40 protein-coding genes and 1 pseudogene (1 of these 41 running past the window's edge) are annotated in these 46,020 nt (G+C 74.7%); 10 read left to right on the top strand and 31 right to left on the bottom strand.

The genetic code is table 11. From position 1 onward, the window contains the following. A pseudogene (locus tag ACPFP2_RS02590) lies at positions 1-332 on the bottom strand (hypothetical protein); the annotation flags it as partial. A 471-nt stretch (positions 333-803) separates the two neighbouring features. Here ACPFP2_RS02590 and ACPFP2_RS02585 point away from each other — a divergent pair. Continuing rightward, complete coding sequence (locus tag ACPFP2_RS02585; RefSeq protein ID WP_424085642.1) at positions 804-1,625, top strand: GNAT family N-acetyltransferase; 822 nt, start codon at positions 804-806, stop codon at positions 1,623-1,625. 80 nt (positions 1,626-1,705) lie between these two features. Here ACPFP2_RS02585 and ACPFP2_RS02580 read toward each other — a convergent pair whose 3' ends face one another. From ACPFP2_RS02580 to ACPFP2_RS02570, 3 genes are all read right to left on the bottom strand, one after another. Next, positions 1,706-2,353: a hypothetical protein gene (locus ACPFP2_RS02580; protein WP_424085640.1), complete on the bottom strand. Its 648-nt coding sequence runs from the start codon at positions 2,351-2,353 to the stop codon at positions 1,706-1,708. Positions 2,354-2,365: 12 nt separating this feature from the next. Continuing rightward, positions 2,366-4,060 (bottom strand): DUF4012 domain-containing protein, encoded by a 1,695-nt coding sequence (locus tag ACPFP2_RS02575; RefSeq protein ID WP_424085638.1) that lies wholly within the window; start codon positions 4,058-4,060, stop codon positions 2,366-2,368. Positions 4,061-4,278: 218 nt separating this feature from the next. Beyond that, positions 4,279-5,493: a glycosyltransferase family 4 protein gene (locus ACPFP2_RS02570; RefSeq protein WP_424085636.1), complete on the bottom strand. Its 1,215-nt coding sequence runs from the start codon at positions 5,491-5,493 to the stop codon at positions 4,279-4,281. A gap of 156 nt (positions 5,494-5,649) precedes the next feature. Between ACPFP2_RS02570 and ACPFP2_RS02565 the strand changes: the two genes are divergently transcribed. Then, on the top strand, positions 5,650-6,204 hold the full coding sequence (locus ACPFP2_RS02565) for a low molecular weight phosphatase family protein (RefSeq protein ID WP_424085634.1): 555 nt from the start codon (positions 5,650-5,652) through the stop codon (positions 6,202-6,204). On the opposite strand, the gene ACPFP2_RS02560 is transcribed toward ACPFP2_RS02565, so the two are convergent. Continuing rightward, a complete protein-coding gene (locus ACPFP2_RS02560; protein ID WP_424085632.1) occupies positions 6,185-7,639 on the bottom strand; it encodes a polysaccharide biosynthesis tyrosine autokinase in 1,455 nt (484 codons plus the stop codon). The genes ACPFP2_RS02565 and ACPFP2_RS02560 overlap by 20 nt on opposite strands. Before the next feature lie 178 nt (positions 7,640-7,817). Here ACPFP2_RS02560 and ACPFP2_RS02555 point away from each other — a divergent pair, with 178 nt between their 5' ends. Continuing rightward, entirely contained in the window at positions 7,818-9,671 is a 1,854-nt protein-coding gene (locus ACPFP2_RS02555; RefSeq protein ID WP_424085630.1) for a polysaccharide biosynthesis protein, read from the top strand. Positions 9,672-9,736: 65 nt separating this feature from the next. Here ACPFP2_RS02555 and ACPFP2_RS02550 read toward each other — a convergent pair whose 3' ends face one another. From ACPFP2_RS02550 to ACPFP2_RS02505, 10 genes are all read right to left on the bottom strand, one after another. Continuing rightward, complete coding sequence (locus ACPFP2_RS02550) at positions 9,737-9,940, bottom strand: hypothetical protein (RefSeq protein ID WP_088974728.1); 204 nt, start codon at positions 9,938-9,940, stop codon at positions 9,737-9,739. Further along, positions 9,937-10,248 (bottom strand): hypothetical protein, encoded by a 312-nt coding sequence (locus tag ACPFP2_RS02545; protein ID WP_424085628.1) that lies wholly within the window; start codon positions 10,246-10,248, stop codon positions 9,937-9,939. The genes ACPFP2_RS02550 and ACPFP2_RS02545 overlap by 4 nt, the downstream gene beginning before the upstream one ends. Beyond that, entirely contained in the window at positions 10,245-10,619 is a 375-nt protein-coding gene (locus ACPFP2_RS02540) for a DUF1622 domain-containing protein (RefSeq protein ID WP_424085626.1), read from the bottom strand. Before ACPFP2_RS02540 ends, ACPFP2_RS02545 begins: the two co-directional genes overlap by 4 nt. 39 nt (positions 10,620-10,658) lie before the next feature. Next, positions 10,659-11,243 carry a TMEM165/GDT1 family protein gene (locus ACPFP2_RS02535; RefSeq protein WP_424085624.1) on the bottom strand — a complete coding sequence of 195 codons (585 nt, stop codon included), beginning with the start codon at positions 11,241-11,243 and terminating at the stop codon, positions 10,659-10,661. Positions 11,244-11,602: 359 nt separating this feature from the next. Next, on the bottom strand, positions 11,603-12,568 hold the full coding sequence (gene egtD / locus ACPFP2_RS02530; RefSeq protein WP_424085621.1) for an L-histidine N(alpha)-methyltransferase: 966 nt from the start codon (positions 12,566-12,568) through the stop codon (positions 11,603-11,605). Between the two features lie 57 nt (positions 12,569-12,625). Then, positions 12,626-13,372, bottom strand: a complete 747-nt coding sequence (egtC, locus tag ACPFP2_RS02525; protein ID WP_424085619.1) for an ergothioneine biosynthesis protein EgtC — start codon at positions 13,370-13,372, stop codon at positions 12,626-12,628. Positions 13,373-13,388: 16 nt separating this feature from the next. Continuing rightward, entirely contained in the window at positions 13,389-14,726 is a 1,338-nt protein-coding gene (gene egtB, locus ACPFP2_RS02520) for an ergothioneine biosynthesis protein EgtB (RefSeq protein ID WP_424085617.1), read from the bottom strand. Next, a complete protein-coding gene (egtA, locus tag ACPFP2_RS02515; RefSeq protein WP_424085702.1) occupies positions 14,723-15,958 on the bottom strand; it encodes an ergothioneine biosynthesis glutamate--cysteine ligase EgtA in 1,236 nt (411 codons plus the stop codon). Before egtA ends, egtB begins: the two co-directional genes overlap by 4 nt. 225 nt (positions 15,959-16,183) lie before the next feature. Further along, positions 16,184-16,960, bottom strand: coding sequence for a hypothetical protein (locus tag ACPFP2_RS02510; protein WP_424085615.1), 777 nt, complete (start codon positions 16,958-16,960; stop codon positions 16,184-16,186). A 1-nt stretch (position 16,961) separates the two neighbouring features. Continuing rightward, complete coding sequence (locus tag ACPFP2_RS02505) at positions 16,962-17,597, bottom strand: RNA polymerase sigma factor (protein ID WP_424085613.1); 636 nt, start codon at positions 17,595-17,597, stop codon at positions 16,962-16,964. A 554-nt stretch (positions 17,598-18,151) separates the two neighbouring features. Here ACPFP2_RS02505 and ACPFP2_RS02500 point away from each other — a divergent pair. Together ACPFP2_RS02500 and ACPFP2_RS02495 are read left to right on the top strand one after the other, a co-directional pair. Then, the gene (locus ACPFP2_RS02500) at positions 18,152-19,534 is read left to right on the top strand and encodes a serine/threonine-protein kinase (RefSeq protein WP_424085611.1); all 1,383 of its coding nucleotides are present in this window, start codon (positions 18,152-18,154) and stop codon (positions 19,532-19,534) included. Positions 19,535-19,635: 101 nt separating this feature from the next. Continuing rightward, positions 19,636-20,898, top strand: a complete 1,263-nt coding sequence (locus ACPFP2_RS02495) for a nucleotide sugar dehydrogenase (RefSeq protein WP_424085609.1) — start codon at positions 19,636-19,638, stop codon at positions 20,896-20,898. Positions 20,899-20,909: 11 nt separating this feature from the next. Here the strand turns inward: ACPFP2_RS02495 and ACPFP2_RS02490 are convergent, their stop codons facing one another. The 5 genes from ACPFP2_RS02490 to ACPFP2_RS02470 all read right to left on the bottom strand — a co-directional run bounded on the left by ACPFP2_RS02490 (position 20,910) and on the right by ACPFP2_RS02470 (position 27,042). Next, positions 20,910-23,420: an ABC transporter permease gene (locus tag ACPFP2_RS02490; protein WP_424085607.1), complete on the bottom strand. Its 2,511-nt coding sequence runs from the start codon at positions 23,418-23,420 to the stop codon at positions 20,910-20,912. Positions 23,421-23,425: 5 nt separating this feature from the next. Beyond that, on the bottom strand, positions 23,426-24,229 hold the full coding sequence (locus ACPFP2_RS02485; RefSeq protein WP_424085605.1) for an ABC transporter ATP-binding protein: 804 nt from the start codon (positions 24,227-24,229) through the stop codon (positions 23,426-23,428). A 153-nt stretch (positions 24,230-24,382) separates the two neighbouring features. Next, entirely contained in the window at positions 24,383-25,045 is a 663-nt protein-coding gene (locus tag ACPFP2_RS02480) for a response regulator (RefSeq protein ID WP_424085603.1), read from the bottom strand. Further along, on the bottom strand, positions 25,042-26,280 hold the full coding sequence (locus ACPFP2_RS02475) for a sensor histidine kinase (RefSeq protein WP_424085601.1): 1,239 nt from the start codon (positions 26,278-26,280) through the stop codon (positions 25,042-25,044). The genes ACPFP2_RS02480 and ACPFP2_RS02475 overlap by 4 nt, the downstream gene beginning before the upstream one ends. 78 nt (positions 26,281-26,358) lie before the next feature. After that, a complete protein-coding gene (locus tag ACPFP2_RS02470) occupies positions 26,359-27,042 on the bottom strand; it encodes a DUF305 domain-containing protein (RefSeq protein ID WP_424085599.1) in 684 nt (227 codons plus the stop codon). Between the two features lie 138 nt (positions 27,043-27,180). Between ACPFP2_RS02470 and ACPFP2_RS02465 the strand changes: the two genes are divergently transcribed. Then, positions 27,181-28,653 carry an LVIVD repeat-containing protein gene (locus tag ACPFP2_RS02465; protein ID WP_424085597.1) on the top strand — a complete coding sequence of 491 codons (1,473 nt, stop codon included), beginning with the start codon at positions 27,181-27,183 and terminating at the stop codon, positions 28,651-28,653. 61 nt (positions 28,654-28,714) lie between these two features. Here ACPFP2_RS02465 and ACPFP2_RS02460 read toward each other — a convergent pair whose 3' ends face one another. After that, positions 28,715-29,728, bottom strand: a complete 1,014-nt coding sequence (locus tag ACPFP2_RS02460) for a carcinine hydrolase/isopenicillin-N N-acyltransferase family protein (protein WP_424085595.1) — start codon at positions 29,726-29,728, stop codon at positions 28,715-28,717. A gap of 104 nt (positions 29,729-29,832) precedes the next feature. On the opposite strand from ACPFP2_RS02460, the gene ACPFP2_RS02455 reads away from it, so the two are divergent. Then, on the top strand, positions 29,833-30,324 hold the full coding sequence (locus ACPFP2_RS02455) for a DUF2188 domain-containing protein (RefSeq protein ID WP_424085593.1): 492 nt from the start codon (positions 29,833-29,835) through the stop codon (positions 30,322-30,324). Here the strand turns inward: ACPFP2_RS02455 and ACPFP2_RS02450 are convergent. The 7 genes from ACPFP2_RS02450 to ACPFP2_RS02420 all read right to left on the bottom strand — a co-directional run bounded on the left by ACPFP2_RS02450 (position 30,210) and on the right by ACPFP2_RS02420 (position 38,716). Next, positions 30,210-31,811 carry an asparagine synthetase B family protein gene (locus ACPFP2_RS02450; protein ID WP_424085591.1) on the bottom strand — a complete coding sequence of 534 codons (1,602 nt, stop codon included), beginning with the start codon at positions 31,809-31,811 and terminating at the stop codon, positions 30,210-30,212. The two genes, ACPFP2_RS02455 and ACPFP2_RS02450, sit on opposite strands and share 115 nt — an antisense overlap. Positions 31,812-31,816: 5 nt before the next feature. Continuing rightward, positions 31,817-32,773: a hypothetical protein gene (locus ACPFP2_RS02445; RefSeq protein WP_424085589.1), complete on the bottom strand. Its 957-nt coding sequence runs from the start codon at positions 32,771-32,773 to the stop codon at positions 31,817-31,819. Between the two features lie 99 nt (positions 32,774-32,872). Next, entirely contained in the window at positions 32,873-33,667 is a 795-nt protein-coding gene (locus ACPFP2_RS02440) for an isocitrate lyase/PEP mutase family protein (RefSeq protein ID WP_424085587.1), read from the bottom strand. Beyond that, positions 33,664-34,665 (bottom strand): cytochrome P450, encoded by a 1,002-nt coding sequence (locus tag ACPFP2_RS02435; protein WP_424085585.1) that lies wholly within the window; start codon positions 34,663-34,665, stop codon positions 33,664-33,666. The genes ACPFP2_RS02440 and ACPFP2_RS02435 overlap by 4 nt, the downstream gene beginning before the upstream one ends. Before the next feature lie 262 nt (positions 34,666-34,927). After that, entirely contained in the window at positions 34,928-35,665 is a 738-nt protein-coding gene (locus tag ACPFP2_RS02430) for an ArsR/SmtB family transcription factor (protein ID WP_424085583.1), read from the bottom strand. A gap of 195 nt (positions 35,666-35,860) precedes the next feature. Next, on the bottom strand, positions 35,861-38,074 hold the full coding sequence (locus ACPFP2_RS02425) for a glycoside hydrolase family 9 protein (RefSeq protein WP_424085580.1): 2,214 nt from the start codon (positions 38,072-38,074) through the stop codon (positions 35,861-35,863). Between the two features lie 114 nt (positions 38,075-38,188). Beyond that, a complete protein-coding gene (locus ACPFP2_RS02420) occupies positions 38,189-38,716 on the bottom strand; it encodes a 2'-5' RNA ligase family protein (protein ID WP_424085578.1) in 528 nt (175 codons plus the stop codon). A gap of 53 nt (positions 38,717-38,769) precedes the next feature. Between ACPFP2_RS02420 and ACPFP2_RS02415 the strand changes: the two genes are divergently transcribed. Next, positions 38,770-39,198: a nucleoside deaminase gene (locus tag ACPFP2_RS02415; protein ID WP_424085576.1), complete on the top strand. Its 429-nt coding sequence runs from the start codon at positions 38,770-38,772 to the stop codon at positions 39,196-39,198. Here the strand turns inward: ACPFP2_RS02415 and ACPFP2_RS02410 are convergent. Both ACPFP2_RS02410 and ACPFP2_RS02405 read right to left on the bottom strand, forming a co-directional pair. Next, a complete protein-coding gene (locus tag ACPFP2_RS02410) occupies positions 39,195-39,800 on the bottom strand; it encodes a response regulator transcription factor (protein WP_424085574.1) in 606 nt (201 codons plus the stop codon). The genes ACPFP2_RS02415 and ACPFP2_RS02410 overlap by 4 nt on opposite strands. Then, entirely contained in the window at positions 39,797-40,948 is a 1,152-nt protein-coding gene (locus ACPFP2_RS02405) for a sensor histidine kinase (RefSeq protein WP_424085572.1), read from the bottom strand. Before ACPFP2_RS02405 ends, ACPFP2_RS02410 begins: the two co-directional genes overlap by 4 nt. Before the next feature lie 271 nt (positions 40,949-41,219). Between ACPFP2_RS02405 and ACPFP2_RS02400 the strand changes: the two genes are divergently transcribed. Together ACPFP2_RS02400 and ACPFP2_RS02395 are read left to right on the top strand one after the other, a co-directional pair. Next, the gene (locus tag ACPFP2_RS02400) at positions 41,220-42,053 is read left to right on the top strand and encodes a hypothetical protein (RefSeq protein WP_424085570.1); all 834 of its coding nucleotides are present in this window, start codon (positions 41,220-41,222) and stop codon (positions 42,051-42,053) included. Between the two features lie 68 nt (positions 42,054-42,121). Beyond that, positions 42,122-43,915 carry a DEAD/DEAH box helicase gene (locus ACPFP2_RS02395; RefSeq protein ID WP_424085568.1) on the top strand — a complete coding sequence of 598 codons (1,794 nt, stop codon included), beginning with the start codon at positions 42,122-42,124 and terminating at the stop codon, positions 43,913-43,915. Between the two features lie 52 nt (positions 43,916-43,967). Here ACPFP2_RS02395 and lon read toward each other — a convergent pair whose 3' ends face one another. Next, positions 43,968-46,020 carry the 3' portion of an endopeptidase La gene (gene lon, locus ACPFP2_RS02390; RefSeq protein WP_424085566.1) on the bottom strand. 284 nt of this gene lie beyond the right edge of the window, so only the last 2,053 of its 2,337 coding nucleotides appear in the window; the start codon falls outside the window, past its right edge; the stop codon is at positions 43,968-43,970.

Below are 46,020 nucleotides of genomic sequence, written 5' to 3'. Positions count from 1 at the left end.
CCCAGGTTCTCCAGCTTCGACTCCTGCAGCGCCGTCGCGATGGACACCACGGCGGCCCGCTCGTCCATGCCGGCCTTCTTGGTGGCGGCGATGATCGCCTTGGTGTTGGCGACCTGCTCGTCGGTCAGGTCGATACGCGACTGCTGGCCCTGCACGCCGTGCGGGATCAGCTTGGTCTTGTCGACGGTCGGCTTGTCGGCCTGCACGGCCACGGCGACGGGGGTGCCCTCGACCGGGGCGGTGGTGTCGTGGTTCAGCGGGCCGGCGGCGAGGCCACCGGCGACGGCGAGACCAGCGATACCGAGAACGCTCTTCCGCATGATGGTGTTCATCGGACAAGCTCCTTCACGGGGGTCGACACACACGCGTCGTGGGGGACGACATCGCGTGCGGGCACCTCGAACAGGCGCTCAAGAAGTCGATCGGCCCGGCAGGCACGGGCGAACCGGGTTCGCGGCGCCGGGACCATGTGTAACGACGACCGGCCGGCCGGCATTCCGGCCCACCCGATCCCCGCGCCGATCAGGCTCGCGGGCTGGCAGCCGGGGGTGCTGCTGCGGTCGTACAGAGGGTGTAACGACCCCGGCCCGGCCACCATTCCGCCGGCACGGTGACACCGGCCACGGCACCCCGACCCCGGACCGGACAGCCCCCGCACACCAGCCGGTACACCCCCAGTAACGCGCGATTCAGACATCGGCCCCATGGCAACGCACGAGCTCCGAATCATCCGAAACATGACGATCGACGGGGCGGCGGGAACGGGTTGGCAGCGGGCGGGACGGGGGCACTACCGTGCCGGGATGCCACTGGAGGTCGACCTGGACGCGCCGACGCGTCACCTGCTCCGTGCCGACGACGGCACCGCCCTCGCTCGCCTGCGCCTGCACGACGACGACGGGGAACGGGTCGCCGCCGAGGTGACCCCGCTGTCCGGGGTCGACGTCACCACGGTGGCCGCACAGGCGCGCCGCGACCTGGCCGGCGCACGCCTGGAGACGCCCCACGACGATCTCGCGCACGCCCTGGTCGCCGACGGGCTCACCCTGCGCCGGGCCGCGACGGACATGCGGCACGACCTGTCCGTCGTACCGGAGCCGCTCGCCCTGCCCGCCGGGTGGTCGCTGGCCCCGGCGGGCTGGGACGACGACCTGGCCGAGGGGCTGCCGGCGGCGTACGGGCCGGAGCATCCGGACGGTCCGTGGCAGCCGGGCGACACCGCGCAGATCCGGGCCATGTTCGACCGGGGTGACCCGGTGCCGCCGCTTCTGGCTGCCTCGGCCCGGGTGGTCGGGCCCGACGGGCGCAGCGCCGGTCATGTGCTCTGTGCCGGGCCGGTGCCGTGGACCGAGGACACCTGCGGCTGGATCCTCAACCTCGCGGTGGCGCCGGCGGCGCAGGGCCGGGGACTGGGACGGGCGCTGCTCGGGCACGCCCTGCGCGGCACCCGGGCAGCCGGCCTGCCCCGCCTGGGGCTCTCCGTCGGCGACGGCAACCCGGCCCGCCGGATGTACGACGACGTCGGATTCCGGCCGGTGAGCCGGGTGCTCACGGTGCCGCTGCCACTCGCCGGTCAGGCCGGGGCCGGCCCCGCCGACGAGGTGGCACGGTCGCCGGTGGACTGACACCGACGGCACGTGCGGGCGCCCGCCGGTTGGACCGACGGGCGCCCTCACCACTGTCCCGGGCACTGCCCGGGTTCGGATCAGCTCGCCGACCCCGCGCCGAAGCGGTTGCGCCGCCGCCACAGGACGCTGCCCAGCATGAGGACCATGCCGGCGCCGACCAGGCCACCACCGACCTTCATCGGCGTGCCGATGCTGTCACCGGTGACGGGCAGGTGGTGCGGCGGGCGGTGGGGCGGGCGCTTCTTGGGCAGCACGGTGAGGGTCGCGCTGGCCGTCCGGTCGGACTCCCGGCCCACGGCGGTGAAGGTGAGCCGACCCACGTCCGACGGCCGGTACTTCACGGTGAAGCGGCCCAGCGCGTCGGTCCGCGCGGTGAAGTGCCGCGGAGCGGGGTGCGGGTACGCCACCGTCGTCATCGCCACGGCGCTGCCGTCGCTGCGACGCGCGGGAGCCTGACCCGGGACCGAGGCGGCGAGGGGCGCCACCGAGACGGTGATGTCCACGATCTCGTTGGGTCCGAAGTTCCGGCCCCGGAGCACCGCGGTGTCACCGATGACGATCGTGGTCGGGCTCACGGTCAGCAACGCCGGCGTCGGCACGTAGTCCGGTGGCGGCTGCCCATTAGCCGGGGGCTGCGGCTGGGGCTGGGCTGCCCCCGCCGCGGTCGGCACTGCCACGACGGCGAGGCCGACCGTGAGCGCCATGATGATGCGGGATAGCCGCATGTTGCTCTCCTCCTACTGGTTGCAGCTTGGTGCGGGAACTACTTGGGTGGTCCATGGGGTGGCGGTCGGGGTGAGCCAGAGTTCCGGCGTGCCGTCGGTGTTCCTGCCGGTGAGCAGGTCGACGTCGAGGGTCCGGGTGGCGCCGGGGCGCACCTCGACGTTGGCGATGGCGACCTGGCGACGCCGGTCGGTGCCGCTGCCCAGGTGGGCCTCGACCCCGTCGAGGCGGGCGCCGATCACCGCGCCACCGGCCGGGCTGTACACCGTCACCAGGGTGCGGGCGGTGTACGGGTCGCCCGACTTGCCCATGCCGAGCACCGCCTTGGGCAGGCCGGAGCCGGGCAGTGACGAGTGCAGGGTGAAGCGCAGCCGCAGCTGCCGCCGGCCCTCGTCCTGGCAGTCGCCGACCGTGACGCTCGCCGACGGGCGCAGGTAGTAGCCGAGCTTCGCGCCGCTGCCGTCGTTGAGGAAGACACCGACGGTCGGCACCTTCTCCTTCTCGGGCAGGATGCCGCTGAGCCGGTTCTCCGCGAGCATCCGCTGTTCCTCCGGCCGGGCACTCCAGAACAATATCCGGCGTTCGGTAATCGAACGGTCAAATGCGGACAGAATCCCTCTTGGGTTGACATCGCGGCCGAGCAGCGAGTTGAACACCGCCGCCGCCGAGGCGGCGTAGAAGTCGTCCTGCGTGTCGAGGTCCATCTTCAGGTAGCTGTCCGCCAGCAGGGTCTGCACCACGGTCGTCGCCGACAGGGCGGGATAGCCGGGCACGGTGACCGGACCCACCGCCGACAGCAGGTACGACAGGGCCACCGGGTCCACCGCGAGGACCCCGTCGGCCACGACGCCGGTACGCCGCCGGACCATCTCGCGATAGAGCTTCGCCGCGGTCGGGAAGTGCGGCGTCAGGTTGACGTCGGCCGGATACATGCCGGGCAGGTCGGTGTAGAGCCCTCGGGTCTCCGCGTCGAGCGCGAGGGGCGGAGTGAACCGTTGCAGGTCGGTGGCGGTCCCCTGCTTCACCAGATCCAGCCGGCCGTCGCGGGCGCGCACGACGGCGTACGCGCCGAACATCCCGCCGGTGGCCCGCAGTTCCGACAGGTTCTGCGAGACGAGCAGATAGGTGCGGGCCCCGTCGGCGCCGAGCAGCGCGGGCAGCAACTGGGAGCCCTTGGTGACCCCGGCGAGCAGCCCGGCCAGCTTGTCGATCTCGGCCTGGAGTCCGTCCAGCGCGTCCCGGACCTCCGGCAGCAGCCCACTGGTCGGCACCGTGCGCAGGCTGGCGCTGCTGTCGCGTACGGTGGCGTCGACCCGGGTCAGCCGCTGCGCGACGGAGCGCAGCGTGCCCAGGTCGAGCCGCCCCTCCCTGGGCACCAGCGCGGACACGTCGGTCCGCACGAGCGGCGGAAACGCCTCCCGGGCCAGGTCGTCGACGGCGACCGCGATCCGGCGGACAGCGGTCAGGTCGTCACCGGCGTACGGCGTGTTCCCCGCCAGCCACCAGGCCGGCCCGCCGGTCGCCGAACGGGCAGCGCCGCTCTGCTCCTGCAAGGCGGCCAGGGTCCGCTGGGCCCGCGCGGTGTCCCCGGCGACGATCTGCGCGCTGAGCTCACGGGCCAGGCCCGCGGCGTTGAGCAGGTTGGCCCGGGCCTGCCACCCACGGAAGCCGACCCACCCGGCGCCCGCCAGCAGCAGCGAGCCGACCACGAGGCCGACGAGCAGGACGCGGCGAATTCGGGCCCGCGTCCGTCGCCGCAGCCATCTCCGGCCGCGACGAGACCCCCTGCTTCCCGACACACCACTCTCCAGCGCAGAATCGGACAGAAATGATGATTCGTCATTTTTCTAGCATGAACCGCGACACTGACGTACGAATATCAGTGTTTTTGTAGGGCAAATCCGGTTCTTGAGGATCTTTCGGGTGATCACCGGCGGCGGCCGACGGCCACCTCGCGGAGCAACTCCTCGATCCGGTCCACCCCGGCCCGCAGTGACATCTCCCGCAGGTACGCGTCCCGCCCACGCCGGCCCATCTCCATCCGGGCGGCGGCCGGGATGGTGGAGGCCAGCCAGAACCGGTCGGCCAGCGTCGCCCAGTCCTCGGGCGGGCAGGAGAGCCCGGCGCGGGCCCGCTCGACGAGTTCGACGGTGTCCCCACCGGCGGAGGCCACCACCGGCCGGGCGCACGCGAGCGCGGCCTGGAGCTTGGCCGGGACCGTCCCCCGCAGCTCCGGCCGGTCACGAAGCATGATCAACTGGTAGTCGGCCGCCGCGTACAGCTCCGGCATGTCCAGCGGTGAGCGGCGCTCCACGAATCGGACGTTGCGCGCCCGCAACTCGGCGGCGAGCCCCCGCACCCGCCGCTCCTGGGCACCGGATCCCACCAGCACCAGGTCCATCCGGTCGTCGAGCGCCACGGCCGCGCGGACCGCGGTCTCCAGGCCCTGCCGTACCCCGATGGTGCCGGCGTGCATGACCACGCACCGGCCGTCACGGCGGACCAGCCCCTGTGCCGCCCGGCCGGGCCGGACCGGCTGGAAGATCCGCTCGTCGGTCCAGTTGAGCACCACCCGTACCCGGTCGGGCTGCACACCGTCGGCCAGCACCAGATCGCGCATGGACGGCGCGGCGACGGCCACCGCGTCGGCCTCCCGGTGCACCCGACGCATCGTGGTGAGCAGCCGCCCCGGACGGTGCGCCAGTTCCGGGCCCGGGTCCTCCTCGGCCCACAGGTCCTGCACGTGCAGCACCGTGGGCACCTGGCCGAGCATCCGCAGCAGCCCGGCGGCGGCGAAGGCGGTGGCGGGCAGCTGGAAGACGTAGAGCACGTCCACGTCGGCCAGGTAGCGCCGCCCGACCAGGGCGACACTGCCCGCGAACGACAGGTAGCCGGCCATCCGGGCCCGGGCCGAGGCGTCACCGCCGGCGTAGCGCGGCACCCGGCGCACGGTGAGCCGCTCGCTGCGGGTCACGTGCCGCCAGCGCTGCCGCCAGCCCGGGTAGACGTGCCCGCCGGGGTAGTCCGGGAAGCCGGTCAGCACGCGCACCTGATGACCGCGGGCGGCCAGCTCCTCGGCCAGGCTGCCGGGGATGAACGCCGGCTCCGGCGGGAAGTGGTACGACAGGATGCCGATCCTCACCGGCTCCCCCTCGACGACACGGGGACCGGCGCGGCACCCGGCCGCCGCCGCGGCGGCGCATAGGATGCCGGCAACCCCTCCACACCCGGCCGCCACGGCCGGCGGACCGCCGTCGCGGCGCCCCCTCCCGCGACCCCACCCAGGAGAGGGACCGAAGTGGTCGACGGGTTGCTCATCGTGTGCCACGCCAACATGTGCCGCTCGCCGATGGCCGAGTACATCGTCCGGCAGCTGCTCGGGGACTCCTCGGTACCCGTCACCAGCGCCGGCACCCACGCGCTCGACGGCCGGTCGATGCACCCGTACGCCGCGCAGGTCGTCGCGGGGGCCGGTGCCGATCCGGCCGGGTTCGTCTCGCGCGAGCTACGTCCCGAGCACCTGACCGGCGCCGCCCTGGTCCTCACCGCCACCCGCAGCCAGCGGTCGAGGTGCACGGCGCTGGTGCCCGCCGCCCTGCACCGGACCTTCACCCTGCGCCAGTTCGGACGGCTGGCCGCCGCGGCCGAACCCTCGGCGGAGCCGGCGGAGGGCCCGCTGGGCATGGCGGTGCGGGCCGCCGCCCGCGCGCGGGGGCGGCTGCAACCCGCCGCCCCCGGCGCGGACGATCTGCGTGACCCCCTCGGCGGCACGCCGGAGGACTTCCGGCGGTGTGCCGAGGAGATCGAGCGGTCGATGAGACCGGTCGTGGCACTCATCGGGACAGCCGGGTGAGTTCCTGTGTCCGGTCCGTCACCCGGTTGGCCCCGGCCGATCCGGCGCGGTGCGCCGCCGAGGCGCGGTCCGCCGGGACCGAGGGCTTGGTGGCGATCCGGTAGGCCTCGTACTGGTACGCGTCCGCCTTGGCGACCTTGGTCATGTTCAGCACGCAGCCGAGCAGGCGGACCGAGACCGAGTGCAGCGACCGGGCCGCGGCCGCGACCTGGGTCCGCGACGTCCGCCCCTGCTGGGTGACGAGCAGCGCGCCGTCGGACTGCACGGCCACCACCACGCCGTCGGTCACCGCCAGCAGCGGCGCGGTGTCGATGACCACGATGTCGGCCGACTCGCGCAACGCCAGCAGCAGGTCGGCCATCGCCTTCGAGCCGAGCAGCTCGCTCGGGTTCGGCGGGGTCGAGCCACTCGGCAACACCAGCAGCGACTTGTCGCCCCACCGCTGCACCACGTCGCCGACCTGCACGTCCCCGAGCAGCACGTCGGTGAGCCCGACGCCGCCGTCGAGGCCGAGGTAGTCGGCGACCTTCGGCCGGCGCAGGTCCGCGTCGACCAGCAGCACCCGCCAGCCCGCCTCGGCCAGCGCGATGGCCAGGTTGCAGGAGAGCGTCGTCTTCCCCTCGCCCTGCAGCGCGCTGGTCACCGCGATGACCCGGGCCGGCTCGTTCACGTCGACGAAGCGCAGGTTGGTCCGCAGCTTGCGGACCGCCTCGGCGCGGGCCGAGGTGGCCGCCTCGCCCACGATGAGCGGGGCACCCTTGGCGCCGGCCTCGAAGGGGATCTCCCCCAGCAGCGGGCTGCCGGTGACCCGCTGCAGGCCCGCGGCGTCGCGCAGCCGGACGTCCACCAGGCCGCGCAGGACGGCCAGGCCGGCGCCCAGGATCAGCCCGATCAGCCCACCCAGGAGCAGGTTGCGGGTCGGCTGCGGCGACACCGGGCTGGAACTGACCCGGGGACCGCTGACCACCTCGATCTTGATGGGCGCGGAGCGGCCCTCGGGTGGTGTCTCGACCTTCTGCACCAGCTCGACGAACTTGGCCGCGAGCGTCTCGGTGAGCTTCATCGCCCGCGCCTGGTCGGTGTCGGTGACGGTGGCCTTGAGCAGCACGGTGCCCGACTCGGTCGAGGTGGCGACCCGCCGTTGCAGGTCGTCGGCGGTCAGCCCGAGCGGCGACTCCGCCACCACGCTCTGCGCCAGCCGGTCACTGCGCAGCAGATCGGCGTACGACTTCACCCGCTGCTGGAGGAAGAGGCTGCCCTGGTAGGCGTCCGTCACGCCCTGACTCGGGGTGGTGACGAAGAAGGTCACCGACGCCACGTACCGGGGCGGGGTGCGGACCGTGATCAACGCGGCCGATCCGATCGCGACCATCAACGTGACCAGGACGATCCACCAGTGCCGGCGGATCAGGCGCAGATAGGTGCGGACCTCCATCACGCCTCCCCTTCCGCCAGGACAATTGGCCCGTGAAACTGCACGAAATCCCCCTTGATGGCACTAACGACGTGTCAGGATCTAAACGGTTCAAGACAGTGATGAAGTGAATGTAGAGGATATAACTCCTCAAAGACCCTCAATCACCGCAACACTGAAACAATCGCAGAGGACACCGATGGATCCTGCAGCTTCCCGAGCCGACAGCCCTCCGCACCGCGACTGGGTCACCCGGCGCACCAAGGCCCTCTCTCTGCTAACGCTCGACACGGCGGCGTGGTGCGGGGGATTCCTGGTCGCCACCTGGGCGCGGTACGAGTTCGACCTGACCCCGCGCCAGTGCGTGCTGGCGCTCGGGGCCGCGCTGGTGTGCGCGATCGTCCACGCGAGCATCGAACAGGTGCGCTCCACGGCCCGGGGCCGGCACCCGGTCGGCAGCGCGGGTGAGGCCCGCGACCTGGCCGGCACCGCGATCCTCGCCGCGGCCGTCGTGCTCACCGCCCTGGCGACCATGCCGGACCGGCCGCTGCCGGCCAGTGTCCCGGTCACCGGCGGCGCCGTCGCGCTGCTGTTGATGGCGGCCGGCCGGGCCGGCTACCGATGGCGGCGCGACCGCGACGACCGTCCGACACGCTCGTCGGACCGGGCGCTGATCTACGGTGTCGACGCCGCCAGCGAGCGCCTGGTGCGGGTGCTCACCGGCGACCCGCAGAGCCGCTACCTTCCGGTCGGCCTGCTCGACGACGACCCCGACAAGCAGGGCCTGCGCCTGGAGGGGCTGCGCGTGCTGGGCGGTCGCGAGCAGATCGAGCAGGCGGTGCGCCGTACCCGGGCCACCACCGTGATCTTCTCGATCAACGGCTCGGACACCGAACTGATGCGCGACGTGCGCGGTCGCACCCTCCAGGCGGGCGCCGCCTTCAAGGTGCTGCCACCGGTACGCGAGTTGCTGGACCGTCCGGTCGCCGTCACCGACGTACGCGACCTGCAGATCACCGACCTGCTCGGCCGGGCGCAACGGGTGGCGGAGCTGGCCTTCGAACGCAACGGGCTGGCCGGGCGACGGGTCCTGGTCACCGGGGCGGGCGGCTCCATCGGCTCGGAGCTGTGCCGGCAGATCGCCCGCTGCGAACCGGGCGAGCTGATGATGCTCGACCGGGACGAGTCGGCCCTGCACGCCCTGCAGATGTCGCTGCACGGCCGGGCGTTGCTGGACGGGCCGGAACTGGTGCTCGCCGATATCCGCGACGCCGACGGCATCGCCCGGATCATCGCCGAGCGCCAGCCCGACGTGGTGTTCCACGCCGCCGCCCTGAAGCACCTGACGCTGCTGCAACGCCATCCCGGCGAGGCGATCAAGACCAACGTGCGCGGCACGCTGAACGTCCTGGAGGCCTGCCGGGGCGTGAGCGAGTTCGTCAACATCTCGACCGACAAGGCGGCCAACCCGACCAGCGTGCTCGGCTACTCGAAGCGGATCACCGAGCGGCTGACCGCCCACTACGCCACCCAGGGCGACGGCCGGTTCCTCAGCGTCCGCTTCGGCAACGTGCTCAGCAGCCGCGGCTCGGTGCTCACCGCGTTCCAGGCGCAGGTCGAGGCGGGCCTGCCGATCACCGTCACGGACCCGGACGTCACCCGCTACTTCATGACCGTGCAGGAGGCCGTCCACCTGGTGCTCCAGGCGGCCGTCATCGGACGCGGCGGCGAGGCGCTGGTGCTCGACATGGGCGAGCCGGTACGGATCGCCGACGTGGCCCGCCGGCTCGCCGCCGAGGCGCCCACCCCGACCGAGATCGTCTTCACCGGCCTGCGCCCCGGCGAGAAGCTGCACGAGGACCTCTTCGGCGCCGACGAGATCGACAGCCGGCCACTGCACCCGCTCATCTCGCACGTGCGGGTGCCCGCGCTCGCCCCCGAGGAGCTGCACCTCCTCGACCCGTACGCCGACGCCGACGAGCTGATCAAGCGGATGGCGGCGTACTGCGAGGACCTGCCGACCCGGGTGTCGATGCTGCCCTCACCCCGCTGAACCGTACGACCACCGGTGGCGGCGGCTCCGAGCGGAGCCGCCGCCACCCGCGTCGGAGGGACCGCTCAGCGGCGCCGCCCGGGCGTCCGCTCCCCCTCGTGCTCCTCGGTCTCCTGCAACGCGTCGGCGAACGGCTCGGTCAGGTCGTCGCCCGGCACCGCCACCTCCTCGGCGCGGTCCTGCTCGTCCACCCGGCCGCCGGGCGGGGGCTCGGGAGCGGTGGCGCCACCGGCGAAGCCGTACTCGTTGGGCTCGTCATGCCTGCTCATGGGGTCATCCTCCCGCTATGTTCGCTTTTGCTCCGGCCGGTCACCGATCGTCTTACCCGCGCGGCGGTGGCGGTAGTCGGCGTCGGGCCGGCCAGCCCTGCCCAGAGCAGCTGGCGCAGCAGGATCACCGCCCCGGCGCTGGCCAGAGCGCTCCAGCCCTGCCCGACGGTGAGCCGGAGCAGACCGGCGGCGACGAGCAGGTCCAGCAGCACCCGCAACGCGGTACGCCAGGAGCGGGCGGTGACCAGCACGAGCGCGCCGCAGCACAGCGCCAGCCCGGTCACCGTGGTGGCGAGGTGCTGCCTCACCGCCCCGACCCGGCTTCCGCGCGGGCCTCGCCGACCTGCTGCTGCTCCTGGGCGATCTCGCGGCGCAGGAAGAAGTTCAACGCGGTCCGGATGGTGGCGATGGCGGCCAGCTGGCCGATCTGGTCGAAGGTCGGCGACACGGCGGTCCGCAGGATGTCCGCGGCGAGCTGGAACTCCAGCCCGAGAGTGAGGAAGCGGCCCAACGACAGCCGGATCGGGGTGAAGACGGCGGCGCTGCGGTGTCGCAGCCCTTCGACCACGAACCGCAGCGCCGCCCAGAGGGCACCGACGAAGATCACCACCGCCCCGGCGATCTCGACCACGACGACCGCGATCTGGTCGCCGACGCGGAGGATCTCCTCGAGACTCACCCGGAGGCGTTACCCGCCTCCGGCACGGCTAGTCGACGCCTAGAGCTGACCCACCGCCTCGAGGATCAGCCAGAGACCGCAGATGGCGAAGAGCACCGCCGCGCCGTACCGGATGGTCCGCTCCGGCAGGTGCCGCCCCAGCATCCGGCCGACCAGGATCGCGAGGGCGTCCGCGGCCACCATGCCCAGCGTGGAGCCCAGCCAGGTGCCGAACCAGCCGTACTTGGTGGCCAGCGTGATGGTGGCGAGCATGGTCTTGTCGCCCAGCTCGGCGAGGAAGAACGCCACACCGACCGCCAGGACGGCCGACTTGCCGCCCTTCTCCGCCTTGCGCTTCTCCTCCTCGGTGAGCCGGTCGCCCCGCAGGGTCCAGGCGCCGAAGCCGAGGAACGCCACACCGGCGATCAGCGTGATCCAGCCGGTGGGCAGGGCCGCGTTGAGGCCCGCGCCGATCGCCACCGAGGCCAGGTGCACGATCGCGGTGGCGACGGTGATGCCGATCAGCACCGGGACCGGCTTGAAGCGGGTGGCGAAGGTGAGGGCCATCAGCTGGGACTTGTCCCCCAGCTCGGCGACGAAGATGACGCCGAAGCTGATCACCAGCGCGGCAAGAAATCCGTCCATGAGAACCTTCCCGATCGTGCCGGGAGGAGGTACAGGGGCGCCCTCGACCCGGCTGCAACAGCCTGAGTCGAAGGTCTCGCCCGCCCCGCCTCAGCGGGGCCGCGTGGCCGGATGCGGAACGCACCAGTGTGTCGACCACGACATTGGGGGCTACTCCCCTTCGCGCCCTGACCCTAGCCCACCCCACCCGCCCGCACCCGGCGCGGGTAACCAGCGTCACCCGCCCGTCCCGCCGGACGCCGGGCCCGCCGGCCCGTCCCCGCCGATCCTCCGCCCGCCGGGCTCGACCCGCGGATCCGCGCCGGTTGCCCGACGCGCACGTCCCGGTGGCCCGGCGGGCCGGGTGGGTGGGCGCCGGGTCAGTCGGCGCGGGCGAGGGTGACGCCGAAGAGGCCGTCCGGGTCGGTCCAGAACCGCTCCCCGGTGAAGCCGGCCGCCGCCAGCTCGGCCGCGATCCCCTCCGGGCGGAACTTCGCCGAGATCTCCGTCCGCAGCTCCTCGCCGGCGGCGAAGGCGACGTCCAGGTCGAGCACCCGGACCCGCATCGGGCGCTGCGCGCGCAGCCGCATCTCGATCCACTCCCGCTCGGCGTCCCAGCGCGCCACGTGGCTGAACGCCTCGGGCTCGAAGTCCGCGCCCAGCTCCCGGTTGACCACCCGCAGCACGTTGCGGTTGAACTCGGCGGTCACCCCGGCGGCATCGTCGTACGCGGGCACCACCACACCCGGGTCCTTGACCAGGTCGGTGCCGATGAGCAGCCAGTCCCCCGCCTCCAGGGCGTCGCGCATGGCGCGCAGGAAGCCGGCCCGCTCGGCCGGCATCAGGTTGCCGATGGTGCCGCCGAGGAAGACCACCAGCCGCCGCCCGCCGGTCGGGAGCCGGTCCAGCTGGCGGGTGAAGTCGCCGACGATGCCGCGTACCCGCAGGCCAGGGTAGTCCTGTGCGATCTGCTCGGTGGACTGGCGCAACGCGCTCACCGACACGTCCAGCGGCACGAAGGTGCCCAGCCCGCCCCGGCGGACGAAGGCGTCCAGCAGCAGCCGGGTCTTCTCCGACGACCCCGAGCCCAGCTCGATCAGGGTCTTTGCGCCGGTCAGCTCGGCGATGTCGCCGGCCCGCTCGGCCAGCACCGCACGCTCGGCCCGGGTCGGGTAGTACTCCGGCAGCCGGGTGATCTCCTCGAACAGCTCGCTGCCCCGGGCGTCGTAGAACCACTTCGGTGGCAGCCACTTGGGCTCGGCGGTCAGCCCGACGCGTACGTCCTCGCGCAGGCTGCGGCCGAGGTCCTGCTCCTCGAGGTAGATCTCCAGTGGCTCCGCGCTCATGAGATGTCCCTTCCGTTGGGCGATGTCCCTGTCTCCACCTGCGAAACTCCTGCGGTGTCACGCACCTGCCAGGGCACGCGTACGCACCGAGGTCGAGGTCGCCACCACCAGCTGCCCGGTCGGCACCGGCCGCCAGCCCGGTTCGTCGTCGTGCGGCTCCGAGGCCAGCAGCACCGCCTCCGGCGTGGCGCGTACCGACAGGGCGTGCCCGGCCGCGCTGGCCACCACCGTCCGCCCGTCGGTGAGCAGCAGGTTCAGCCGCGACCCGGGGGCGGCCTTCTCGACCTCGGCGACGGTGGCGGCGACCGCCTCGGCCGGGTCCACCCCGGAGCGCAGCCGGTGCCGGAGCAACGCCCAGAGCAGGGCGGAGTCGGTCGGGGCGTCCAGGGTCAGCAGGTCACGCACCGGCAGGGCGGCGGCGAGCGACACCACCGAGTCCGGCCAGCCGCGGACCACCCCGTTGTGGCTGAACAGCCAGCGCCCCTCGGCGAAGGGCGCCGCCGCGGACTCCTGCACCGGCATGCCGACCGTGGCGGAGCGCACGGCGGCCAGCACCGCGCCGGCCGTGGTGACCTCCGCCAGTCCCGGCAACGTGACGTCGCCCCAGATCGGCTGGGCCCGCCGGTACCGCACCGGGTCGCCGTCGCCGGGGTACCAGCCGACGCCGAACCCGTCCGCGTTGACCGTCCCGCCGCCGCGCATGTCCCGCGGCGCCCACGACTGCCGCACCAGCGAGTACGGCGGGTCGAACAGCAGCGAGCGCAGGCTGACCGGCGGCCCCAGGTAGGCCAGATGTCGACACATCAGCGGGTACGCCCCGTCACCCGTGCGCCTCCTCGTCGCGCGCGTCTCGGGCGCAGCGGAAGCCGCTGAAGATCTGCCGCCGGATCGGGTAGTCCCAGTTGCGGAAGGTGCCCCGGCAGGCCGCCCGGTCGGTGCCGAACGAGCCGCCGCGCAGCACCCGGTGGTCGTCGCCGAAGAACACCTCGGAGTACTCCCGGTAGGGGAAGGCGGTGAAGCCGGGGTGGCCGCGGAAGGTGGTGGAGGTCCACTCCCACACGTCGCCGATCAACTGGTGCACCCCGAGCGGGGAGGCGCCGGCCGGGTACGCCCCCACCGGGGCCGGCCGCAGGTGGCGCTGCCCCAGGTTGGCGTGGTCGCCGGTCGGGTCCTCGTCGCCCCACGGGTACCGGCGGGAGCGACCGGTGGCCGGGTCCCAGCGGGCCGCCTTCTCCCATTCGGCCTCGGTGGGCAACCGCCGGCCCGCCCAGGTGGCGAAGGCCTCCGCCTCGTACCAGCAGACGTGCACCACCGGCTCGTCGTCGCGGACCGGCGACCACCGGCCGAAGCGCCGGTACGCCCAGCCGTCGCCGTCGCGCCGCCAGTGCAGGGGCGCGGTCAGCCCGGCCTCCCGCCGGTGGCGCCAGCCGGCCTCGCTCCACCAGCGGGGGTCGTCGTACCCACCGTCGGCGATGAACTCGCGGTAGCGGCCGTTGGTGACCGGGGCGGCGTCGATGACGTACGCGGGCAGCTCGACGGTGTGCGCGGGACGCTCGTTGTCCAGCGCCCACGGGTCGGTGGAGGTGCCCATGGTGAACGGGCCGGCCGGCACCAGCACCTCGCCGCCGACGCTGGCCCGCGGCTCGGGCGGCGCGGGCGCGTCCAGCACCGCCGGCCCGGAGCGCAGCTGGTGGGTGGCGAGCATCGTCTCGTCGTGCTGCTGCTCGTGCTGCACGATCATGCCGAAGGCGAACCCGTCGGCGACCAGCGGCCGGTCGGTGAAGCGGATCCCGTCCAGCAGGTCGTGCACCTTGTCGCGCACCGTCGTCACGTAGGCGCGCGCCTCGGCCGGGGGCAGCAGCGGCAGCGCCGGCCGGTCCTTACGGGGCTGCTTGAACGCGTCGTACAGGTCGTCGATGTCCCGCCGGACGGGGTCGCGCCCCCCGACGTCGCGCACCAGCCACAGCTCCTCCTGGTTGCCCACGTGGGCCAGGTCCCAGACCAGCGGGGACATCAGCGGTGAGTGCTGGCGCATCAGGTCGTCGTCGTCGACCGCCTCGGTGAGCAGGGCGGTGCGGGCGCGGGTGCGCTCCAGCTCCGCCGCGATGCGGCTGCGCAGCCGTTCCGTCTCCGTGCCCGGCTCCTCGGTCGTGGTCACCGGTGCCCCCTCTCCGCGGCGGCGCGTCGCCGCCGGATCCCTCGAGTCGTCTCCGCGTGGGTCTCTGCCGGCAGGTCCAGCCCGGACAGTGCCTCCACCGCCAGGTCGAGCAGGGCGGCGGCGGCCCGCGCCAGCGACGGGTCGGCCAGGCCGTGCCGGGCGGCGCTGTGCCAACGGTCGGCCACCGGCACGGCGATCTCCCGAGCCGCGCGGGCGGTGTCGTCGCGGGCCAGCAGGGCGGTCAGCACGGTCAGCGGAACCGTCCATCCCGCGCCGGGCTGGGCGTCCAGGTAGCGCACCTCCAGGTAGCCGCGCGGCCGGACCGGCGGGAAGAGGGTGCTGACGTGGTACTCCAGGTCGTCGGTCGTGGGCGGTCGGGGCAGCGCCCCGTCGAGCCAGTCGGCGAAGGTCACCCCGGCAGGTGGTGTCCAGTCCGGGCCGTCGTGCCGCAGGCAGAGCAGCGGGGCGGCGAGGACGTACCGGGTCCAGGCCGCGACCGGGTCCTCGTCGGGCCGGTACGGCGACCAGACCGGGCGGGTGCGGGCCGGGTCGATCGACAGCCAGGCGGCCATCCGTGCGGAGGCCCAGCCGGTCGGGCGACCGGCGTGCCGGTCGGCGGTGGCGAAGGCGGCCACCAGCGGCGGCCCGACCGCGTGCACGGTGGCCCACCGCTGGGCCACGTCGGCCGGTTCCCCCGCGTCGAGGCAGACCTGCAGGCCGGCGGTGCTGTACATCATGGTGCGGCCGGCCGGGCCCCGGCGGTCGAAGACGCGGCGCATGGCGCGGTAGCGGGGTGTCTCGACGACCGGCGAGGGTGCCCGGTGCGGGTCGATGCCGGTGCGGCCGAGCACCAGGCCGGCCGGCGCCAGCAGCGCTTCCAGCTCGGCGATGTCGGCCTCGGTGGCCAGGATCAGCGCGGCGACCGACGGCCGGGGCGCGGTGGACACCTCCACCTGCCCGCCGGGCTCCACGGTCACGCTGCTGCCGTGCCGGAGCGGAAGGGCGGGGCTGGTGTCGTCCAGAGTCACGGGGCTGTGCCGCCCCAGCGCCGCCCGCAGCCGCTCCCGGTCCACCGGTCGAGCGGGGTCGGCGGCGTCGTGCACGGTCCATTCCAGTTCGACGCCGGTGTAGACCGGAGGGCCGGTCTTGAAGCAGATCCGGGCAAGGTGGGCCGCGGCGGACCCCGCCTCCCGCAGCACGGTCGTCCGGTCCAGCTCCGGCGACGTCACCACGAGATGGTCCCCCTCCCGACGCTGGGCCACGGCCTACCACCACGGCGCACCGACCGTCACCGGCCAGGTGCCCGTGGCTCACACCATCTTCTGTCTAGCAGACGCATCGCGCTGACCGGACCGGAAGAAATTTCTGTGAAGTCTTTTCGAACCAGGTCCCCGGCGTACGCGGACCCGGCCGGGAAGGGGCCGCGCGACGGCAGGGCGCCTCCCGGCCGGGTCCGGTCAACCGTTGCGGCTGGGCCGCGCGTCGGGCGTCGGGCGGGCCCGGGACGGCTCCGGCTCCGGGGAGGCGGCGGCCGGCGCCTGGTCGGGCACGAGGCCCCGGCAGTAGGCGTCGACCCGCTCTGCCCCGCCGGCGGCGTCGACCAGGTCGGCGTACGCCGGGGTGCGCAGCGTCTTCTCCCGCTGCGCCGCCGGCTTGGCCAGGTAGGCGCGGCACAGCCCGGTCAGTTCCGCGGTGCCCGCCGGCCCGCCGGGGTTTCCGGGGCCGCCGGGCCGCGCGGAGCCGGCGGTGGTGGAGGGGACCGGGACCGGCGTGGCCGACGGGGCGCCGGTGGGGCCGCCGCCGGTGGGCGTGCCGCTGCGGTCCGGCGTGCCGTCGGCGGAGCTCGGCGCCGGGGCCGGCGGCCGGGGAGCCCGCTCCGGCTCGGTGGGACGGTCGATGGTCACGGCGGCGAAGGCGACGCCGGCGGTGGCGGTGGCCGCGACGCCGGCGATCCAGGCGACGACACCCGTGGTCAGGCCCCGTCGGCGGCGGGGCGGGACGACGGTGGCGGGCCCGGCGGCGCGGGCGGCCCGGAACGCGGCCAGCGCCGCCTCCTCCCCGGCCAGCTCGCCGGGGCGGGACGGGCCGGCGGCGGCGGAGAGCAGGCGGGTCAGCGGGTCGGCGTCCCCGGGCGCGTCGGCGCGGGCCGCGTCGAGCAGCCGCTCGGACTCGGCCCGGTCGGCGGGGTGGTCCGCGCCGTCGGAGCGGCGGAAGTCCATCCAGTTTCCCCTCACGTCATCCGTCCGCCGGCTCGGTGCGGGAGGCGTCGGGAGCCCGCCGGCCGCGTCGGGGCCGGGGCGCGACGGCGCGATCCTCGGCACCGGCCGGCGTCGGCGAGTCCTGACGTTCCAGCATCGCGGCCAGGCGGCGCAGCCCGCGGTGCGCGGCGGTGCGGACCGCGCCCGGCCGCTTGCCGAGCACCCGGCCGGCGGTCTCGGCGTCCAGGCCGATCACCGCCCGCAGCAGCACCGCCTCCGCCTCCCGTGGCGGCAGGGTGGCGATCAGGGCGAGCGCCGACTCGGTGCCGATCGTCTCACCGGCCCGCTCCGCGGTGTCGGCGTCCCCGGCCAGCTCGCTCAACGCCTGCACGGGCACCGGCAGGGAGGGCCGACGGCGTTGCCGACGCAGGTGGTCCATCGCCCGGTTGCGGGCGATGGTGACCGTCCAGGCGCGGAACTCCCCTCCGGTGAAGCTGGGCAGGTCCCGGGAGATCTGCAGCCAGGTCTCCGACGCGACGTCCTCGGCGTCGGCGCCGACCAGGGCGGTCAGGTACCGCAAGAGGCCGGGCTGGAGGTTGCGGTAGAGGTAGCGGAAGGCGTCCTCGTCACCGGACTGCGCCGCGGCCACGGCCTCGGTGAGCTCACCGGTCATGTGTTCGCCGCCCCTGCCGTCCGGCCCGCGCCTCGGTTGGCGGACGTGCGGTGGTCGCACCTCCGGCCCGGCAGCCGGACCCCGTCGCGCACCATCAGCCCCCCGCCGACCCGATCGCGCCCGTGACCGGTCGGCCCGGGCGGCATGTCTGGACACACGCCGCGACAATACGGCCCGTCGGCGGAGATGCCGTAGCGTGCCGGCACCGTGGGCTGGCCCGAGTCGCGCTAACGCTAGGAGCGGACGGTCGAACGGACAAGTCGACGCCGCATCCGGAAAGAGTGAGAAATCTCTACCGGTCGGCACGGCGAGCCGACGTAACGACAAGCACGGCCGGGACGCTCGCACGGCACGTCGCCGCGGCCGGGTGCGTCCCGCGACGGGCGGTTCGCCCCGGCCCGGCGGGCGCGCCGCCGCCATTGTGACACCCGGTCCGAGCATCGTCACTCACCGTCCGCGCCCGTCGCCCGACGCGGTCGGGGGCGGCCCGGCCGGGCGCGACGACCGGGAGATCACCGTGAGTCCTTCTCGCGACCTCTGGGTACGGTATTGAGGTGTTGTCATCGGAGGTCGTGCTCAGCGGTCGCTACCGCCTGGACGAACGTGTCGCCACCGGCGGCATGGGCGACGTCTGGCGTGCCACGGACCTCGTCCTGGGCCGCCAGGTCGCGGTGAAGGTGCTGCTGCCCGCACTGGTCTCCGACCCCGACTTCATCGCCCGTTTCCGCGCCGAGGCCCGCATCATGGCCGCCCTGCGCCACCCGGGCATCGTGCAGGTCTTCGACTGCGGCGAGGACCGGCTCGACGACGGCGGCCGGGCCGACTACCTGGTCATGGAGTTCGTCGAGGGTGAGCCGCTGTCCCGACGGATCGAGGCCGCCGGGCACCTGGACGTCGACGAGACGATGTCGATCGTCGCGCAGGCCGCCCAGGCGCTGCACGCCGCGCACGCGGGCGGGATCGTGCACCGCGACGTCAAGCCGAGCAACCTGCTGGTGCAGGAGGACGGCACGGTGGTGCTGGTCGACTTCGGCGTGGCCCGGTCGACCAATGTGACGAGCATCACCAGCGCCAACGCAGTGCCCGGAACGGCCCTCTACATGGCGCCGGAGCAGGCCTCCGGCCGCCCCGTCTCGGCTGCCACCGACATCTACGCGCTCGGCGCGGTGGCGTACTGCTGCCTCACCGGCGGCCCGCCGTTCACCGGCGACAACCCTCTCCAGGTGGCGGTGCGGCACCTGGACGACGAGCCGCCGGCGCTGCCGGAGGACATCCCGGCGCCGGTGCGCGGCTTGGTGACGCGCGCGCTGGCGAAGGACCCGGCGGACCGCTTCGCCACCGGCGCGGAGATGGCCGCGGCCGCCCGGGCCACGCTCGGCGACCAGGGCGGAGCGGCGACCGCGCTGGTGGCTCCGGTGCTGCGGGGCGCGGCCGGTCCGAGCACCACCCGCGACGACATGCCGGTGCTGCCCGCGGCGGCCGTCACGCAGACCTCTCCCGGGCGGGGGCGGCGGGGCTCGTTGGTCGGCGCGCTGGCCGCGGTGCTGGTGGCGCTCACCGCGTTGGGCGCGGCGCTGGGCGCGGCCAAGGAGACCGGCGACGGCGCCACCAACATCAAGAGCACTCCGCCGAGTGCCGTGCCGAGCGACCCGGTGGAACTGCCGGCGAGCCCGGCGGAGGACGACACCTACCGGCCGGACCGGCCGGACCGCTCGTGGGGCCCGAGCAGCAGCCCGTCGGCCACGGTGACCGTGACGCCGTCGGCGGTGCCGAGCGGCTCGGCCGAGCCGACGCCGACGGCCACCGCGCCGACCACCCCGGCCGACCCGCCGCCGACCACCCCGGCCGACCCGCCGCCGACCACCACCAAGCCGGCCGACCCGCCGCCCACCACCACGACGCCGCCGATCGAGGATCCGCCGCCCGCCGGCGCCTGAGGACAACACGAACAGTCCACGCGTCTACGCCAATTCGGACTTTCAACCCCATAACACGTTTAGGCTGCGGCAGAAGGATGTCATCTGCCGCAGGAGCCAGCGTGGGCACTGAGAAACTCGTCGTCATCGGTCAGGGGTACGTCGGACTGCCGCTCGCCATGCGCGCCGTCGAGACGGGCATGGACGTGGTCGGTCTCGACGTCGACGCCGACCGGGTCAAGCGGCTCGCCGCCGGTGAGTCGTTCGTCGAGGACATCCCCGCCGAACGGCTCGGGCGGGCGTTGGCCGGCGGCCGGTACCGGCCGAGCACCGACTACGCCGACGCCCGGGACTTCGACGTCTGCGTCATCACCGTCCCCACGCCGCTGCGCGACGGCGCACCGGACCTCAGCTACGTGGAGCACGCCGGACGCAGCATCGGCCCGTACGTCCGGCCCGGCTGCACCGTGGTGCTGGAGTCCACCACGTACCCGGGGACCACCGAGGAGCTGCTGCGTCCGCTGCTGGAGTCGGCGAGCGGCCTGCGCAGCCCCGGCGACTTCCACCTCGGCTACAGCCCCGAGCGGATCGACCCCGGCAACCCCACCTGGCGGCTGGAGAACACCCCGAAGGTGGTCTCCGGCGTCGACGCGCAGGCGCTGCACCGGGTGGACGACTTCTACCGGCGACTGGTGGAGCGGACCGTCCCGGTCGACTCGACCCGGGTGGCCGAGCTGACCAAGCTGATCGAGAACACCTTCCGCCAGGTCAACATCGCGCTGATCAACGAGCTCGCGGTGGTCTCGCACCACCTCGGCATCGACGTGTGGCAGGCGATCGACGCCGCCGACTCGAAGCCGTTCGGGTTCATGTCGTTCCGCCCCGGCCCCGGCGTCGGCGGGCACTGCCTGCCGATCGACCCCTGCTACCTGTCCTGGCAGGTCAAGCGCACCCTGGGCCGGCGGTTCCGGTTCATCGAACTGGCCGACGACGTCAACCACCAGATGCCCGAGCACGTCGCCCACCGGGTCATGACCGGGCTCAACCGGCTGGGCCGCCCGATCAACGGGGCCCGGCTGCTGCTGCTCGGCCTGGCGTACAAGAGGAACACCGGGGACATGCGCGACTCCCCCGCCGTGGACGTCGTGCGGCACCTGCGGGCGCTCGGCGCCGAGGTCCGCGCGGTCGAGCCGTACGCCCAGCCGGAGCAGCTCCCGGCCGGGGTGATGGTGGTCGACCTGACCGAGCGGGAGGTCGCCGAGGCGGACGCGGTGGTGGTGGTCACCGACCACGACTGCTTCGACTACGACCTGGTCTCCCGGCACGCCCGGTACGTCTTCGACAGCCGCGACCGGTGCCGCGGGCCGGTGGTGGAGCGACTCTGACCCGGGCCAGGTCACCCGTGCGCCCGCATCGCCGGCCGGGCCCGCCGCGCGCCGAGCGCCTCCACGACCGGCCGGGCCAACGCCCGACGGGCCGGCAGCACCGAGGCGGCCAGCGCGGCGAGCACCGCCACCGCGAGGATCACCGCGAGCCGCCCCCAGGGCAGCACCAGCGTGAAGTCGCCGCCGACCTTCGCCACGAAGGCCATCACCCCCGCGCTGACCCCGACGCCCAACGCGACCCCGAGCACCGCCCCGACCAGCGCCGTCAGCACCGCCTCCACCGCCAGCACCGCCCGCATCCGGGCCCGGGTGAGGCCGACGGCACGCAGCACCGCGTTCTCCCGGGTCCGTTCGACGACCGAGAGGCTGAGCGTGTTCGCGACTCCGACGAGCGCGATCACCACGGCCAGGCCGAGCAGGGCGGTGACGAAGGCCAGCAGCATGTCCACGGTGCCGGTGAGCATCTTCTTGTAGGCGGCCTGGTCCATCAGGTTGACCGTCGGGTAGCGGGTGACGACCGTCTCGACGGCCGCGCGGGCCCGCTCGGCGCTCACCCCGTCCGCCGGGTCGACCTCGGCCAGGTACCCACGTACGGCCGGGAAGAGGGCGGCGAAGTCGGCGCCGACGACGTCCACCCGGTGACCCGCCGGCACCCGCGCCGCGGCCGGGGACGGCTCGTCGGCGGTGACCACCGCGGCCACCCGGAACGTCCGCCCGGCCAGGACGACCGGTGAGCCGACCGTCCAGCCACGGGCCTCGGCCAGCTCGCGGTGCGCCAGCACCGTGCCGGGCCGCAGGTCGTCGACGTCCCCGGCGACCACGCCGGACAGGCCGCGCCCGACCAGCCCGGGATGCGCGGAGCGGATCTCGACGCCGTCGACGACCCGGCTGCGGTGCTCGTGCACCACGCCCAGCTCCGGGCGGGCGGCAAGCTCGTCGGCGAGCGTGCCCGGCAGGTCGCCGCCGATGCCGGTGACCAGATAGTCCACCCCGATCTGCGCGTCCACGCTGCGCTCGATGCCGACCTTGACGCTGCCCGCCCCGACCACGAACGCCGAGACCAGCCCGATGCCGATGACCAGGGCGGTGGCGGTGGCGGAGACCCGGCGGGGGTTGCGCACGGCGTTGGCCACCGCCAGGGCGGCGGTGACGCCGAGCATCCGCCGCACCGGCACGCCGAAGAGCCGGACCAGGGCGGGCACCAGCACCGGCCCGTGGAGCACGATGCCGAAGAAGACCAGCACGCCGCCGAGGGCGACCAGCACGATCTGGCCGACCGTGGCGGCGAACCCCAGCGCCGCGATCCCGGCGGCGAGGACGACCGCGCCGATCGTCAGGCGCATCCGGCCCGCCCCACGGGTCACCTGCACGGACGAGTCGGCCAGCGCGGCCACCGGGGCCACCCGGGTGCCCTGCCACGCCGGCAGGTAGGCGGCCGCCACGGTGATGCCGGTGCCCAGCAGCAGGCAGAGCAGCACGGTCGACCCGGACAGGGCCGGGGCGGCCGGGACCGGCACGTCCAACGCGGACAGCGTGGCCGCCATGGCGGCGGCCAGCCCGGCGCCGGCCAGCACGCCGAGCCCGGAGGCGGCCAGCCCCAGCAGCGCCGCCTCCAGCAGCGCCGCCCGGAAGACCTGCCCCCGGGTGGCCCCGACCAGCCGCAGCAGGGCGGTACGGCGGGTCCGCTGGGCGAGCAGGATGGCGAAGGTGTTGGCGATGACGAAGCCGGCCACCACCACGGCGACCCCGGCGAAGGTCAGCAGGACCATGCCGAACTGCTCCAGGTCGCGCACCGCGTCGTCGACCGCCGCGTCGAGGATCTGCTGCCGGGTCCGCACCGTCGTGCCGGGGCCGGCCACCTCGGTCAGCCGCTCGGCCAGCGCCTCCCGGGAGGTGCCGGGGGCGGCGGCCACCATGATCCGGCCGTAGCCCGGTTCGCCGGTCACGGCGAGGGCGTCGGCGCCGACCAGGCCGATGAAGGGGCCGCCGACGTCGCGGGAGGTGCCCGCCACGTCCACCGTGCCGACCAGGGTGTACGGCCGGGCCGCCCCGCTCACGCCACCGACGAGGACGGAGGCGCCGAGGGCGAAGCCCTCGTCCTCGACGGTCGGGGCGTCGAGGACGACCTCGCCGGGGCGCTCCGGCAGCCGGCCGGCGGTCACGTCGTACGAGCGCAGGGCCGGGTCGGTGGGGATGGCGGCGAGCACGGCGTAGCCGAGCACCGGCCGGCCGTCGGAGCCGACCAGACCGGCCGAGCCGGTCAGCTCCCCCTCGGCGGCGGCCACCCCGTCGAGGGCGCGCACCCGGTCGACCAGGGCCGGTGGGAGGGGCTGGTCGTCGGCGTAGAGGCCGGCGTCGGTGTGCCGGTCGAAGGCGCCGGCACGGTCGTACGCGCCCGCCTTCATGCCGTCGGTGACCATCAGGGTGCCGGCGACGAAGGCCACGCCGAGCACGATGGCCAGGGACGAGAGCAGCAGCCGCAGCGCGTCGGCGCGCAGCGACCGCAGGGTGGTCCGGATCATGCCGGTCACCGCCCCCGCCCGGCGTCGGGCGCGCTGCCCCGGGAGCCGTCCGGGGCGGCCCGGTCCAGGCCGGCGAGGGTGTCCAGCACCCGCTCGGCGGTGGGCGCGGTGAGTTCCCGCACCGGCCGGCCGTCGGCGAGGAAGACCACCCGGTCGGCGTACGCGGCGGCGACCGGATCGTGGGTCACCATGACCACGGTCTGGCCGAGGGTGTCGACGGCCTCGCGGAGCAGCCGCAGCACCTCCGCGCCGGAGCGGGAGTCGAGGTTGCCGGTCGGCTCGTCGGCGAAGATCACCTCCGGGCGGGTGACCAGGGCGCGGGCCACCGCGACCCGCTGCTGCTGGCCGCCGGAGAGCTCACCGGGCCGGTGCCTCAGCCGGTCGGTGAGTCCGACGGCGGCGGCCACCTGCCGCAGCCAGGCCGGCTCGGGCCGGCGGCCGGCGATGGCCAGCGGGAGCACGATGTTCTCCTCGGCGGTCAGCGCCGGCAGCAGGTTGAACCGCTGGAACACGAAGCCGACCCGGTCGCGCCGCAGCAGGGTGAGCCGCCGGTCGTCGAGCCGGGCGGTGTCGGTGTCACCGATGCGCACCGTGCCGCGGGTGGGGCTGTCCAGGCCGGCCAGGCAGTGCATCAGGGTCGACTTGCCGGAGCCGGACGGGCCCATCACGGCGTGGAACGCGCCGGCGGCGAATTCGACGTCGACGTCGTCGAGCGCGACGACGCGGGCGGCGGCGTGGCCGTACTCCTTGCGCAGGCCGCGGGCGGCGACCGCGACGCCGGTACGGACCGGTGGTGGTGCGAGGGACATGCGGGTTGCTCCTGCGTGCAGTCGGTGACCAGGTACGTCTCCGACGCTAGGCAGCGCGGCCGGTGGTGGCGTCCACCCGCGCGGTCGAGGTCGGTACGCCCCGGGTCGCCCCTGTCCGGGCGGTCCCGTACGACCCAGGTCGTACCCGTCGGCTCAGCCGCCCGGGGTGACCAGCCCGCTCTCGTACGCCAGCACCACCGCCTGCACCCGGTCGCGCAGCCGCAGCTTGGCCAGGATCCGCCCGACGTGGGTCTTCACGGTCGCCTCGGCCACGTGCACCCGGGCGGCGATCTCGGCGTTGGACAGCCCCTGGGCGACGAGCAGCAGGATCTCCCGCTCCCGCTCGGTGAGCTGGGCCAGCCGGGGGTCCTCGGCGGGTCCCGGCCCGAGCCGGTCGGCGAACCGGTCGAGCAACCGGCGGGTGATCGACGGCGCGACCACCGAGTCCCCTGCGGCGACCACCCGGATCGCGGCGAGCAGTTCCTCCGGTGGCACGTTCTTGAGCAGGAAGCCGCTCGCCCCGGCCCGCAGCGCGGCGAACGCGTCGGCCTCGGTGTCGAAGGTGGTGAGCACCAGCACCCGGGGCCCGCCGGGGTTGTCCCGGCAGATCCGTCGGGTCGCCTCGACGCCGTCCATGGTCGGCATCCGGACGTCCATCACCACCACGTCCGCCTCGGTGCGGGCGAGCACCCGCAGCGCGTCCGCGCCGTCGATCGCCTCGCCGACGACCGCCAGGTCGGGCTGGGAGTCCAGCACCATCCGGAACCCGGCGCGGACCAGCGCCTGGTCGTCCACGATCACCACCCGGACCGTCATGCCGCGATCACCTCCGTCCCGGGCGTCGACGGTAGCGGCAGCCGAGCCTCGACCTGCCAGCCCCCGGCCGGTCGGGGGCCGGCGGTGAGGCTGCCGTCGTACACGCCGACCCGCTCGCGCATGCCGACCAGGCCGTGTCCGCCGGACGGCGCGGGAGCGACGGGTGGGCGGCCGCGCCCGTCGTCGACGACCCGGACCACGACGGCGTCCGGATCGTGGTCGAGGGTGACCGTCACGTCCGCGCCCACCCCGGCGTGCTTGAGGGCGTTGGTCAGCGCCTCCTGCACCACCCGGTAGACGGTGAGGTCCAGCCCCGGGGGCAGGGCCGGCGGCTCGCCCCGCACGGTGTGCCGGACCCGCAGGCCGGCGTCGCGGAAGCGGTCCAGCAGGGCGGGCAGCTCGGCGACCGCGGGCCGTCGGCGCTCCGGCTCGGCTACCCCGCCACCGTCCGGGTCACCCGCCGCGCCGGGACCGGCCGCCGGCTCCGGCGGGCTCGGCTCCCGCAGTACGTCCACCAGCCGGCGCATCTCCTCCAGCGCCTGCCGGCCGGTGTCGGCGACCACCTTGACCGCCGCCTTCGCGGTCTGCGGGTCCCGGTCCAGCAGGTACCGGGCCCCGTCGGCCTGGACGATCATCACGGCCATGCTGTGCGCCACCACGTCGTGCAGCTCGCGGGCGATCCGGGCCCGCTCCCCGGCGACCGCGGCGCGGGCCTCGGCCTCCCGCTCCCGTTCCAGGGTGGCGGCCCGCTCCTCCAGGGTGAGCACGTAGAGCCGGCGGGTGCGGACGTTCAGCGCGGCCAGCCATACCCCGCCGGTGACCAGCCCGAAGTACACCGCGGTGGCCCACCAGGCCAGGTTGCTGACCGTCTGCGACGCGGCCAGCAGCACGCCGACGCCCGCGACGACGCCGGCGAGCACGCCGTCGCGGAGCCGGTCGGCGTACTTGACCACGCTGTAGAGGGCGATCAGCACGCCGATGTCGAAGGCGAGCGGCCCCCAGCCGGCGACCACCTGGACCAGGGCGAGCACGGCCACCGTCGCGGCCACCGCGGACGGGTGCGTCCGGCGGAACAGCAGGGCGACGGCCATGGCGCAGCCGACCAGGGTGGCCTTCGCGCCACCGGGCTGCGCCACCACGCCGGCCACGGCGAAGAGCACCACGACGCCGGAGACGAGCACGTCGAAGGCGACGGAGCGCAGCGGGCGGCCGAGGACCGAACGATTCACGGTCACCCAGCGTACGTGCCCCACCAGGGTCGGTACGCCCGCTCGGCGAGGGCCGCAGGCGCGCCCGTCGGGTCGGGCGGTGGCTCAGACGAGTTCGCGCATGCGGGCGATCTCGACCGCCTGCTCGGTGGCCACGGAGTTGGCGAACTCGTTGAGCTGCTGGTCGACGCCGACCTTGAGCAGGTCGGTGGCCATCCGCACCGCGCCGTCGTGGTGGTCGGCCATCATCCGGACGAAGAGCCGGTCGAACTCGGCGCCCCGGGCGTCGGTCAGCGCCCGGATCGCCTCGGGCGACTGCATGCCCCGCATGGTGCCGTGGTCGTGGCCGGGGACGTCGGCGGCCAGGCCACGGGCGCTGAGCCACCCGCGCATCATGCCGATCTCCGGCCCCTGCGCGCCGCGGATGCGCTCGGCGACCGCCCTGACCTTCGGGCTGCCGGCCCGGTCGGGGGCGAGCTGCGCCATCTGCAGGGCCTGCTGGTGGTGCGGGATCATCATCCGCACGAACCAGACGTCGAGGGAGTTGTAGCGGGGCGCGGTGGTGTCGCGGACCTCGTGCGCGGGGCGGGCGACGGCCGACTCACCCGGTCGGCCGGGCACGATCACCGAGGGACCGTCCGTCGGCGCGGGGGTGGGCGTCGCCCGACCGGTCGCGCCGACCGTGACCGGGGTGGGTCGGTCGGTGGGTCGCAGGGCGAGCGCCAGCGCCACCAGCACCACGGCCGCGACTGTGACGACGAGCAGGGTCCGTCCACGTCGGGCGGTCATGCCGATCCCCCTCCGGTCGAGGTGACAGCGATCGTATCCATTGACGACACGGCAATCGTGTGACGCAGATCACATCGACCGTCGTCATCGGACGGTAGTGTGTCCAGAATCATCCTCCCCTTTCGAAGGGCCCTGCCGATGATCAGATCTCCCCTCCCCGGACGACGGCAACTGAAGATCGCCAGCATGGTCGCCGCCGGCCTGCTGGTCGCCAGCGTGACCACCGTTCCCGCCCACGCGGCCGCGACGCCCGACGCGGAGGCGGCCGTCGCCGCCCCCGCCGCACAGCCGGTCACCCCCGGCGTGCCCGGCGTCGACGAGATCTCCAGCAGCCCCAACCTGCGCCAGATCGCCAACCTGCCCAAGCAGGCGCCGTTCGACACCGCCGGCTCGTTCGGCACCGACATGGCCTTCCAGGGCCGGTACGCGTTCGTCGGCAACTACAACGGGTTCGTCATCTACGACATCGGCCGGCCCGCCGCGCCGAAGATCGTGTCGCAGGTGCTCTGCCCCGGCTCGCAGAACGACATCTCCGTCTACGGCGACCTGCTCTTCCTCTCCACCGACTCCTCCCGCAGCGACGACTCGTGCGCCAGCGCGGCGCAGCCGGCCTCGGTCAAGGAGTCCTGGGAGGGCATCAAGGTCTTCGACATCCGCGACAAGGCCAACCCGCGCTACGTCAAGTCGGTCGAGACCGCCTGCGGCTCACACACCCACACCCTGGTCCCGGCGAAGGACCGCCGCACGGTCTACCTGTACGTCTCGTCGTACAGCCCGCGCGCCGAGTTCCCGGACTGCCAGCCGCCGCACGACTCGATCTCCATCGTCAAGGTGCCGGTGAAGAAGCCCACCGAGGCGGCCGTCGTGGCCACCCCGAACCTCTTCCCGGACGGCGGCTACGCCGGAATCCCGGGTCAGGCGTCGGCGACCAGCGGCTGCCACGACATCACCGCCTACCCGGCGAAGGACATCGCGGCCGGCGCCTGCATGGGTGACGGCGTCCTGCTCGACATCCGCGACCGGGAGGCGCCCCGGGTGATCAACCGGGTGCGCGACACCGTCAACTTCGCGTTCTGGCACTCGGCCACGTTCAACAACGCCGGCACCAAGGTCGTCTTCACCGACGAGCTGGGTGGCGGCGGCGCGGCCACCTGCAACGAGACCGTCGGCCCGAACCGCGGGGCGGACGCGATCTACGACATCACCGGCCGCGGCGACGCCCGGCAGATGGTGTTCCGCAGCTACTACAAGATCCCCCGGACCAACGCCGACACCGAGAACTGCGTGGCGCACAACGGCTCGCTGGTCCCCGTGTTCGGCCGCGACATCATGGTCCAGGCCTGGTACCAGGGCGGCGTCTCGGTCTGGGACTTCACCGACTCGACCAGGCCGAAGGAGATCGGCTACTGGGAGCGCGGCCCGCTGTCGGACACCCAGCTCAGCACCGGCGGCGCCTGGTCGACGTACTACTACAACGGGCACATCTACTCCAGCGACATCCAGAAGGGCCTGGACGTGCTGGAGCTGAACGACTGGCGGACGTGGACGGCCAACCTGGTCCACTTCCGTGAGCTCAACGTGCAGACCCAGGCCGGCTACCTGAGCTGGTGAGGGCGAGCGACCCGGCAGGGCCCGGTCCCCGTCGGGGGCCGGGCCCTCGCGCGTACGCCGGTCAGCTCACCGGCAGCCGGTAGCGGCGCTCGCCGCCGCTCGCCGGGACCACCCGGACCTCGCCGCTGCGCAGCTCGTACGTCACCGACCAGCGGGTGTGCCCCTGCCGCACCTCGTCGAGCAGGCGCAACGCCGCCGGGGCGTCCACCACCGCCCCGGAGCGCTCCAGCGCGGCGGCGAGGACCCCGTAGCGCCGGTCGTCACGTCGCTCCGCCTCCGGCACGCCGATCACCGGCACGTTGGTCAACGCCTGCCAGCGCCCCTCGCCGCGTTGCACCCGCATCGCGCCGTCGACGAACTCCACCACCGCCGAGCGGCCGGCCGCGTCGGCGAGCAGGTAGTGCAGCGGCGGCCCGCCCTCGAAGTCCAGGTTGTGCCGCTCGAACACCGCCACCGCCTCGTCCACCGTGGCCGCCCGGTCCAGCACCAGGCGCAGGATCCGCACCGAGCCGACGGTGGGCCGGCCCGGCACCGGCTTCGCGGTGGCGTGGTCGTCGGCGGCCAGCCCCACGGCGAGCCCTCGCTCGTTCATCCCGTCGAAGGGCAGCAGCGGCGCGTTGAGCAGCCGACGGTCCCCCGTCGGATCCGGCCCGACCCCGAGGTACGACAGGTCCACCATCGACACCGACGCGTAGCCGTCCGGCGGGTCGGTGCGCAGCACCATGGCCGGATGGGGCCCCCAGTCGAAGTTGCGGGCGAACAACGGCCGGGACGGGTCCCCACCGGCGGCGAAGAGCGAACAGCCGAACGGACCCGACGCCGGCCGGGCGTCGGTGCCGACCGTCGCGTCGTACCCGCCGACGTAGGTCATCTCGTACAGCGGCAGGTCGCCGACCCGGCGCAGGCTGGCCAGGGTCCGCGCGACCTCGTCGGCGTCCTGCCGGGAGGCGGTGGGCGTGGCCGCGCCCGGCGCGGTCGGCTCCGCCGGCCGGGGTGGGGTCTCCACTCCGGATCCGGCGCAGCCCGTGGTGACGAGCAGCAGGGCCAGTCCGGCGCCCGCGAGAGTCCTGCGCATGCCCGCAAGCTAGGGCAGGGATCGACCGTTGTCCACCGCACGTCGTTTTCCGGTCTCCGCGCGAGGGTATCTGCGAGACGGACCGACGAGAGGAAGGGCGGCTCATGAAGCGCAACGAATACCACGTGGTGCCGAACGGCGGCGGCTGGAAGGTCGAGCAGGGCGACAGGACTCTCGGCTCGTACGACACCAAGCACAGTGCGGTCGAGCAGGGACGCAAGATCGCCCACGCCAACGAGCCGAGCCAGTTGGTGGTGCACACCGCCGACGGGAAGATCGAGACCGAGGAAACCTACGGGGACGACCTTTCCCCACACGTGGGCGGACAGGCACGCTCCCCCTCCGGCGGCCTGCCGGAGCCACCTGGCCACAGGCGGCTCCGGCAGGCCGCCGTCGGTTGCGCCCCGTCGCGCGTCGGCCCGCACCCCGCCGGGCCGGACGCCGTCCACCACCCGGTCGGGGTACCCGGCCCCGGCCGGGCTCAGCGCACCGGGGCGCGGCGGGTCGGGCGCGGGCCGACCAGTCGACGCACCAGCGGCGCCGCGTTCCACTTCGCCGCGCCGACCAGGTCCCGGGCGTGCTCCAGCACCGTGTAGTCGGGCCGGGCCTGCCCGTCGGCGATCGCCCGGTCCAGGTCGTTGCCGCACCGGGTCAGCACGGCGTCGAAGTCGCGGCGGACCGGTTCGAGCAGGTCGTAGCCGAAGGAACGGTGCAGCCGGGCGAAGAAGGGCTTGTAGAGCCGGGCCCGCTCGTGCAGCCCCGAGGAGTACGACATCGGGTTCTTCGGCCGCCGCCGGATGTAGTCCGGCAGCACGTCGGCGAAGGCCCGCCGCACGATCCACTTCTCCTGCCCGTCGCGCATCTTCATCGACAGCGGCAGCCGCATCGCCAGCTCCACCACGCTCAGGTCGAGGAAGGGCACCCGCGCCTCGACACCGTGGTCCATGCTGGTCCGGTCTACCCGCTGCAACTCCGTACGCCCGAGGTTGCGGATCTTGTGCAGGAAGAGCCGGCGGGCCCGGTCGGGGCCGACCTCGTGGTACATCGGGTAGCCGCCGAACAGCTCGTCCGAGCCGTCGCCGGTCAGCACCACCTTGACCCCCAGCTCCCGCAGCCGCCGGAAGATCGGCACGGAGACCACCGCGTTGATGATGTCGCCGTACTCGGTCAGCTCGGAGATCCGGATCGCCTCCCGGATCTCACCCAGCCGGATGTCGCGCGGGCGCAGCTCGATCACCTCGTGCGCGACGCCGAGGTCGGCGGCGAGCCGCCGGGCGTAGGCGACGTCCGGGCTGTCCGGCACCCCGACCGTCACCGCCACGCAGTCGGGGTGCATCTCGCGCACGTGCAGCAGGGCCAGCGAGCTGTCCAGGCCCCCCGAGAGCACCACCCCGACGGTGAGGTCGGTGTCGACGCGCATCCGGATGCTGTCGGTGAGCGCGGCACGGACGAGCAGGGCGGCCTCGTCCGGGTCGTCCACCTGGGGCAGCCCCTCGCCGAGACGGAGCAGGTCGAGGTACGGCAGCAGCGTCACCCGGCCGTCCGAGTCGGCCCAGCCGTGGTGCCCGGGCGGCACCTCGGCGACCGGGGCGTGGTGCCCCACCAGCGCCTTGACCTCGCTGGCGACGTGCAGGCAGCCGGGCGTACGGGCCCAGTAGAGCGGCTTGACCCCGAGCGGGTCCCGGGCGAGGTACACCCGGCCGGTGGCGCGCTCGACGACGGCGAAGGCCCACTCCCCGCGCAGCCGGTGCACCGCCTCCTCACCCCAGCGCAGGAAGGCGGCGAGCACCACCTCGGTGTCGCTCTCGCTGCGGAAGGCGTGGCCGAGGCGGGTCAGCTCCCCGCGCAGCTCGTGGTGGTTGAAGACCTCGCCGTTGTAGCAGAGGACGTACCGGCCGTCGTCGGAGGTCCAGGGCTGCACGGCCCGGTCCCGGTCCACGACCCGCAGCCGCCGTACGCCGGTGAGCAGCCCGGACTCCTGCCGGGTCTCGGTGACCTCGCCGCGCGGGGCGAGGACGGCGAGCATCCGGCGGAAGATGGCCGGGTCGGCCTCGGGGCCGATGCTGAGCGCGATTCCGCACATCCGACTCAGGCTCCCATCTCGGCCTCGTACGCCGACCGGAGCCGGGCGCGGGCGGCCGGCGCGAGGCACAGGTGCCAGGCCTGCCCCTCGTCGACCACGTTCAGCTCGCCGGCGGCCTGCCGGGCGAGCAGGATCTCGGCGAGGACGTCCCGGACGCCGAAGCGCGTGAACCAGCTCATCTCCACGTCGACGGCCCAGCCGAGGCAGTGGCCGCTGGGCACCATAGCGGCGTACCCGAGCCGGCGCAGCTGGTACTGGTGCTCGGCGCTGCGGACCAGGCTGGTGACCCAGAGCGGCGGGGTGCCGGCCGGGGTGGCCCGGTCGAACTCCCGCGCGAGGTCGTTGAGGAGCGCGATGATCTCCCGGCGGGCCCGGCGGAACTTCACCCCGGCGGTACGCGGGGTGGCGTCGGGCCGCAGCCGCCGGCGGACGGCCCGTACGCCGCGCCCGAGGAACGTGGCGGGCTGCTCCTGGTAGCGGAAGGCGAGCAGGCCCCGTCGGCGCAGCCATTCCAGGTCGACCATGTCGGGGTGGGTGTTCACCTGCTCGTCGGTGAGGAAGGTGGGCGCGTCGCGCCACCACATCACGTCGATGCGGGAGAGCAGGTAGATCCGGACCAGCGCGGTGAGGTCCCCGGCCGAGCTGCGCTCGTTGGGCTGGTAGCGGGCCATCTCCAGCAGCAGGGTCTCCCGCGCGCCGATGAGGCCCTGCGGGGTGGCGTCGAGCACCGCGGCGATGGCGGGTTCCCGCAGCCGCTGGTCGAGCAGGACCTGGCGGGCGGCGGTGGAGGCGGCGTCGGCCAGCGCGCCGACTTCGACCAGCAGGTCGGTGACCGCGTGACGGTAGGCGTCGAGGTCCGGCATGACCCGGGCGACCGCCCGGGCCGTCGAGGGCGACCGGCGCGCCGGGGCCGGTGAGGCGACGGACGGCTGGTGTCCGGAACTTCGGCTGGGCACACGCATGGTCTGGGTCCTCTCCCGGTACGACACGGTGCGGCTGAACCTGAAACACACCGTAAGCACCCGGAATTGCGAAAGCCCGAGCAATCCTCCCATCTCCTCCTAAGGGCGACGAGTCGTCGTCATCGCCTGCACATCGGCGTACGACGGGATGTCCGGACCGGGGTCGGTGCCGGCGCGGACCGCCTCGGCGGTGCCCACCACGGCGGCCAGGGCCGCCCGGAACAGCAGCGACCCGGTGCTGACCCGGGCCACCCCGAGGCGACCGAGCATGTCGAGGCCGGGCCCGCCCGGCCGGGCGAGGACGTTGAGCGGGGCGTCGACCCGTGCGGCGAGCGTCCGGACCGGGTCCGGGTCGGTCACCCCGGGCACGAAGACGCCGTCCGCCCCGGCGCGGCGGTAGGCCCGGGCCCGGAGCAGGGCCTGTCCGAGGGGGTCCGGTGTGCGCAGCCACCAGGTGTCGGTGCGGGCGTTGACGAAGAGCGCCGGCACCCGGGCCTTGACCGCCGCGATCGTGGCGGCCACGGATTCGGGGTCGGCGAGGGTTCCGTCGGGCCGGCCGTCCTCCAGGTTGATCCCGACCACGCCTATCGCCGCCAGCCGCGCGACGTACCGGGCGACCTCCTCGGGGTCGTCGCCGAACCCGGCCTCCACGTCCACCGTGACCAGCACCGGCAGCCGGACGAGCAGGGCGGCCAGGCGCAGCGTCTCGGCCGCGGTGGCTCCGGTCCCGTCGGGTTTGCCGCCGGCCGCGGCGACACCGAGGCTGGTGGTGCCGATCGCCGGGTACCCGGCCGCCGCCAGGGCCGCCCCGGAGGCGTGGTCCCAGGCGTTCGGCAGCAGCAGCGGCCGGCCGGGGCGGTGCAGCGCCCGGAACGCGGCGTACCGGTCGGTCATCGCCGTGCCCCCTGCGGGCCGGTCGGGCGCGCGGACTCGGGCCGGGGTGGCGCCCCGGCGTGCGGGCCACGGTCGCGCAGCACGTCCACCACCCCGGCGGCCAGGGCGAGGGCGTGCCGGTCGCCGGGGCAGCCGTGCGCGCCGACGCCGAAGGTCAGGGCCGGGCGGCCGGGCGTGAACCGGTCCGGGTCGGTGAAGACCGCCGGGTCGCGGTTCGCGGCGTCGAACCGCAGCAGCAGCACGGCCCCGGCGGGGATCGGCCACCCGGCCACCTCGGCGGCAACGGTGGCGACCCGGCGGGTGGCGCGGACCGGCGGGTCGAGCCGGAGCACCTCGCCCAGCAGGTCCCGGGTGGACACCGCGGCCGGCAGGACCCGGGCGTGCCGGGTGGCGGCGTCGATCAGCCCGGCGATGGCGTCGCACGCCTGCACCAGCAGACCGATCCGGTGTGCCGTGGACTCGTCCGGCCCGGCCGGGCAGTTCGCCACCAGGTCCGCCACCGCGTCGTCGGCGCGCCGCACGGCCGCCGGGTCCGCGCCCGGCTGGTAGGCGGCGGCCACCACGGCGACCGCCGGCACGGCCGCCGCCGGGTCGGCCAGGCCGAGTCGGACCGCCAGCACCCGCAGCGGTACGTCCCGGGCCAGCCGGGCGGGCACGTCCGGCCGGCCGGCGCGGCGGTCGAGTTCGGCGACGGTGAGCCGGGCGGCCTCGCGGGCCAGCTGGTCCGGGTCCAGGCCGGCGAGCACGGTGAGCGTGGCGGCGCGTCGGGGCGGGTGCCGCTCGGGACCGCTGAACCGGGCGACCGTCGCCCGCAGCCAGGCGAGCGTGCCCGGCGGTCCCGAACGGGCTCGCGGCACCCCGAGGGCGGGGTCGAGGAGCGCGGCCCGGACGTCGGCGTACCGGGTCACCGTCCAGGTGGCGCCGGTGTCGTCGGGGGTCGGTGGCGCGCACGGCGGGGTGTCGGGGGCGGCGGCGATGCGGAGCGAGGGATCGGTCACCCGCCGCACAGTAGGGCCGGTTCCGTTCGGCGCGGGCCGAAGTGTCGTCGGGCGGGAGGCGGCGGGAGTTCCCGGCACGCGGGGTCGGAGCGCGCCGACCGCCCTGCGCGGCCCGGGGGCGGGCAGGGCGGAATCGGCCGGGGCGGCACTTCCCGGCCGGGTGCCGAGGGGCCCCGGCCGCCGGACGCACGACGCCAAACGGGGACGCGGGACAGGGACGCGGGACGGGGACCGGGACGACCGGCGCGGGCCGGTGGTTCGGTCAGGCGCGGCCGCCGCCGGTGTCCCGGACCGGCGGGGTCAGCTCGACAGGACTCAATCCCAGCGTGTCCGCCAGGGCCGCGACCCCGGCGGGCGTGACCCGGACGCTGCGGCCGCTGCCCGGTGCCGTCCAGCCCAGTTCGGCGAAGCGCCGGCAGAGCGCCGCGCCGAGCGCGCCGGCGAGGTGGGGCCGGCGCTCGGTCCAGTCGAGGCAGTCCCGCAGCAGCGCGCGACGCCCGGCGGGCCGGTCCGCCGGCACGCCGAGGTCGGTCAGCCAGGCCCGTCCGTCCGGGGTCAGCGCCAGACCGTGCGTGGCGTCGAGCAGCCCGCGGGCCAGCAGCGCGTCGCGCAGCCGGACGCCTAGCCGGCCGGCGAGGTGGTCGTAACAGGTCCGCGCGTGCGCCAGCGCGGCGTCGGCGGTGACCGCGCGCAGGGACCGGGCCGGCCGGGGCGCCGGCGGCGCGTGGCCGGCCAGGTCCTCGACCAGCTGGGCCACCGCCGGACCGGCCAGCCGGACGTAGCGGTGCCGGCCCTGGCGCTGTTCGACCAGCAGCCCGCCGCGGACCAGCCGGGTGAGGTGGTCGCTGGCCGTGGACGGGGCCACGCCGGCGGCCCGGGCCAGCTCCCCCGCCGTCCAGGCCCGCCCGTCGAGCAGCGCCAGGCAGAAGGTGGCCCGGGTGGCGTCGGCGAACAGGGCGGCGAGGTCGGCGAGTCGGGGGCCGTCGGTGGCGGCGGTCATCCGCCGATGGTCGCACGTCGGCGCTTCGGCGGGCGCCGAACTCGGGCGACATCGCCGGCACGGCGTGCGGTGGCCACGCCGCCCGTCCGTGACCTGCTGCCGGCATGGTCGGACGACTTCACCGACGGCCTCGACCCGGCGTACGGCGCGACAGGTCGCCCGCCCGGTGCGCGGCGGGCGACCTGCGTCAGCGGGTCAGCGCAGCGTGCAGGCCGTGCCGTTGACGGCAAAGCCGACCGGGGCCGGGTTGGCGCCGGTGTGGGAGGCGTTGAAGCCGAGACTCACCGAGCCACCCGGAGGGACCGCCCCGTTCCAGCTCTCGTTGGTCACGGTGACGTCGGCGCCGCTCTGGGTGAATCTGCCCGACCAACCCTGGCTGATCCGCTGGCCATCCGTGAACCGGAAGGTCAGCGTCCACGACGACCAGGGTGCGGGCGAGCTGTTCGTGACGCTCAGGTTGCCGGTGAAGCCGGTGCTCCAACTGTTCGCCGTGTACGTCACCGCGCAGCCGGTCGCCGGCGGCGGGGTGGACGGCGACGGCGAGGTGGTCGGGGACGGCGAGACGGTCGGGGACGGGGTGGGGCCCGGCGGGGTGCTGCCGGCGCCGGCCCGCTCCGCCGCCCAGTTCGCCAGCCAGGCCAGCGCCGAGTTCCAGTTGATCGCCACCTCGTTGACCGAGTACGCCCCGATGTCGTCGACGAAGCACTTCTGCGGCTTGCAGCCGGCGAGCTGGGCCTGGGCCACCGGGTCCTGCAGTTCGCTGTTCGGGCCGCCGGAGAGCGATCCGGGCGGCGCGGTGGGCAGCGCCGAGTCGGCCTGGTTGGCCCAGAACCGGTGGTGCACGTTGCGCACCGGCTGCTCGCCGTAGCCGGCCACGTAGGACTGGTTCAACGGGTTACGCCCGAGCAGGTAGTCGTGGGCGGCGTACGCCCCGGAGCGGTACTTCTGCTGGCCGGTGAAGTCGAAGGCGAGGGCCAGGGCGTTGCCGTTGTTGGCGACGGTCCCGTTGGAGCCCCAGTAGAACTTCCCGTCGCCCCCGGCGCCCGGGGACGGGTAGCCCTGCGCCGCGATCTGGCTGAGCAGCCGGTCGGCGTAGGAGACGATCGCCGACCGGGTGGCGGCGACGTCGGCGGCCGGCAGGCCGGTCGGCACCAGGGCCAGGGTGGTGTCACCGAGGCCGCCGGTCCAGTTCCAGTCGTAGCCACGGGTGGTGAAGCTGACGCCCTTGTAGTACGTCGAGCCGGTCACGTCGGCGCGGTAGCCGGCCGCCCCGGTCGTGACGTTCAGCTCGACCGCCGCCCAGTAGAACTCGTCACCCACGCCGGCGTCCTCGTACGCGCCACCGCCGATGGTGTCCGAGGCCGGGGCCAGCCGGTTCGGGTTGGCCTTCGCCGCGGCGTACGCCTTCTCCGCGGCGGCCAGCGCGCGGGCGGCGAAGGCCGCGTCGTACGGCTGCCACAGCCGGGCCGCCTGCGCGGCCGTCGCCGCCAGGTTCAAGGTCGCGGCGGTGCTGACCGGCGCGAGGAACCGGGGCTGGCTGTCCAGCTCCGGCCGGGTGGGCACCCCGGTCCAGTTCTGGTCGTGGATCTTGTGATGCGCCATGCCGGCGTACGGGCGACCGTCGGGCACCTGCATCCTCAGCATGAACTCCAGTTCCCAGCGCGCCTCGTCCAGCACGTCGGGTACCCCGTTGGCCCGCTCGGGGATGGCGAGTGTGCCGTCGGCGAGCGCGGCCCGGTCGGCCCCGGCGAGGTGCAGGGCACGCTCGTGGATGTTCTGCAGCTGCCAGGTGGCCAGGCCCCCGTTGACGACGTACTTGCCCTGGTCGCCGGCGTCGTACCAGCCGCCGCGCACGTCGAGGGTGTAGCCGCAGGAGGTGCGGCAGGGCACCGCGTTGTCGCCCTGGTTGGGCGCGACGTTGACGTGCCCGGCGGGGCGGGCGTAGCGGGAGCCGACGTACTGCGCCTCGATCGGGGTGCCGCTGCGCTGGTGGTAGAAGAACGCCAGCGCGTCGGTGCGCAGCTTGCGCACCGCGTCGGCGGAGATGTCGAACGGGTGGCTGGTGTTCGCGCCGACCGAGAGCACGTAGCCGCTGCCCGGGGTGTCGTAGGCGGAGAAGTCCGCGACGTGGACGCTGTCGCCGGAGAGGGCGTCGACGCCGCGTACGGTGGTCTGGCCGGAGGCGACGGTCGCGCCGGCGGCGTTGCGCAGGGTCCAGGCGAGCGGTCCGGTCGACGTACTGACCACGGTGGCCTGCTTGGGGGTTCCGGGGACGTAGGCGACCTGATTCACCTTGACCGGGGTGCCCGGGTCGGGAGCGGCGGCCGCGAGGGACGGCACGACGGCCAGGGCGCTCAGGGTGAGCAGTGCGGCGGCCGCGAGGGCGGCCGGCCGTTGGCGATGGGGCATGGGTCCTCTTCCGGATGGCGTCGGGGTCACCACCTGCCGGACCTGCCCAGCGGAGAACCGTCGGGCGGTCGGGCAGACCGTCGACGGGAGCGCTGGAGCAAGCCTAGGCCACCGTCACCGGGCAGGAAAGCCCTTGCCCAACGGGCTGACGGTCCGGGTGTCGCCGTCGTAGCTACGGGCCGCCACGAACTGCCCCGACGGCCGGTCGGCGCAGGCCAGCGCCCGGGCCAGCCGCCGGTCGTGGTCGCGGAAGCGCAGCGCGAGGCTCAGGTGCGGGATCCACCGGCCCGGGACGTGCCACGGGTGCTGCCCGTCGGCGCCGGCGAGGACGTCGGCGACCGCCTCGTGCAGCCGGGCCAGCTCGGGCGTGGGCCGGACCAGCCAGACCAGCGGGGCGCTGCCGTCGAGCACCTCGACCCGGTCGAGGTGCACCGCCAGCGGCAGCGCGTCGTCGAAGAGATCGGCCAGGCGCGCCGCGGCCCCGGGCGGGAACGCGTCGACCGACGCCATGGTCAGGTGCGGCCGGTTCGTGGGATGGGTGTTGCGGGCCAGGCTCGGCAGGCCGGCCGCGGCGAGCCTGGCCCACGCCGCGCGCACCGTCTCCTCCAGCGCCGGCGAGCAGAGCAGTTCGACGGTACGCACGCCGCCAGGCTAACCGGCGTGTGAGCACGGCCGCGGTGGGGAACGGCAGCGGGATGAGTGTGCTGACGGAGACCGACGAGCGACACCTGCGCCGGGCGATCGCGCTGGCCGGGGCGGCGCGGGCGGCCGGGGACGGCCCGTTCGGGTCGCTGCTGGTCGGCGGGGACGGACGGGTGCTGGCCGAGGAGGTCAACACCGAGCGGACCGACGACGACGTCACCGCGCACCCGGAGCTGAAGCTGGCCCGTTGGGCGGCCCGGTCCCTCACGCCGGACGAGGCACGGGTCAGCACGATGTACACCAGCTGCCAGCCGTGCGGGATGTGCGCCACCGCGATCGACCGCTCCGGCCTCGGCCGGGTGGTGTACGCACTCAGCGCCGAGCAGCTCGCCGGGCTGCGGCCGACACGGCCGGCCACACCGGTGGCGTACGCCGGGCCGGCGCTGTTCGACGAGGCGCGTACACCGGTCGAGGGGTCCTAGAGCCACCCCGCCTCGCGGGCGATGCGGACCGCGTCGGCGCGGTCGAGGGCACCGAGCTTCTGCACGCAGGCGCTCAGGTGGTTGCGCACCGTACCCGGGGCGAGGTGGGTGCGCCGGGCGATCACGGTGACCGGGCTGCCGTACCCGGCCAGCCGCAGTGTCTCCAGCTCCCGCGCGGTGAGCGGGCAGGGCGGCAGGGTCAGCGCGTCGGCGGCCAGCGCCGGGTCGACGTACCGAGCGCCGGCGCGCACCCGGCGGATGACGTCGGCGAGGGCGCCACCGGGGGCGCCCTTGGCGAGGAAGCCGCGCGCGCCGGCGTCGAGGGCCCGGCGCAGGTGCCCGGGGCGGCCGTGCCCGGTGAGGATGACCACCGCGCAGGAGGGCAGGGCCCGACCCAGCTCGGCCGCCAGCTCGATCCCGCCCGGCGGCGGCATCTCCAGGTCCACCACCGCCACGTCGGGCCGGTGCGCCCTGGCCGCCTCCAGGGCGGCGCGCCCCTCCCCCGCCTGGGCCACCACCTCGATGTCGCCCTCCAGCCCGAGCAGGGCGGCGAGGGCCTGGCGGATCAGCTCCTCGTCGTCGGCGAGCAGGACCCGGATCACGGAGCCACCGGCACGGTCGCCGTGAGCGTGAAGACCGCGCCCTCGCGCCGGGTACGCAGGCTGCCGCCCGCCTCGGCCAGCCGGTCGGCCAGTCCGCGCAGTCCGTGGCTGTGCCCGTCGGGGGCGGGCGCCCCCTCGACGCCGTCGTTGCTGACCGTCATCGTCGCCACGTCGCCCTCCCGGGTGATCTCGATCCGGCACCAGGTGGCCCGGCTGTGCCGCAGCACGTTCGTCCCCGCCTCGCGCAGCACCGCCGCCAGCTCGGCGCCGGCGCCGGCCGGCAATCCCGCGTCGGGCACGTCGACGTCGCAGCGCACCCCGCTGGAGCGCAGCACCTCCCCGATCGCGGCGAGCTGCTCGGCGAGGTCGACCGTCCGGTAGCCGTGCACGGCCGCCCGGACCCGGTGCAGCGCCGCCCCGGCGAGCCGTTGCGCCTCGGCCGCCTCACGGCCGGCCCGCCCGGCGTCGACCGGCGCGAGCCGGGCGGCGAGTTCGGCCTTCAACGCGATCACGGTGAGGTCGTGGCCGAGCAGGTCGTGCACGTCCCGGGCGAAGCGCAGGCGCTCCTCGGCGGCGGCCAGCCGGGCCTGGGCCTCCTGCCCCTGCCGGGCCGCGACGAGCAGGTCCCAGAACCAGACCTGCACCCAGTTGACGGCCGCCACCCCGACGCCGACCCCGGCGGTGACGGCCACGTGCGTCCCGGCGGAACCGCCGGTCCAGCGGGCCACCGCGAGCGCGACGACGACGATCACCCCGACGGCGGCCAGGGCCGCGCGGGGTTGCAGCAGCAGCGGGGTCATCCCCACCAGGGACGCGCCGAGCCAGGCCCAGGTCGCCCACTCGCCGGCCGCGACGGGACCGACCAGCGGCACGCTCGCCACGGCGGCGACGGCGAGGGCGGCGTACGAGCGGCGTCGCCGGCGCTGCGCCAGCCACGGGGTGACCGCCGCGTGCAGCACCACCGCCTGCGCGGCGGCGAACGCCAGCAGCCCGCCGGCGCCGAGCGCGAGGCGTACCGGGTCGGGCTCGCGGGCCAGGCCGATGCCGGGCAGCAGCAGGGTGGAGCCCACGCTGGCGACCAGCGAGGCCAGCGCCACCCGACGGGCCCTGCGCAGCCGCCGGTCCGCCACCGTCGCACCGACCGTCATGTCCGCCGATCCTAGGGCGTGTGTCGATGTCCCCGGTCGAGCCGAGGCGCAGTCCCGGCGGCGGTCGGCAGGGCGGAGACCGGTGTCGGATCCGGACCGGTCTCCCCGCCGCCGGGCGTCGCCCGGCCCGGCCGGGGGCGCCGCCGCACGCCCTGGAGCGCACCTGCGCCGGGCCGGCCCGCCGACGTCACGGTTCAACCGTGGATTCCGCACGGTAGGTCCGTGACGGGCGCACCTGCCCTCGCGCGCCGGTCGGCGGCACCGTCGAGGCATGTCCGAGACGCTCGCCGTACCCTCGTCCCCACCCACCGACCGACCCGGCCGCCGCCTGCTGCGGCACCTGATCGAAATGACCGTCGCCATGGTGGCCGGCATGCTGCTGCTCGACCCGCTGTGGCACACCGCCGGCACGCTGCTGGACTTCTCCGGCCTGCTGGCCCGGCCGGAGGTCACCGCCCTGGTCATGGCGACCGACATGTCGATCGGGATGGCGGTGTGGATGTGGCACCGGGGCCATCCCGCCCAGGCCACCGCCGAGATGGTCGCCGCCATGTACCTGCCGTACCTGCTGCTGCTCGTCCCGTACGTCACCGGGCTGATCGACGGAGACGCCCTGCTGCTCGGTGGACACCTGCTGATGGTGCCGGCGATGGTCGTGGTGGCGGTCCGGCACCGGCACGCGCACCCGGCCCCACCGCCCCGGCACCCGGTCGTCGCCGCGCTGGTCGCCCGGTGGCCGAGCTGGCTGGCGCTGCTGATGACCATCGACAACTGGTTCGCCCCGGTGGTGCTGCCGCCGCTGAGCCTGCTCGTGCTCCCGCTGGGCTTCCTGGTGGCCGGCACGGTACGCCGCAGCTGGCGGGACCGGGGGGCGGTGGCGTCCCAGTTGGCCGGCCTGGCCGGGTGGGGGACGCTGGCTGCGCTGGCCGTCGTCGCCGACGACGGTCCGGCGCGCTGGCTGGTGGCCGGCGGCTGGCTGGCCCACGCCGCCTGGGACGTCGTGCACCACCGCCGGGACCGGGTGGCGCCGCGCGGATACACCGAGTTCTGCGGGGTCCTGGACGTGGCCGTCGGGCTGACCATGGTGCTCGCCATCCTGACCTGAACGTGGCGGGGGCGACGGTTGTGCCGGTCGCCGCAGCGGGCCGGCCGGGGTGATGAAAAGCTTTGCCCATGAGTTCCGCACCCGCACCGACCGACCCCACCATCTCCTCCGGCGCCGACGAGGCGACCGCTTTCGTGGATCTCGGGCTGCGCGCCGAACTGCTCGGCGCGCTGTCCGCCCTCGGCTACGAGGAGCCGACCCCGATCCAGCGGGAGGCGATCCCGCCCCTGCTGGCCGGGCAGGACCTGCTCGGCCAGGCGGCCACCGGTACGGGCAAGACCGCCGCGTTCGCGCTCCCGCTGCTGCAGCGGATGCCGGACGGCCGCTCGGGGGGCGACCCGGTGGCGCTGGTGCTGGTGCCCACCCGGGAGCTGGCGGTACAGGTGTCGGAGGCGTTCCACCGCTACGGCAAGGACCTGGGAGCCCGGGTGCTGCCGATCTACGGCGGGCAGCCGATCGGCCGGCAGCTGCGCGCGCTCGACATGGGCGTGGACGTGGTGGTGGCGACCCCGGGCCGGGCGCTGGACCACATCGCCCGGGGCACGCTGCGCCTGGGCGACCTGGCCACGGTGGTGCTCGACGAGGCGGACGAGATGCTCGACATGGGCTTCGCCGAGGACATCGAGGCGATCCTGGAGCACGCGCCCGCGCAGCGGCAGACGGTGCTCTTCTCGGCCACCATGCCCGCCCGGATCGACGGGATGGCGCGGCAGCACCTGACCGACCCGGTGCGGATCCAGATCGAGCGGGAGCGGCCGGTGGCCGGCGAGGCGCCCCGGGTGCGGCAGAGCGCGTACATCGTCGCCCGGGGGCACAAGCCGGCCGCGCTGGGGCGGGTGCTCGACGTGGAGTCCCCCACCGCCGCGATCGTCTTCTGCCGCAGCCGCGAGGAGGTGGACCGGCTCACCGAGACGATGAACGGCCGGGGCTACCGGGCCGAGGCGCTGCACGGCGGGATGAGCCAGGAGCAGCGCGACCGGGTTATGGGCCGGCTGCGCGCCGGCACCGCCGACCTGCTGGTCGCCACCGACGTGGCCGCCCGCGGCCTGGACGTCGAACAGCTCACCCACGTGGTCAACTACGACGTGCCGTCGGCGCCGGAGTCGTACGTGCACCGGATCGGCCGGGTCGGCCGGGCCGGGCGCGAAGGTGTGGCGATCACCCTGGCCGAGCCGCGCGAGCACCGGATGCTCAAGACCATCGAACGGGTGACCGGCCAGCGGATCGCTATCGACAAGATCCCCACGGTGGCCGACCTGCGCACCCGACGGCTGGAGCTGACCCAGGCGGCGCTGCGCGAATCGCTGCTGGAGGACGACCTGGATCCGTTCCGGGTCATCGTCGAGTCGCTGTCGGACGAGTTCGACATGATGGAGGTCGCGCTCGCGGCGGTGAAGCTCGCCCACGAGGCGGCCGGGCCCACCACCGAGGACGAGGAGGAGATCCCCCAGGTGGCGGTCCGGGCCCCCCGGGAGGGCCGGCCGGAGGTCGGCGGCCGGGGCGAGCGGCGCGGCGGCGCTCGGCCCCGCACCGGCGGCACCACCCAGGTCTTCATCGGGCTGGGCCGGCGCGCGGGCGTGCGCCCGCAGGACCTGGTGGGCGCGATCACCGGGGAGACCGGGCTGGCCGGGCGGGACATCGGCTCGATCGAGATCGCCGACCGGTTCTCGCTGGTGGAGGTGCCGCTCGGGGTCGCCGACGAGGTGATCGCCGGGCTGCGCGGCAGCACCATCAAGGGCCGCAAGGCGACCGTACGCCGCGACCGCGACGGGGAGAGCGGCGACCGGCGCTTCGAGGGTGGTGACCGGCGCGAGCGCCGGGACTTCGACGGCGGGCGGCGCGAGCGGCGCGACCGACCCTGACGTTCGCGCCGAGGCCCCCGGCCGGGTTCGGCCGGAGGCCTCGGCGACGCGCTCAGGCCGGGCTGAGCGTCTGGCCGCCGAGCGTCTGCGCGTCCACGTCGGCCGGACGCAGCGCCAGGGCGAGCACGTCGGCGACGTCGGCGAGGGTGTGCACGGTCAGCGCCTCGCGTACCTCGGTGGGCAGGTCGTCGAGGTCCGGCTCGTTGCGGGCCGGGATGATCACCTCGGTCAGGCCGGCCCGGTGGGCGGCGAGCAGCTTCTGCTTCACCCCGCCGATCGGCAGCACCCGGCCGGAGAGGGTCACCTCACCGGTCATCCCGAACTCGGGGCGCACCGGCCGGCCGGTCACCAGCGACGCCAGCGCGGTCACCATGGTGATGCCGGCGCTGGGCCCGTCCTTGGGCACCGCGCCCGCCGGCACGTGCAGGTGGATCCGCCGCCCGGCGAGGGCGTTGGGGTCGATGCCGAGCCGGCGCCCGTTGGAGCGCAGGTACGACAGCGCGATGTGCGCGGACTCCTTCATCACGTCGCCGAGCTGGCCGGTGAGGGTCAGCCCCGGCTCGCCCTCCATGCTGGTCGCCTCGATGAAGAGCACGTCCCCGCCGGCCCCGGTGACCGCCAGGCCGGTGGCCACACCGGGCACCGCGGTACGCTCCGCCGACTCCGGGGTGAACTTCGGCCGGCCCAGGTAACGGGCCAGGTTGTCGTCGTCCACCCGGACCGGCCGCGGGTCGGTGGCCAGGGCCACCGCCACCTTGCGCAGGATCTTGGCCAGGGCGCGTTCGAGCTGCCGGACGCCGGCCTCCCGGGTGTACTCCCCGGCGATGCGGGCCAGTGCCTCGTCGGCGACGGTGACCTCGTCGGGGGTGAGTCCGGCCCGTTCCCGCTGCCGGGGCAGCAGGTGGTCCCGGGCGATGGCGACCTTCTCGTCCTCGGTGTAGCCGTCCAGGGTGACCAGTTCCATCCGGTCCAGCAGGGGGCCGGGGATGGCGTCGACCACGTTTGCGGTGGCCAGGAAGAGCACGTCGGACAGGTCGAGGTCGACCTCCAGGTAGTGGTCCCGGAAGGTGTGGTTCTGCGCCGGGTCGAGCACCTCCAGCAGGGCGGCGGCCGGGTCGCCGGAGTAGCCGACGGCCAGCTTGTCCACCTCGTCGAGGAGCACGACCGGGTTCATCGAGCCGGCCTCGCGCAGCGCGCGGACGATCCGGCCGGGCAGCGCGCCGACGTAGGTGCGCCGGTGGCCACGGATCTCCGCCTCGTCGCGCACGCCGCCGAGGGAGACCCGGACGAAGGTGCGCCCGAGCGCCCGGGCGACCGACTCGCCGAGGCTGGTCTTGCCGACGCCGGGCGGGCCGGCGAGGGCGAGCACCGCGCCGGAGCCGCGCCCGCCGACCACGCCGAGGTTGCGCTCGGCGCGGCGGTTGCGCACCGCGAGGTATTCCAGGATGCGGTCCTTCACGTCGGTCAGGCCGGCGTGGTCGGCGTCGAGCACCGCGCGGGCCGCGGCCAGGTCGGTGTTGTCCTCGGTACGCGTGGTCCACGGCATCTCCAGCACCGTGTCCAGCCAGGTACGGATCCAGCCGGCCTCCGGGGAGGCGTCGCTGGCCCGTTCCAGCTTGCCGACCTCGCGCAGCGCCGCCTCGCGGACCTTCTCGGGCAGCTCGGCGGACTCGACCCGGGTCCGGTAGTCGGCGGAGCCGTCCGGCTCGTCCTCGCCGAGTTCCTTGCGGATCGCGGTGAGCTGCTGGCGCAGCAGGAACTCCCGCTGGGACTTCTCCAGCCCTTCGCGGACGTCGTTGTTGATCTGCTCGGTGACCTCCTGCTCGGCCAGGTGCTCCTTCACCCAGCCGACCAGCAGCTCCAGCCGGGCGGTGACGTCCGGCGCGGCGAGCAGGTCGGTCTTCTGCGCCAGGGTGAGCCAGGGCGCGTAGCCGGCCGCGTCGGCCAGCTCGGAGAGGTCGGTCATCCGCTCCATGGCGTCGATGACCTGCCAGGCGCCCCGCTGCTGGAGGACGGAGGTCATCAGCGCGCGGTACTCGCGGGCGAGTTCACGGGCCCGGCCGGCCGGGGCGGGCTCGTCGAGCGGGGTCGCCTCGACCCAGAGG

Source organism: Micromonospora citrea, from assembly GCF_049629545.1.
GTDB lineage: Bacteria > Actinomycetota > Actinomycetes > Mycobacteriales > Micromonosporaceae > Micromonospora > Micromonospora citrea_A.
The sequence above is the reverse complement of the archived record's forward strand: the minus strand, read 5'-3'. Positions and strand labels throughout refer to the sequence as shown.

Bases quoted from the DNA above. Each gene is read 5' to 3' on its own strand.
- ACPFP2_RS02535 (WP_424085624.1), bottom strand. From the start codon at position 11,243: ATGGACGGATTTCTTGCCGCGCTGGTGATCAGCTTCGGCGTCATCTTC.
- ACPFP2_RS02405 (WP_424085572.1), bottom strand. From the start codon at position 40,948: ATGACGGTCGGTGCGACGGTGGCGGACCGGCGGCTGCGCAGGGCCCGT.
- ACPFP2_RS02440 (WP_424085587.1), bottom strand. From the start codon at position 33,667: ATGACCGACCGGTACGCCGCGTTCCGGGCGCTGCACCGCCCCGGCCGG.
- ACPFP2_RS02450 (WP_424085591.1), bottom strand. From the start codon at position 31,811: ATGTGCGGAATCGCGCTCAGCATCGGCCCCGAGGCCGACCCGGCCATC.
- ACPFP2_RS02490 (WP_424085607.1), bottom strand. From the start codon at position 23,420: ATGATCCGGACCACCCTGCGGTCGCTGCGCGCCGACGCGCTGCGGCTG.
- ACPFP2_RS02395 (WP_424085568.1), top strand. From the start codon at position 42,122: ATGAGTTCCGCACCCGCACCGACCGACCCCACCATCTCCTCCGGCGCC.
- ACPFP2_RS02430 (WP_424085583.1), bottom strand. From the start codon at position 35,665: ATGACCGCCGCCACCGACGGCCCCCGACTCGCCGACCTCGCCGCCCTG.
- ACPFP2_RS02550 (WP_088974728.1), bottom strand. From the start codon at position 9,940: ATGAGCAGGCATGACGAGCCCAACGAGTACGGCTTCGCCGGTGGCGCC.
- ACPFP2_RS02460 (WP_424085595.1), bottom strand. From the start codon at position 29,728: ATGCGCAGGACTCTCGCGGGCGCCGGACTGGCCCTGCTGCTCGTCACC.
- ACPFP2_RS02560 (WP_424085632.1), bottom strand. From the start codon at position 7,639: ATGGAGGTCCGCACCTATCTGCGCCTGATCCGCCGGCACTGGTGGATC.
- egtC (WP_424085619.1), bottom strand. From the start codon at position 13,372: ATGTGTCGACATCTGGCCTACCTGGGGCCGCCGGTCAGCCTGCGCTCG.
- ACPFP2_RS02425 (WP_424085580.1), bottom strand. From the start codon at position 38,074: ATGCCCCATCGCCAACGGCCGGCCGCCCTCGCGGCCGCCGCACTGCTC.
- ACPFP2_RS02480 (WP_424085603.1), bottom strand. From the start codon at position 25,045: ATGACGGTCCGGGTGGTGATCGTGGACGACCAGGCGCTGGTCCGCGCC.
- ACPFP2_RS02445 (WP_424085589.1), bottom strand. From the start codon at position 32,773: ATGCGTGTGCCCAGCCGAAGTTCCGGACACCAGCCGTCCGTCGCCTCA.
- ACPFP2_RS02580 (WP_424085640.1), bottom strand. From the start codon at position 2,353: ATGCGGCTATCCCGCATCATCATGGCGCTCACGGTCGGCCTCGCCGTC.
- ACPFP2_RS02485 (WP_424085605.1), bottom strand. From the start codon at position 24,229: ATGTCCCTCGCACCACCACCGGTCCGTACCGGCGTCGCGGTCGCCGCC.
- ACPFP2_RS02415 (WP_424085576.1), top strand. From the start codon at position 38,770: ATGAGTGTGCTGACGGAGACCGACGAGCGACACCTGCGCCGGGCGATC.
- ACPFP2_RS02465 (WP_424085597.1), top strand. From the start codon at position 27,181: ATGATCAGATCTCCCCTCCCCGGACGACGGCAACTGAAGATCGCCAGC.
- ACPFP2_RS02470 (WP_424085599.1), bottom strand. From the start codon at position 27,042: ATGACCGCCCGACGTGGACGGACCCTGCTCGTCGTCACAGTCGCGGCC.
- ACPFP2_RS02555 (WP_424085630.1), top strand. From the start codon at position 7,818: ATGGATCCTGCAGCTTCCCGAGCCGACAGCCCTCCGCACCGCGACTGG.
- ACPFP2_RS02505 (WP_424085613.1), bottom strand. From the start codon at position 17,597: ATGACCGGTGAGCTCACCGAGGCCGTGGCCGCGGCGCAGTCCGGTGAC.
- ACPFP2_RS02455 (WP_424085593.1), top strand. From the start codon at position 29,833: ATGAAGCGCAACGAATACCACGTGGTGCCGAACGGCGGCGGCTGGAAG.
- ACPFP2_RS02400 (WP_424085570.1), top strand. From the start codon at position 41,220: ATGTCCGAGACGCTCGCCGTACCCTCGTCCCCACCCACCGACCGACCC.
- egtD (WP_424085621.1), bottom strand. From the start codon at position 12,568: ATGAGCGCGGAGCCACTGGAGATCTACCTCGAGGAGCAGGACCTCGGC.
- ACPFP2_RS02585 (WP_424085642.1), top strand. From the start codon at position 804: ATGCCACTGGAGGTCGACCTGGACGCGCCGACGCGTCACCTGCTCCGT.